At 28.5% G+C, this 57,671-nt stretch carries 64 protein-coding genes and 1 pseudogene (1 of these 65 running past the window's edge); 33 read left to right on the top strand and 32 right to left on the bottom strand.

Going from position 1 to position 57,671, the window contains the following annotated elements; genetic code table 11:
• From FMAG_RS04680 to FMAG_RS04590, 19 genes are all read right to left on the bottom strand, one after another.
• Window positions 1-86, bottom strand: partial view of a phage tail sheath family protein gene (locus tag FMAG_RS04680; protein WP_005884524.1) — the 5' portion only. The gene continues 1,333 nt to the left of window position 1, outside the view; the window shows 86 of its 1,419 coding nt (coding positions 1-86); the start codon lies at window positions 84-86; its stop codon lies off the left edge, out of view.
• A complete protein-coding gene (locus tag FMAG_RS04675) occupies window positions 86-370 on the bottom strand; it encodes a hypothetical protein (RefSeq protein WP_005884522.1) in 285 nt (94 codons plus the stop codon). The genes FMAG_RS04680 and FMAG_RS04675 overlap by 1 nt, the downstream gene beginning before the upstream one ends.
• Window positions 360-863: a hypothetical protein gene (locus FMAG_RS04670; RefSeq protein ID WP_005884520.1), complete on the bottom strand. Its 504-nt coding sequence runs from the start codon at window positions 861-863 to the stop codon at window positions 360-362. The genes FMAG_RS04675 and FMAG_RS04670 overlap by 11 nt, the downstream gene beginning before the upstream one ends.
• Window positions 860-1,432: a phage tail protein gene (locus FMAG_RS04665; RefSeq protein WP_005884518.1), complete on the bottom strand. Its 573-nt coding sequence runs from the start codon at window positions 1,430-1,432 to the stop codon at window positions 860-862. Before FMAG_RS04665 ends, FMAG_RS04670 begins: the two co-directional genes overlap by 4 nt.
• Before the next feature lies 1 nt (window position 1,433).
• A complete protein-coding gene (locus tag FMAG_RS04660; RefSeq protein WP_235242846.1) occupies window positions 1,434-1,769 on the bottom strand; it encodes a hypothetical protein in 336 nt (111 codons plus the stop codon).
• On the bottom strand, window positions 1,753-1,995 hold the full coding sequence (locus FMAG_RS04655) for a hypothetical protein (protein WP_005884514.1): 243 nt from the start codon (window positions 1,993-1,995) through the stop codon (window positions 1,753-1,755). Before FMAG_RS04655 ends, FMAG_RS04660 begins: the two co-directional genes overlap by 17 nt.
• 30 nt (window positions 1,996-2,025) lie before the next feature.
• Complete coding sequence (locus tag FMAG_RS04650) at window positions 2,026-3,051, bottom strand: major capsid protein (protein WP_005884512.1); 1,026 nt, start codon at window positions 3,049-3,051, stop codon at window positions 2,026-2,028.
• 12 nt (window positions 3,052-3,063) lie between these two features.
• Window positions 3,064-3,396: a hypothetical protein gene (locus FMAG_RS04645; RefSeq protein WP_005884510.1), complete on the bottom strand. Its 333-nt coding sequence runs from the start codon at window positions 3,394-3,396 to the stop codon at window positions 3,064-3,066.
• Between the two features lie 10 nt (window positions 3,397-3,406).
• On the bottom strand, window positions 3,407-4,492 hold the full coding sequence (locus FMAG_RS04640) for a head maturation protease, ClpP-related (protein WP_005884508.1): 1,086 nt from the start codon (window positions 4,490-4,492) through the stop codon (window positions 3,407-3,409).
• Window positions 4,485-5,984 (bottom strand): phage portal protein, encoded by a 1,500-nt coding sequence (locus FMAG_RS04635; protein WP_005884505.1) that lies wholly within the window; start codon window positions 5,982-5,984, stop codon window positions 4,485-4,487. Before FMAG_RS04635 ends, FMAG_RS04640 begins: the two co-directional genes overlap by 8 nt.
• Before the next feature lie 10 nt (window positions 5,985-5,994).
• A complete protein-coding gene (locus FMAG_RS04630; RefSeq protein WP_005884503.1) occupies window positions 5,995-6,213 on the bottom strand; it encodes a DUF6148 family protein in 219 nt (72 codons plus the stop codon).
• The gene (locus FMAG_RS04625) at window positions 6,210-7,988 is read right to left on the bottom strand and encodes a phage terminase large subunit family protein (RefSeq protein WP_005884500.1); all 1,779 of its coding nucleotides are present in this window, start codon (window positions 7,986-7,988) and stop codon (window positions 6,210-6,212) included. The genes FMAG_RS04630 and FMAG_RS04625 overlap by 4 nt, the downstream gene beginning before the upstream one ends.
• Window positions 7,969-8,433 carry a hypothetical protein gene (locus FMAG_RS04620; protein WP_005884498.1) on the bottom strand — a complete coding sequence of 155 codons (465 nt, stop codon included), beginning with the start codon at window positions 8,431-8,433 and terminating at the stop codon, window positions 7,969-7,971. Before FMAG_RS04620 ends, FMAG_RS04625 begins: the two co-directional genes overlap by 20 nt.
• 145 nt (window positions 8,434-8,578) lie before the next feature.
• Window positions 8,579-9,328: a helix-turn-helix domain-containing protein gene (locus tag FMAG_RS04615; RefSeq protein ID WP_005884495.1), complete on the bottom strand. Its 750-nt coding sequence runs from the start codon at window positions 9,326-9,328 to the stop codon at window positions 8,579-8,581.
• A complete protein-coding gene (locus FMAG_RS04610; protein WP_005884493.1) occupies window positions 9,321-10,640 on the bottom strand; it encodes a DNA modification methylase in 1,320 nt (439 codons plus the stop codon). The genes FMAG_RS04615 and FMAG_RS04610 overlap by 8 nt, the downstream gene beginning before the upstream one ends.
• A 176-nt stretch (window positions 10,641-10,816) precedes the next feature.
• A complete protein-coding gene (locus FMAG_RS04605) occupies window positions 10,817-11,896 on the bottom strand; it encodes a hypothetical protein (protein WP_005884491.1) in 1,080 nt (359 codons plus the stop codon).
• Between the two features lie 218 nt (window positions 11,897-12,114).
• Window positions 12,115-12,348: a hypothetical protein gene (locus tag FMAG_RS04600; protein WP_005884489.1), complete on the bottom strand. Its 234-nt coding sequence runs from the start codon at window positions 12,346-12,348 to the stop codon at window positions 12,115-12,117.
• Between the two features lie 37 nt (window positions 12,349-12,385).
• Entirely contained in the window at window positions 12,386-12,565 is a 180-nt protein-coding gene (locus FMAG_RS04595; protein ID WP_005884487.1) for a hypothetical protein, read from the bottom strand.
• A gap of 136 nt (window positions 12,566-12,701) precedes the next feature.
• Window positions 12,702-13,295 (bottom strand): hypothetical protein, encoded by a 594-nt coding sequence (locus FMAG_RS04590; protein ID WP_005884485.1) that lies wholly within the window; start codon window positions 13,293-13,295, stop codon window positions 12,702-12,704.
• Window positions 13,296-13,863: 568 nt separating this feature from the next.
• On the opposite strand from FMAG_RS04590, the gene FMAG_RS04585 reads away from it, so the two are divergent.
• Entirely contained in the window at window positions 13,864-14,109 is a 246-nt protein-coding gene (locus FMAG_RS04585; protein ID WP_005884483.1) for a hypothetical protein, read from the top strand.
• 31 nt (window positions 14,110-14,140) lie between these two features.
• A complete protein-coding gene (locus FMAG_RS04580; RefSeq protein WP_005884480.1) occupies window positions 14,141-14,503 on the top strand; it encodes a hypothetical protein in 363 nt (120 codons plus the stop codon).
• A 233-nt stretch (window positions 14,504-14,736) separates the two neighbouring features.
• Here FMAG_RS04580 and FMAG_RS04575 read toward each other — a convergent pair whose 3' ends face one another.
• Together FMAG_RS04575 and FMAG_RS04570 are read right to left on the bottom strand one after the other, a co-directional pair.
• A complete protein-coding gene (locus FMAG_RS04575; protein WP_005884478.1) occupies window positions 14,737-15,909 on the bottom strand; it encodes a hypothetical protein in 1,173 nt (390 codons plus the stop codon).
• Between the two features lie 112 nt (window positions 15,910-16,021).
• A complete protein-coding gene (locus FMAG_RS04570) occupies window positions 16,022-16,249 on the bottom strand; it encodes a helix-turn-helix domain-containing protein (RefSeq protein WP_005884476.1) in 228 nt (75 codons plus the stop codon).
• 254 nt (window positions 16,250-16,503) lie between these two features.
• On the opposite strand from FMAG_RS04570, the gene FMAG_RS04565 reads away from it, so the two are divergent.
• From FMAG_RS04565 to FMAG_RS04485, 17 genes are all read left to right on the top strand, one after another.
• Entirely contained in the window at window positions 16,504-16,746 is a 243-nt protein-coding gene (locus FMAG_RS04565; RefSeq protein ID WP_005884474.1) for a hypothetical protein, read from the top strand.
• Window positions 16,747-17,016: 270 nt separating this feature from the next.
• Window positions 17,017-17,244, top strand: coding sequence for a hypothetical protein (locus FMAG_RS04560; RefSeq protein WP_005884470.1), 228 nt, complete (start codon window positions 17,017-17,019; stop codon window positions 17,242-17,244).
• A gap of 12 nt (window positions 17,245-17,256) precedes the next feature.
• Window positions 17,257-18,183 (top strand): helix-turn-helix domain-containing protein, encoded by a 927-nt coding sequence (locus tag FMAG_RS13235; RefSeq protein WP_005884468.1) that lies wholly within the window; start codon window positions 17,257-17,259, stop codon window positions 18,181-18,183.
• Window positions 18,184-18,411: a hypothetical protein gene (locus FMAG_RS04545; protein WP_005884465.1), complete on the top strand. Its 228-nt coding sequence runs from the start codon at window positions 18,184-18,186 to the stop codon at window positions 18,409-18,411.
• Window positions 18,398-18,730: a hypothetical protein gene (locus FMAG_RS04540; protein ID WP_005884464.1), complete on the top strand. Its 333-nt coding sequence runs from the start codon at window positions 18,398-18,400 to the stop codon at window positions 18,728-18,730. Before FMAG_RS04545 ends, FMAG_RS04540 begins: the two co-directional genes overlap by 14 nt.
• Window positions 18,717-19,427 carry a ParA family protein gene (locus tag FMAG_RS04535; RefSeq protein WP_005884462.1) on the top strand — a complete coding sequence of 237 codons (711 nt, stop codon included), beginning with the start codon at window positions 18,717-18,719 and terminating at the stop codon, window positions 19,425-19,427. Before FMAG_RS04540 ends, FMAG_RS04535 begins: the two co-directional genes overlap by 14 nt.
• Window positions 19,427-20,407, top strand: coding sequence for a hypothetical protein (locus FMAG_RS04530; protein ID WP_005884459.1), 981 nt, complete (start codon window positions 19,427-19,429; stop codon window positions 20,405-20,407). The genes FMAG_RS04535 and FMAG_RS04530 overlap by 1 nt, the downstream gene beginning before the upstream one ends.
• A gap of 96 nt (window positions 20,408-20,503) precedes the next feature.
• Window positions 20,504-21,013, top strand: coding sequence for a DUF2786 domain-containing protein (locus FMAG_RS04525; protein ID WP_005884458.1), 510 nt, complete (start codon window positions 20,504-20,506; stop codon window positions 21,011-21,013).
• 20 nt (window positions 21,014-21,033) lie between these two features.
• Window positions 21,034-21,471 carry a hypothetical protein gene (locus tag FMAG_RS04520; protein WP_005884456.1) on the top strand — a complete coding sequence of 146 codons (438 nt, stop codon included), beginning with the start codon at window positions 21,034-21,036 and terminating at the stop codon, window positions 21,469-21,471.
• Between the two features lie 11 nt (window positions 21,472-21,482).
• Entirely contained in the window at window positions 21,483-21,629 is a 147-nt protein-coding gene (locus FMAG_RS13750; RefSeq protein ID WP_005884454.1) for a hypothetical protein, read from the top strand.
• Window positions 21,626-21,838: a hypothetical protein gene (locus tag FMAG_RS04515; protein ID WP_005884453.1), complete on the top strand. Its 213-nt coding sequence runs from the start codon at window positions 21,626-21,628 to the stop codon at window positions 21,836-21,838. Before FMAG_RS13750 ends, FMAG_RS04515 begins: the two co-directional genes overlap by 4 nt.
• 2 nt (window positions 21,839-21,840) lie before the next feature.
• Window positions 21,841-22,059 carry a hypothetical protein gene (locus FMAG_RS04510; RefSeq protein ID WP_005884451.1) on the top strand — a complete coding sequence of 73 codons (219 nt, stop codon included), beginning with the start codon at window positions 21,841-21,843 and terminating at the stop codon, window positions 22,057-22,059.
• The gene (locus FMAG_RS04505; protein ID WP_005884449.1) at window positions 22,059-22,637 is read left to right on the top strand and encodes a YopX family protein; all 579 of its coding nucleotides are present in this window, start codon (window positions 22,059-22,061) and stop codon (window positions 22,635-22,637) included. The genes FMAG_RS04510 and FMAG_RS04505 overlap by 1 nt, the downstream gene beginning before the upstream one ends.
• Entirely contained in the window at window positions 22,638-22,922 is a 285-nt protein-coding gene (locus FMAG_RS04500; RefSeq protein WP_005884447.1) for a hypothetical protein, read from the top strand.
• 122 nt (window positions 22,923-23,044) lie between these two features.
• Window positions 23,045-23,584 carry a DUF4241 domain-containing protein gene (locus tag FMAG_RS04495; protein WP_005884444.1) on the top strand — a complete coding sequence of 180 codons (540 nt, stop codon included), beginning with the start codon at window positions 23,045-23,047 and terminating at the stop codon, window positions 23,582-23,584.
• 151 nt (window positions 23,585-23,735) lie between these two features.
• The gene (locus FMAG_RS04490; RefSeq protein WP_005884440.1) at window positions 23,736-25,169 is read left to right on the top strand and encodes a recombinase family protein; all 1,434 of its coding nucleotides are present in this window, start codon (window positions 23,736-23,738) and stop codon (window positions 25,167-25,169) included.
• 8 nt (window positions 25,170-25,177) lie between these two features.
• The gene (locus FMAG_RS04485) at window positions 25,178-25,741 is read left to right on the top strand and encodes a hypothetical protein (protein ID WP_005884438.1); all 564 of its coding nucleotides are present in this window, start codon (window positions 25,178-25,180) and stop codon (window positions 25,739-25,741) included.
• A 28-nt stretch (window positions 25,742-25,769) separates the two neighbouring features.
• Here FMAG_RS04485 and FMAG_RS04480 read toward each other — a convergent pair whose 3' ends face one another.
• Together FMAG_RS04480 and rsmB are read right to left on the bottom strand one after the other, a co-directional pair.
• Window positions 25,770-26,426, bottom strand: a complete 657-nt coding sequence (locus tag FMAG_RS04480; RefSeq protein WP_005884436.1) for an O-methyltransferase — start codon at window positions 26,424-26,426, stop codon at window positions 25,770-25,772.
• Window positions 26,427-26,437: 11 nt separating this feature from the next.
• A complete protein-coding gene (rsmB, locus tag FMAG_RS04475) occupies window positions 26,438-27,739 on the bottom strand; it encodes a 16S rRNA (cytosine(967)-C(5))-methyltransferase RsmB (protein ID WP_005884434.1) in 1,302 nt (433 codons plus the stop codon).
• A gap of 155 nt (window positions 27,740-27,894) precedes the next feature.
• On the opposite strand from rsmB, the gene mgtE reads away from it, so the two are divergent.
• On the top strand, window positions 27,895-29,229 hold the full coding sequence (mgtE, locus tag FMAG_RS04470) for a magnesium transporter (RefSeq protein ID WP_040493734.1): 1,335 nt from the start codon (window positions 27,895-27,897) through the stop codon (window positions 29,227-29,229).
• A gap of 289 nt (window positions 29,230-29,518) precedes the next feature.
• A complete protein-coding gene (locus tag FMAG_RS04465) occupies window positions 29,519-30,535 on the top strand; it encodes a LacI family DNA-binding transcriptional regulator (RefSeq protein ID WP_005884430.1) in 1,017 nt (338 codons plus the stop codon).
• 106 nt (window positions 30,536-30,641) lie between these two features.
• Here the strand turns inward: FMAG_RS04465 and FMAG_RS04460 are convergent, their stop codons facing one another.
• The 3 genes from FMAG_RS04460 to FMAG_RS04450 are packed head-to-tail and all read right to left on the bottom strand — an operon-like array spanning window position 30,642 to window position 36,177.
• Entirely contained in the window at window positions 30,642-32,588 is a 1,947-nt protein-coding gene (locus FMAG_RS04460) for a beta-galactosidase (RefSeq protein ID WP_005884428.1), read from the bottom strand.
• 14 nt (window positions 32,589-32,602) lie between these two features.
• A complete protein-coding gene (gene melB / locus FMAG_RS04455; RefSeq protein ID WP_005884426.1) occupies window positions 32,603-33,961 on the bottom strand; it encodes a melibiose:sodium transporter MelB in 1,359 nt (452 codons plus the stop codon).
• A 20-nt stretch (window positions 33,962-33,981) separates the two neighbouring features.
• Window positions 33,982-36,177: an alpha-galactosidase gene (locus FMAG_RS04450; RefSeq protein WP_005884424.1), complete on the bottom strand. Its 2,196-nt coding sequence runs from the start codon at window positions 36,175-36,177 to the stop codon at window positions 33,982-33,984.
• Window positions 36,178-36,467: 290 nt separating this feature from the next.
• Here FMAG_RS04450 and htpG point away from each other — a divergent pair.
• The 7 genes and pseudogenes from htpG to FMAG_RS04415 all read left to right on the top strand — a co-directional run bounded on the left by htpG (window position 36,468) and on the right by FMAG_RS04415 (window position 45,400).
• A pseudogene (gene htpG, locus FMAG_RS04445) lies at window positions 36,468-38,290 on the top strand (molecular chaperone HtpG).
• Window positions 38,291-38,524: 234 nt separating this feature from the next.
• Complete coding sequence (locus FMAG_RS04440; protein WP_005884422.1) at window positions 38,525-39,880, top strand: ABC transporter substrate-binding protein; 1,356 nt, start codon at window positions 38,525-38,527, stop codon at window positions 39,878-39,880.
• A 12-nt stretch (window positions 39,881-39,892) separates the two neighbouring features.
• Window positions 39,893-40,735 carry a DUF4402 domain-containing protein gene (locus tag FMAG_RS04435; protein WP_005884420.1) on the top strand — a complete coding sequence of 281 codons (843 nt, stop codon included), beginning with the start codon at window positions 39,893-39,895 and terminating at the stop codon, window positions 40,733-40,735.
• Window positions 40,728-43,268 (top strand): MSCRAMM family protein, encoded by a 2,541-nt coding sequence (locus tag FMAG_RS04430; RefSeq protein ID WP_005884419.1) that lies wholly within the window; start codon window positions 40,728-40,730, stop codon window positions 43,266-43,268. The genes FMAG_RS04435 and FMAG_RS04430 overlap by 8 nt, the downstream gene beginning before the upstream one ends.
• The gene (locus tag FMAG_RS04425; RefSeq protein WP_005884417.1) at window positions 43,265-44,146 is read left to right on the top strand and encodes a toxin-antitoxin system YwqK family antitoxin; all 882 of its coding nucleotides are present in this window, start codon (window positions 43,265-43,267) and stop codon (window positions 44,144-44,146) included. Before FMAG_RS04430 ends, FMAG_RS04425 begins: the two co-directional genes overlap by 4 nt.
• 13 nt (window positions 44,147-44,159) lie before the next feature.
• Window positions 44,160-44,657 (top strand): hypothetical protein, encoded by a 498-nt coding sequence (locus FMAG_RS04420; RefSeq protein WP_005884415.1) that lies wholly within the window; start codon window positions 44,160-44,162, stop codon window positions 44,655-44,657.
• A gap of 11 nt (window positions 44,658-44,668) precedes the next feature.
• Complete coding sequence (locus tag FMAG_RS04415) at window positions 44,669-45,400, top strand: fimbria/pilus periplasmic chaperone (protein ID WP_005884413.1); 732 nt, start codon at window positions 44,669-44,671, stop codon at window positions 45,398-45,400.
• A 64-nt stretch (window positions 45,401-45,464) separates the two neighbouring features.
• On the opposite strand, the gene FMAG_RS04410 is transcribed toward FMAG_RS04415, so the two are convergent.
• Window positions 45,465-46,475, bottom strand: coding sequence for a glycosyltransferase family 9 protein (locus tag FMAG_RS04410; protein ID WP_005884411.1), 1,011 nt, complete (start codon window positions 46,473-46,475; stop codon window positions 45,465-45,467).
• 18 nt (window positions 46,476-46,493) lie between these two features.
• Window positions 46,494-48,296 (bottom strand): translation elongation factor 4, encoded by a 1,803-nt coding sequence (gene lepA, locus FMAG_RS04405; RefSeq protein ID WP_005884409.1) that lies wholly within the window; start codon window positions 48,294-48,296, stop codon window positions 46,494-46,496.
• 159 nt (window positions 48,297-48,455) lie between these two features.
• On the opposite strand from lepA, the gene FMAG_RS04400 reads away from it, so the two are divergent.
• From FMAG_RS04400 to FMAG_RS04385, 4 genes are all read left to right on the top strand, one after another.
• A complete protein-coding gene (locus FMAG_RS04400; protein ID WP_222609690.1) occupies window positions 48,456-49,082 on the top strand; it encodes a M48 family metallopeptidase in 627 nt (208 codons plus the stop codon).
• 12 nt (window positions 49,083-49,094) lie between these two features.
• Complete coding sequence (locus tag FMAG_RS04395) at window positions 49,095-49,973, top strand: NAD(P)H-dependent oxidoreductase (protein WP_005884405.1); 879 nt, start codon at window positions 49,095-49,097, stop codon at window positions 49,971-49,973.
• 129 nt (window positions 49,974-50,102) lie between these two features.
• On the top strand, window positions 50,103-51,632 hold the full coding sequence (locus FMAG_RS04390; RefSeq protein ID WP_005884403.1) for an ABC transporter substrate-binding protein: 1,530 nt from the start codon (window positions 50,103-50,105) through the stop codon (window positions 51,630-51,632).
• 15 nt (window positions 51,633-51,647) lie between these two features.
• Window positions 51,648-52,718 carry a M42 family metallopeptidase gene (locus FMAG_RS04385; RefSeq protein ID WP_005884401.1) on the top strand — a complete coding sequence of 357 codons (1,071 nt, stop codon included), beginning with the start codon at window positions 51,648-51,650 and terminating at the stop codon, window positions 52,716-52,718.
• Window positions 52,719-52,931: 213 nt separating this feature from the next.
• Here the strand turns inward: FMAG_RS04385 and FMAG_RS04380 are convergent, their stop codons facing one another.
• A complete protein-coding gene (locus FMAG_RS04380; RefSeq protein WP_005884399.1) occupies window positions 52,932-54,278 on the bottom strand; it encodes an ATP-dependent nuclease in 1,347 nt (448 codons plus the stop codon).
• 150 nt (window positions 54,279-54,428) lie between these two features.
• On the opposite strand from FMAG_RS04380, the gene FMAG_RS04375 reads away from it, so the two are divergent.
• Window positions 54,429-55,082 carry a murein L,D-transpeptidase catalytic domain family protein gene (locus FMAG_RS04375; protein ID WP_005884397.1) on the top strand — a complete coding sequence of 218 codons (654 nt, stop codon included), beginning with the start codon at window positions 54,429-54,431 and terminating at the stop codon, window positions 55,080-55,082.
• A gap of 70 nt (window positions 55,083-55,152) precedes the next feature.
• On the opposite strand, the gene FMAG_RS04370 is transcribed toward FMAG_RS04375, so the two are convergent.
• The 3 genes from FMAG_RS04370 to FMAG_RS04360 are packed head-to-tail and all read right to left on the bottom strand — an operon-like array spanning window position 55,153 to window position 57,270.
• The gene (locus tag FMAG_RS04370) at window positions 55,153-55,695 is read right to left on the bottom strand and encodes a manganese efflux pump MntP (protein WP_005884395.1); all 543 of its coding nucleotides are present in this window, start codon (window positions 55,693-55,695) and stop codon (window positions 55,153-55,155) included.
• A 24-nt stretch (window positions 55,696-55,719) separates the two neighbouring features.
• Window positions 55,720-56,901, bottom strand: coding sequence for a CaiB/BaiF CoA transferase family protein (locus tag FMAG_RS04365; protein ID WP_005884393.1), 1,182 nt, complete (start codon window positions 56,899-56,901; stop codon window positions 55,720-55,722).
• Window positions 56,902-56,916: 15 nt separating this feature from the next.
• Entirely contained in the window at window positions 56,917-57,270 is a 354-nt protein-coding gene (locus FMAG_RS04360; RefSeq protein WP_005884392.1) for a hypothetical protein, read from the bottom strand.
• Window positions 57,271-57,671 lie beyond the last annotated feature (401 nt).

Raw genomic sequence — 57,671 nt, 5'->3', positions numbered from 1 at the left:
ACATAAACAGGTGTTATCCCATCAACTTTTATTGCTGTTATAGCTGTAGGTGTCTCTGTAGTTCCTATTCCATGTTTAAATGCCATTATTTACCTCCTATTTGTTTTAACACTTGACTATATAAGATATTTTCCTTTGTTCCTTTTTGTGCAAATCTTTCTTTTACTTTTGGAAAATTTTTATCTATTTTCACAAACAAATTATCTAGTCCTTTAATTTCTGAGATAGCATTTTTTACATTTGAATGCTCTCCCTCGTATATTTGTCCTGTAATAAGTCCATATTTTTTTAAATTTGGACCCAAATACATCTTTTTTTCAGCTTTTTTTATTACTTTTTTCTCTTCGCTTTTAGTTGTCTTATTCGCCATTTTTCCCCCAATCTTCTCCGTATATAAAATCATCTGCATCGGTTCTATAAACATTCTTTGCAACTATATGGAAATTTAAGTTTCCTGCCCAAAACGGATACATTTCTTCATCAGAAATATTCCATTCATATGTTGGTAATATTTCAAATTCTTTTAAAATTATTCCTTTTTCTATGATAGCAGTGGATATTTTTTCTATAATTTCATATATTGTTTTATATGCTACACTAGTATCAGTTTCATAGATAACTACACCTATAGCTAGTGTTAGTAATTTTTCCAAGAGAGTATTTTTCCCATTAGGAGTTTTTATAATGACACAAGGGATAATATCTTGTAGTGCTTCTCTTGGCTGATTTCCAATAATAACAATTGGAATCCTTTCTCCCTCATTTTCACCCTCACTTTTTGGATGTAACTTTAGTTTATACTCTTTGATATTCTCTTCTATTATTTTTTTTAATTCCTTTTCTAAGTCAAATATCTTCATCATACATATCCTTTTAAAATCCTATTTATTTCTCTTTCAAGGTTTTTCTCTAACAGGGTATCAACCTCATTATTACTTTTTATATATTCCATAACACTTTCATTTCCAAGCATTTGTGGAATACTTAATGTCTTTAACTCTTCTATTTTTCCACTTTCTTTTTCTTGAAAAATCCCTTTATGACCATTTTTCATTCTAGCTATAAAGGGTTTTCCCTTTAGATTTTTCTTTCCTCTGACTCTTTGTGTTCCAGAAGTTTTTTTGATAAGAACTTTTATTTCATTCTCATTGTTAGATTTTAAAAATTTATACAATGAGAGCAAAGGAGACCTAGATTTGATAGACCCTGTTATTTTCATTGGTATAGCTTTTTGTACAACCATAGCTTTTTCAACCTCTGTTGATTTTATTCCATAGTTATCTGTTACTTCTTTTTTTACATTTTTTTTCAAAGTAACTAAGCTTCTATTAATTGCACTACTTGTAGCTTTCTCTACTCCATTAGGAATGTCTTTTAATAATTTTTCTACTTTTGCAAGGTTTCTTATCTCAATAAAATCTTCTCTTGACATATTAATACCCTCTATTTTCAGATAGTTTTATTATTCTCATTCCTTCCTCTACATAACTATCGTTTATGATATATTGTGAAGAGTTGACAGTAATACTTTTACCAGTTTTAAATTTTTTAAACTCATCTTTTTCTTTTAAGTAAAGTATAATGGCAATAGCTTCAGCTATTCCATCTTCTACAATTGAAAAATCTTTCTCTGGATGCTCTATTACTGCAGTATACTCTATATCATTGATAGTTATATTTTCTCCAAATTCATCAATGTTAAGGAAGATATCAATATCTTCCCTTAACATTTTTTTAAATGGAGATAATTCACTACTCCTTTTTTCCACCTTTTCCTCTTCCACCATTTTTTACCTCTTTTTCTTTATTCTCTTCTGGAACTACTACTTTTGGAATTTCTTCTGTGGTTTTTTCAGTAATTTCCTCAATATCATCTTCTAAAACAATGAGAGTTCCTGTTTTAATCACATATTCTTTTTCTTTTTTATCTAAAGAAATTTCAGTAACTTCTCCAATTTTATATTTTCCATATTTTCTTAAAAATTTTACTTTCATGTTCTAACTCCTTTTTCGTAACTTTCGAAATTACTCTGCATCACATACTACAACTGAGAAATAAGCATCTAAATCCATTGGTTGTAATACTGGTCTTGATTCAGTAGAAATAATTTTAGATTTTTTATTTGGTGTAGAAACATCACTAAATCTCTGAACTATATGCATGTCTGTTTCTCCCATATTGATAATTGGTGCATATAATATTTCCCCACCGACAGGAGCTCCTATTATCATATTTGTAGGCATTAATTGAATTGGTTTCCCATCATGTCCTATTACTTTTCTTGAATATCTAAATAATTCGACACCATATGTTTTATATGTTCCTAACCACACTACCCCTGGGTATTCTCTAACAACTGTTTTTACAAATTCGGATTGTAAATCTTTACTCAACATATCCTTTTTAAATTCAGAAGAGTTCATAAATTTTTCAGCAGCTGCCATTCCCATAACAACATTTCTTATAATTATTCCACTCTCTTCAGCTTCTGCTAATATTTTGTCTAAAGATACAAGAGGATTTACTCCAGATTCTCCCCATTTACTTCCCCCAGGCAGAGTTGATTGATTTTCTAATCCATAATCTACTTCATAACTCTCTTCTCCTGTAGTAGAAGTTACTTTCCCTGTTGTTAAAAATTGTGCAACCATTAATTCTTCTTTGTTTGAAATATATTTTTCCTGGTCAGCTAATATTTCAGCAATTCTTTTTCCTATTCTTTGTGATGGATTATATTCTCCAGTAACATTCATTCCAGCTTCTCTGACAAAGTAATCTTTAGGACCTAAAGTTCTCTCAACAGCAATATTAGGTGCTGTAATTAAATTAGTTTTTGTTTTTCTATCTACTATTGGTTTCCCTAGCTCTAAAGGTGTTACAAATGCAGCTATATGTTCTCCTGATTTTGTAATTTCAAGCATAATCTCTTCAGTTGTAACAGTAGAACTTTTACTAAAAAATAAATCCTTTAAAAAATTTTTTCTTATTGGAGCTTGTTCTCTTATTTTTCTTATTGTTTTTGGTGTATATAAATCAAATCCTTGTGGCATTTTTTCCTCCTATTATCTTAAAAATATTCCTATTTTTCTTAATTCTTGCTTAAGTTTCAGTTTTTTACCTGCATCTGATGGAAGCAAAACAAAGCTTTCCATTAAGTATGCTGACAATATACATTCGCAGTTTACTGGATCACTTGAAAAAGTAACTTTTTGAGTGGCTACTGCATATGGTGTTGTATATGTAATTTCATCATATTTACCATAATTTCCTTCGGCATCTACCCCTATTACATCTCCTTCAACTACTGTTGTTTTAAGAGGCAAACTTTGAGCAACTAAGGGGTAATCTCCATAAAAAATTTGTTTTTCTTCATTTGTATATTTAGTATTATTCATTTTAAACCTCCTATTTTATTCCTAATTCCGCTAATGCGGCACTTATAATATCATTTTCTAGCTGTTCTTTAGAGTTTCCTAGTGTTCCAGATTGAATATTATAAATTCCAGCATCTTTTTTCTCTTGTTCCATTTGAGCTATTTCTCTCCCTGCTTTTTCAGCATTTAAGTTATACAGGTCAACTATTACATCTCTATAATCTCTTACTTCATCAAATTTAGCTTTGTCTACTATTTCTCTTGCAGCTTCTGAAGTAACTTTTATATCATCTAGTGCTTTTATTCTTTTTCTTTCTTCCTTAATAGCTGCATCAATAGCATTTTTTACAGTGTCTGTTCCTTTGATTTTGTCAATTACCTCTTTCTCATAAGCTTGTAAAAGTTCTGGGTGTTGCACTTTTAAATCTTGCAGTGTCATTTTTTCCTCCTTGTTTTCTTGTAAAATATCTTTTAATTTTTCTGGGATAGCTAGATTTTTAAGTTCTGGGGTAAATACATTTGAAATGTTTAAATTACTTATAGAACTATCATAATTAGCTATCTCATCTATAAAACCAGCTTGCAAAGCTTCTTCAGCTGTATACCAAGTTGTTTTATCCATTTTTTCTGCTATCTCATCTCTTGATAATTTGCATTTCTCTTCATATAAGTCTAAAAGATTGTCTTTTGTTTTATTCAAGTGTTCAATAGCTTCGTTCATTTCTTCGACGTTAGCATATCCCATATACATTAATGGGTTGTGTATCATAAAATAGCACCCTTTCCCCATTATTGTTTTATTAGCTGCTAATGTTAATATCGTGGCAGCTGAAGCAGCCATTCCATCTATATAAGCTGTCACTTCTTTTCCTTGAGCAAATCTTTTTATTTCGTGATACATAGCAACAGCTTCAAACACATCTCCACCAGGAGAGTTTATTTTTAGCTCTAATTTTTTTACATTTTTAAGATTTGCTAGTTGCTTAGAAAATGTTACTGAACTTGTTTCTCCATACTCTTCCCAAGCCCATTTACAAATATCTCCATATACTCTTATTTCTCCTACATCATCAGAGATATTTTTTATTTCAAAGAATGTTCTCTTTTTACTAGGCATTTATATTTCCCCCTATTTCTCTTTTTAACTTTTCTATCTCTGCTATTTTTAGTTCCTCATCTCTTCTTGCTTCAAGTATTTCATCAAAATCCAATCCAGCTTCAGCAGCTATTATTCCTCTTGTAGTTGTGTAATTTTCAAGGCTTTTTTGATTAGCATTAGCTTCTTTTAAAGGGTCTAAAGATGATTTCCCACTTCCTACCCATATACATCTAGTGAAAGCATATCTAATTGCACTGCTCTCAAAGAAATTTGGACAATCTATATCTCCATTTTTTATGAGTTCCAATATAAACTCTTCATAAACAGGTTGACAGAAAGTCCTTTCTAATAGCTTTCTACACACTAAAAATCTTTGGTGTGCTTCTTCTAGAGCTGCTTTTGCAGCAGAGTATGAACTCTTAAAGGAGTTCATTAATACTTCATGAGGTATTTCTAATTGAGCTCCAACTTCTTCATAAATTGCATCCACAAAATCTTTATAAGATTTATTTGGTCTAGTGGTTGTAAACTCTTTGATGGTTTCTCCCTCTTTAGCAATTATCCCTAGTCCATTTTCAAGTTCTATTTTTTCAGTTCTTTCTTTTTTCTCTTCATCACTTTCCCCACCAAAGCTTTTGTTTACAAAGCCTTCTGGGTCTTTTGTTTCAACAATAAATCCTAGACTAGCATTTATTACTGCCGCTTCTAATTCAGCACTCTTATACCTTCCTAATTTCTTTATTGGAGCTATTATCCCAGCTAAAAGAGGAACACCTCTTCTTTGCCCTATTCTCTCTGGTTCAAAAATATGTAAAATATTTCTTCTTCCTAAAGAGTTAAAAGCTGGATATCCTGTTACTTTTGTATAACAATCTCCAGGATGCTTATCCGCAATATAGTATTTCAGTAAATCTCCATTTTCTGAAAACTCTACTCCTGCTTTTACTAAATTATTTGAAACAGCATGAGGATTTAGAACTCTATCAGCTTCTATTAGTTGTAGACATAAATCTATATCTACTCCTGTTCTCTTTTTTCTTTTTGGAATAACAAAGGCATCTCCGTTCATTATCCAACTTAATTGAATTAAGGCTTGTAAAATAAAGAAGTCATGCATACGATTATAATCAGCATTTGCTGATGAAGCCCAGGCATTGAATTTTGTTTTGATTATTTTTTCAATTTCTTGAGCTTTTTCTTTAGAGATACCTATGATGTTGTAATTAATAGTTGGTTTTGGTAATAATCCTGTTCCAACTATTTTGGTCCTCATTTTCTTTAGAGCAGCTCCAGCTAACTCATTATTCATATACAGGTTTCTAGATTTTGCTCTTAAATCATCTAAATCCCATAAAATATCATTGTCTGGACTTTCTGATACTACATTCCAGGTTGAAAAAGTAATATCATTTTTGTTACTATATCCAGCCCCACTTATCATTTTTATTCTTTGATAGGTTTCAGCTTTAGGAGTGTTTTTTATAACTCTTCTATTTCTTCTTTTTCCCATTTACTCCACCTTAACCTCTTGGTATAAATTTGACAAATCTAGGACTTCCACTTCCTTTTACTCGTTCTAATCTGTCAGCCCAAGTTTCAATGTTTTTCGAAACTTCCGAAGCATTAACTCTTGTTATAGTTCTATTTCCTATTGTGTAGCTTTGCCCTTTAGCTAAAGCTTCTTCAGCTGCTAACCACATATCAAGGTGCCGTCTGCATTGTTCTTCTGTGAATATCATCTCTCTTCTCCCTTCTTATCCCTTTTGTTGTTAAATCTATTTCTGTTTAAATCTATTCCTAATAACTCTATTGCAGCTGTAGCATAGTTCATTAAATCCAGAGGTTCATTTCTCCTACCTGGAAGTACTTGCCACTCTATCTTTTCTCCTTTAGAAGTTCTTACTTTTACTTTAACCTCTGCTGTTAGTCCTTTAAAGAAATCTATTCCACAACCTTTTAAAGAATCTTTAGGAAAATGACAAGTTCCAGGACCTTCTAAAATTGTCAATCTTGCATAGACTAAATCTTTTAAGGCATTTACTCCTAAGCTTAATAAGTTAATACTAGGGACTCCCTTTTTGGTTGTTTTTCTAAATCCATTAAGGATATTTACTCCATTAGTTCCAAGACCTTTTATAGCAAAAATATTTCTTTTAGATTTTCCAAACACATATTTATATACATTTCCTGTATGATGACCTCCACTATCTATTAAGCAACAAGCAATTGGTAGAGGTCGCTTATTTTTATCTTTAAATGAGAAAGTTCTCTTTAAATAATTGTCTAGTTGTATCCATACATCTTCTTGTCCTGGAGAGCCTGGGAAATCTCTATATTGAACTACATAACTTTCAAAGCCATACCCCCAACCCACTACTAGTAGCTCCAATCTATTATCTTGAACGTCTACTCCAGCTGTTAAGAAAAGGATGTTATCATGGAGTTCTGCCCCATAATCTTCTCTTCTTTCAAATAAAGCTTCATAGTCTAATTGCTCTTCAAGATGCAGAACAAATGTTTCTCCTAGTACTGTATTGGTGAAAGTTCTCATTCTCATCTCATCATCTTTTACTTGAAGATATTCTTCATATATTTCCTTCCATGTTGCCCAAGGAGAAGCTAAAGCATTGAGATGAAAACTTCTATTTTTTTTCTCTTTTGGAAATTTAGCAATCCATATCCCAGATTTTTGATTCTCTCTTTTCCATTCCTCTTCTGTTCCTAATACTCCACAATGTCTACATTCTAATTTAACAACTCCTTCATCATCTCTTATATCTTCCCATTTGAGAGGTTGATACTCCCCACAATGTTTACATTGTAGGCACCACTCTTCCTGGGAACCTTCAAGGTATAATTTTTGTATTTTAGAGGTGGTATCATCAGTTGGTGTGGATACTCTTAGCATTTTTCTATTAAAAAATGTCGCAGTTCTACGTTCAGCTAGTTTTACTGGGTCCCCCTCATCTCCTGCAGATTGAGGAAATCTATCTACCTCATCAAGAAGAGTTATTCTTATAGTTCTAGAAGCTAGACCAGAAGGAGAGTTAGCACCAACGAATCTAACGTATCCCCCTGGGAACATTTTTCCTTGTACTGTTCCTTCTCCTTTTTTATTCGCCTGTTTAATAAGAGTTTTTAAAACTTTTGTATCTCTTATCATTGGCTCAACTCTTTCCTTTGAGAAAGATTTGGCATCATCAACAGTAGGTTGGACAAATAAGATTGAACAAGGGTCAAGGTGCATATATCTTCCCAAGATATTTAACAACATTTCTGTTTTTCCAATTTGGCTGGAACTTTTTATAGTTACAGACTCAGTATGGCTATCTGTTAAACAATTATATATTTCTACCATATATGGTGTTCTATCAGTTCTCCATTTACCAGCTTCAGCAGCTCCCTCTTGTGATAATATCCTATATTTATCTGCCCATTCTCCAATTGTTAAATTTGGAGCTGGTTTTAAGACTTTTAATAAATCTTCAAAAAAGCTAACTGTCCTCTGTTCCATCTGTTTCAACCTCTATTGCCCTTAAATTTTTATATTCAGAAAGCTCTTCAAGTGCTTCTGAAATATTTTTTCTCAAAATCTCTTCTATTTCTCTACGATTAGATTTATTTAAAAGTTCTATGCTTGCTTTAACAGGAATGGCTGTCATCTTTTGTTTAAATCTTATTAGCATATCTGTAACCAAGATAGCTATGTCATCTGCCCTGTGATACTCTCCTTGTAAGATGCTAAGTTTAAATTTTTTAGTTTCTGTTTCTACTTTTCTAGCTTCAGCCACTTCATCATCTCCAGAGGTATTTTCCACATAGATTTGTATGACTTTCTCTAGGTCATACATTCCAGGTTGCACTCTAGCTTCTTTGAAGTAAGTTCTTACTTTTCTTTCTGAAAAGCCAAATAGCTTGGAAAGTCTATTTTCAGATGCTATTACCTCTGGTTGATTCATTTCTCTTTTCTCCTTTGCAAATTTCTTACTAATTTTTCAAAAATTTTCTAAAAAAAATTTTGGCAAACTCCAAAAATCCTGGGGAACTGAAAACTTTCGGGGTCGCAAGCCCCTCGAGCTGTAATCCTGTAGACAGTACCTTGAATTATTTGAGGACTTTAGGTTGATTATCATCATCTTTTAACTCTTTTTCTAGCTTTTTAGCTTTTAACTCTGCTAACCTTTGCTGTGCTAACTCAACAGTATTTAACTCATGCTTAGCTTCTAACTTGCTATCATATCCTAAGAGTTTTGCTATATTGGTCCAACCATTTACTGCTGCAGATATACTTATCTCAACTTTCTTTTTAGCATTCTTGTAGACTTTTCTTCCATCTGGATTAGTTTCATCATGGTATTCTGTTTCTGTGTATTCAATCCCATGTTCTGCTTTCTCTGATACCTCTACAAGTTTATTTATTACACTTCTTGCACTTAGCTTCACATCATCTTTTAACTCTTCTCTTAGTTGAGCCATTACTCTTCTTACTTTAGGATTTTTTTCTATATCAGCAGCTTTTGTTTTAGGAGAGTATCCAGCTAACTCTTTGGCTTTCTCTGGACTATTTCCGTGCAGTCTTGCTATGATGTATATTGACTGTTTTTCTGTCAAGCCCTCAAAATTAGATATTTTTGAATTTTCTTCTAATTCTTTGGCTTCTTGAAGATACACAAGATAGTCTTCATAATATCTTCTTACCCAAGTGTTTATAGTATTTTCAGCTATCTTTAATCTTTTAGCTATCTCTCTATACTTTTCTTTCTTGGTTTTACCAAATTTGATGGATTCCAGTTGTAAATATAATTCTAGGACTTGGAGCTTCTGCTTGTCCAAGTTCTCTATTTTTTTACTCATCTATTTCTCCAAAGTTAGATTTTATATCATTCCAAGAGTATTCCTTTCCATCTCTAAGAAGAGTTATATTTTTGTTCACACTTGCAAATCTTTTTACTATGACATCTGCAAATCTTGGATCATACTCCATCAAATAACTTTTTCTACCCAGCTGTTCAGCAGTCATCATTGTACTTCCAGAGCCCCCAAATAAATCTAGGATATTCCATTCTTTTTGAGAGCTATTAACCATTAATCTTGCTAGTAATTTCAATGGTTTCATTGTTGGATGTACATCATTTTTTAAAGGTTTATTTTCTCTGATAATAGTGGAAACATTCTCTAATGTTTTTTGAAGAGTTAGGTACATCTCTAAAAGCTCAGTTTTACTTTTTGATTTCAGACTTTCTATATCTTCTAAGATAGTATCTTGGGAACGGTCTGCTATAAAATAATGTGCTGTCCCGAGTTTCCAACCATAAAGACAAGGCTCATGCCTCCAGTGATAATCTTGCATTGAAAGATTAAAGGCATTTTTTACCCATATTAGACATTGAGATATCTTGAATCCTACTTCTTCACAGGCTCCCCTGAAAGCTTTTGTTTCACTATCAGCATGGAAAATATAAAAGGCTGCTCCATCTCTCATCACTGAAAAAGCATTTGCATAAAACTTTTTTAAAAATTCATAAAAGTCATTTGAACTCATATTATCATTTTTAATTTTTCCAGCAGTTGATTCATAGTTAACATTGTATGGAGGGTCTGTTATCATCAAATCAATGGTTGCTCCATCTACTAACTTTTCTACATCTTCTTTCTTAGTAGAATCTCCACACATCAATCTATGCTCTCCAAGAAGATATATATCTCCAGCTTTAGAGAAGTATTCTTCTTCTACCTCTGGAGTATCAATTTCTTCTATCTCTTCTATTGTTTCAAAGGCATCTATTTCAGCTTTTAATTTATCAAAGTCAAATCCTGTTAAGCTTCTACTCTCTTCATCAAGGTTAGCAAGAATTTCATACAGAACTTCATTATCCCATTCTCCCATTTCAAAAGCTTTCATTTCAGCTACCCTTAATGTTTCAAGAGTGCTTTCTGGGAGCTCTTCTATTCTTATGGCTTTTATAGTTTTAAAACCTAATTGTTTTGCAGCTTCATATTTAGCTGTATCATATAAAATTTCATTATTTGAAGATATAAAGATTGGAATAATAAATCCTATCTTAGATAAAATCTTTTTATATTGTTCTATCTGCTCTGGGGTAGATACTCTAGGATTTAACTTACTAAGTTTAATATTTTCTATTTTTATTTCTAGTATCTCCATAAGGTTTCAACTCCTTTCGTTTTTTCTCGTTAGTTATTTTATATATTTTTTTATTTCACTTTTAGGATTGAAAAGCCCCACACATTATTATCACGCGAGGAAGGTATTTCAAAGTATTGATTTTCCTAAGTTTTTAATTTTTTTTGGCACAAAAAAGGGACATATTTTTGACACCTTTAAGTAGCATTAAAAGTTAAACGCTCTTTGTATTTGCATTTAACTTTTACCTGGTATAATAATATTTTATTTATAAAAAATTCTAATCTTTCTATGTTCCCAAAATTACTTCTTTTTGGACTTCCTTTATTTTGGAACTCTTCTAAAGCTACTTTTATTTTTTGCCTATATCTCTTTATTTGCCGTTCACTTGTTGTTGCTAACTTTGTTACTACATAGTTAACAGTTTCCTCATCAAGAATATGTTCTTGTAGATCTCTAACTAGAAGAGGTAAAGTTCTAGAAGTATAGTCTTTCAACTTAACTTCTAAAATATCAATATCTCTTTGAATCTCAGCTTCAAGACACTTAAAGAGCTGGACTCCAATTTTTTTCAATACTTTTTCTTTTAAAATATCTATAGATATTTCACTTACTCTTGAACTTTTACAAAAATAATTTAAGGCTGTACTAGTTAACCTATGTTCAAGCCTTATGTTTCCACCAAATATTTTGTTCTGGGAATTTTTTTTATTATGTTCATGAGTTTTACTGTATAATCTCATCTTCCAGCCTGGATTCATTTGAAATATAAATCCTGTACTATAAAAAAAATCAAGATTCAAGTCATAGTTCTCAAATCTAACTCCTTGTTGATGAGAAATGGCTCTTCTTAATGATTTATAAAATGTTGAAATTATATTATGATATTCATAAAAACTCTTTACTGCTTCCTGGGTGCAAACTTCTATGAAATCATAATTCAAATCAGAACGAGTGATTTTGATGAGAGAGATATCTTCAATTATGTCTATTAATTTCTCTTCAACTATAATTTTGGAGATCTCATTTTCTAAAGGGTATAAATTGTTTTCTTTCCCATATTTTGAATATGAAAAATCTATTTTTACCAGAGTTTTCCCTAGCTTTTCTTTAACTCTAATCTCATTGAGATTATTTTCATTTAATTTAAAAGTCTGAGTATTCCCTGCAAGTTTTTTAGGTTTGACATCAGCAAATCTTTTTTGGATTCCCAATATGACAAGGTCAGCTTCCACTTCCAGTTGCACCCAGACTGCCGCCCTGTCTAGCCCTACCATTTTTTACCTCGCTTTTATTAAATACTAGATGAAACTCATTATTATGCAGTGTGCAGCAGCTAATTTTTATTTATTCTTAATTTAAATTCAGGAGTTTTTTAGATTAAAAAAAGATTTAATAATGAGTTTCATTTAATATTCAAGTGAAACTTACTAGATATTTTTATTTTATTAAGACTGGATAAGATGGGGAAAGACTAGTAAGTTTCACTCCAATATCAAGTTCTTGTTGATACTACTTTCCATCCTTCTTTATATCTTTCTTTTATAACTATTTTTCTTTGTGGATAATCTTTTTTAGAAAATTTTCTTTTCATTTTTTCTGCAATGCTTATAGCTTTTTTCCAGGTTGATGTTGTTTCTTTATTAAGAACTTCTTCAAAAAATTCATTATTATATTTAATTTGAGAGTTGTAAACAATTATAACAAATTTAATTTTTTCAATTTCCATATACTCTCCTCTTCATTTTATTGCCAATTAGCTTTTTTTAGATTAAAATTTTTTCAATACTGTCCAAAACTTTAGGTTGTAAATTATTGATAGCATTTCTTAATCCCCATGGAGTATATCCTATCTTTTCAGCTAACTCTCCAAATTTAAGATCTTTATCAATTAATTTTTTTTTGATTTCTTTCCACTTTTCTTTTGCTAATTCTTCTTTATCCATTTTTCACTCCTTTACTTTTATTTTATAAAAAAAGCTAATTAGCAATTTTTTCTTTAAAAAAAAGCTTTCACTAAATAAAATGTGAAAGCAATATCATTTTCTATAAAATATCATAAAATAAAAAATAAATCAAGTCTTATTCCAAAATAATTTTCCCAATAACTGTTCCACACTCTCTAATATTTTCTTCTAGATTAACAAAAATTGGGGGTTCAGATTCTTTTCCTAATAAAATATATTCCGTTGGATTTATCATACTTTTCTTTTTTATACAATATTCTCCATTTATTTTATATACTCCACTTTGATTATTTTCTACAAGTCTATATTTTTCAATTAAAATTGTAATATTATCATTTTTTATTCCAATGATTTCTCTATTAAAATTTAAATCTATTTCTTCTATATATCTCTCTGGATTTGTAAAAGCTATTGTTAATTCACTATAAATTTTAACTTTCTTTTTTAGTTGTTTTTCTAAATCTAAGTATCCTATGTCTTGAAATAATCTTATAACATCAACCCCATATATTTTGCATAAGTTTTTTAGTAAGATAGCATTTGGGGTTTTTCTTTCTCCCTTTTCCAGTCTTAAAATATCACTTGTATTTACATTTTGTCCTAATTCTTCTAATTTTTCTTTGACATCATCTAAAGTAAAACTAAGACTTCTACGTTTATTTTGTAAAAATATTCCCAACTTCTTAATATCTTCCTCTGAAAGTTTCATAATAACCACTCCCTTTCTTTTCTGCTTAATTATAGTATACCTCAATATTAATAAAAAAAATAGCTTTTTAGCAACTTTTTTTATTTTTATATTGCAAATTAACTTTTTTAGTGTTATTATTAAATTAATAAAATGCTAATTAGCAATTTTTAAATAAAAAAATACCCCGTAGGGTATGAGGTCAGAATTATCTGTACTTTTTAATCAACCATATCACAATGATGAGAAGCAATCCACCTAGAAGAATTGCTCCACCATCAAAGATGATAGTCAGCTGCTCAATTGTTACAGTCATTTCTGTACCTCCTTAAATATTTGTTTGTCTACCTTGCTTAAGGGCAGAATAAAAGCCCCAATAAATTATTAGGGCTAATATTCTAAGCTTAATCAAACAAACATTTAAGTACCCATACGGGTTCTAGGTAATTAAATTATAGCAAGTTTTTGACAAAAAGTCAAATTGTGATTAATCTACTGAATAGAGTGTCCTAGAGTTAAATAAGACTTGGCGGTCGGTCTAGGATGCTCTCTTGAGTAGATTACTCAAATATTAAAAAGGTGGTGTTTTATGAAAAAATGGATTAGAAAATCCTTAGTAAGAAAGTTAAATAATTTTAAGGGATTAACTCCAGCTAATGTACATAGAGTAGAAACTACAACTATTACATTTTTAAATGATAATAGAATAGTTAAAATCTGCACTATTAAAGATGATGAAGTTATTCTCATTCCTAAAAAAATTTCTAATATCATGGTATCCAGTAGATTTTTTGCTATTAGAGATATTTTAAAAAATTTTTTTAATCAAAAATAAATAGTATTATATTTCTTTAAGTGGAGGATATATGAAAAAAAATAGAAATAAAAATAGAGAGCTATTAATTTTAGATAGAACTAAAAAAATAGTTTTAAAAAATAGCATTTCTTTTTTAAATGAAGTAAAAGAGGACAAGAGAAAATTTTATAATAGGAAAAATATAGAAACATTTTGGGATTTTCAAATAGCAGTAGCTAAGTGTCTAATAATTTATAAAAAAAGAATAATAAAATATAAATATTCCTGTATTTCTAAAAAACGTATAAAGAAACAAAAGGGAATAAAATTAAAAAATAATTATTATTCTACTCAGGCTAAATTAACAAGTTTTTATATAAGCAGAGTTATGAACTTTATTAACCAAAATTCACAAGGAGTTTATTATGAATAAAGATTATTTGAATTATTTTATTTTTACTACATTTGAGCAAATTATTTACCAAATAATAGTTGTTATTATCCTAGATTATTTATTATCCAAAAAATAAACCTTGCTCAATTAGCAAAGTTTATTCAATTTATTATTATTTTTGTATATTTTTACTCAATTGTATCCTTATTAACTTATTTTGGAATTTTTATACTTGCATTTCTTAGCCATAATTATAGCTAAGAAATGAATGCTTAATCTTTATTTTCGGAAATATTTAGAATTACTTTAGCTTTATTTTTTTGTAAATCAATTTTATATTTTCCCATAAGAATAGAAGCCTTATAGTTTTTAGAATTAACAAAATTATCATAAAGAAAATTTAATTTACTTAATATTGTACTATTTATTCTGAGGAAATTACATTCTGGATCCAAAACAAGAAAAGCTCTACTCATATCAGATAAGAATTTTTCATAATTTTCATCTGTATTATCTTCTGATACTATTGTAACTTTTGATAAATTTTGACTTTTAATATCAAAAGTATACTTAACATAATTTTTTTGTTTTGCTGGGATTATAAAATCAACAGTTGTTTTATTAACTTTTTCTAAATAATCCACATTATCTATATCTCCCATACTTAAACGAGAATAATTTAATCTTTCTGGAAATTGTTTAATTGAAATACTAAATGGATATATGTCATCTATCTCCTTTATTTTCAAGTCTGATAATGAGATATCTCCTACTATATATTTTTCTATTTGAGATAACTGGTTTTCATCAAAGTTTAAATTGTTTGAATAAAATGCGACATTAGAAATCTTACTATCATTTTCTTCTAAATAAAGAGTTCCAAAAGTTTGATTTCTATTATTGACAATATAATAAATATAAGTATTATCCTTTTTTTCTGAAGGATTTCCTAATTTAGAAAATATCTCATTTAATGAAGTTCCAACTTTTATTGGAGTTATATTTGAAATTTGATTAATACCTAATTTACCAATAATATTTTTACTCAAAGTTAAATTATAATATTTCATTTGAGGATATAGAGCTTGAATTTCAAAATCATTTTTTCCTAATTTATTAATATTGTAATACAACTGAAAATTATTAGCATCTTTCTCAGGTCTTTTTTGAGTAAATGGAAATTTGAATGTAAAAAAATAATTTTCATAGTCTGGATTCTTCATAATTAAGTCTTCTGCAATATTTTTTAATTGCTCTTCTGTAGGAAGATTATTTTCAAATAGATTTAGAGAAACTATACCTTGTAATTTTACTGAATTAGCTCTTTCCTGATAATAGTCATATGGAATAACTATTTTAGTATCAGGTACTTGAGATTTTCTCTCTTCATCTCCACATCCTAATAATAAACAAATAAACCAAATAAACAACGCGATTTTTTTCATAAAAAATCTCCCCTTATAAAAAATATTTATTCAATAGCATAATCTACTGAATAGAGTGTCCTAGAATTAAAAAGACTTTGGCGGGTCGGTCTAGGATGCTCTCTTGAGTAGATTAGTTCTGTAAAGTTTCTTCATCTGGGATATACTCTATTAAGTCTTGGATATTGCAATTAAAATATTCACAAATTTTTACTATCATTTCTAACTTTAGAGTTTCCATTTTTTCTTCATGGTACAACTTATTTAAAGTTTCTCTACTAATTTTGGAATCTCTAATTAAAGCTGATAAGGAATTTATTTTTTTATCTGCCATTAAATGTCTTAACTTTGATTTTAACATTGGAAACCTCCTTTTTTACTAATTATAACATAAATATATATTTAATCAAATTTAAAATTTGTGGTTATAGAATTAAAATTTAATTTGACAATTTGGTTATAACATTGTATTATATGTTTAAGGAATTATATTATAATTTTATAAATTTAAAATTTAATTCTTAAAAATTAAATAAAAATTTGAAAAATTATATAAAAATAGCAGGAAAATTTTACAGGAAGGGGGGGTGCTAACAAATTACTTAGGAGGATGTTATGAATAGAAAAATTTTTGCAACAATTAAAAAAGCTGAGGAAGAGAAAATTTTAAAATTAAGCTCTTCTGAAAGAGTTGAACAGGTCAATCAAAGTCTATGTGAATTAATGCATTCACACAAAGGAGATATTCAACTATTTAAAGCTTTGTTTGATATTACTGCTGAATTTCTAGCTGCTGTTGATGAAGTGAAAAGCGATTACTTTGAACTTGGTAGAATTTATAAAGATGTTGAAGAGTAGTAATAAAAAAAGAGCAACCCGCACGTTGCTCTTCTAAATGGACACATAACATAACCTAAGAAAAATGAGGATTGACATCACTCTGCTATATGCCGCTTATGTATTAAGTCTAGCATACTTTATATAATAAATCAAATTTTTTTATCAAACTTTATTGGAGGTAAAAAAATATGGTTACAAGCTACGAACAATTAGAAATGTTAATTAAAAAATATGGAAAGACTACTACTCTAGAAAAAGCTTTAGAGTTAGTTAAGGCTGGTGGTTTAGATGACTAAGATATTTGATTCAGTTATCTATATAGTATGCAATCCAGACGGTGTTCCTATGAAAGCTTATACTAGAGAGCAATCTGCTAAAGACCATCTAGTTAAAGAAATAATGGAAAGAGGAGAAAGATTCTCCATTGAACTTGTAAATTTAGATATTGATATGGATTTTGCAAAGAGAGCAAAATTTATACTGGAAGGCATTGCCTTGAAAGAAAAGAAAGAGTAGAAAGGAGAGGTTATGAGAGATAGAAGACAAAAAGATTGGTTTTGGGTAGATAATGCTTTAGTAGATAGAAGAGATTTAAATCTGTATGAAAAAATGTTGTACATCTGCTTAGCAAGACATGCTGGAAACAATGATTATGCTTTTCCTAAATTAGCTACTCTTTGTGATGAATTAGGAGTAAAAGACAATAGAACAGTTGTTAAATATATAAAATCCTTAGAAGAAAAAGGGTTGATTGAGATAGAAAAAAGAAAAGGAAGTTCAAATCTTTATTATCTCAACAATGTAGAAGTACCTACATCTGATGTACCTACATTTAATGTACCCACTACATCAAATGAGGGTACAGTACCTACATCAAATGTGGGTAGGGGTAGTAGCATGAAATGTACCCCTAAGAATACTAATATTAAGAATACTAATTTAAATATAATAACTACTACTAAGTTAGATAAAGTAAATAAGATAGACCAAATGGAAGTTAGTAAAAAAATTAGTAGTAGTTCTAACTTGAATAATTTGGATAAAGATACTATCTATCAAATCAAGTCAGCACTTCAAAGTCATGGCTTAAGTATTCCTACTTGTAAAAATATCATGACTTTGGTTGAACAAGGTAGTGTTGGTTTGGAGAGAATAAAGCTCGTTCTTATGACAGCTCAGTTAAAAAAATGGGATGATGGTGCTGTCTATCAAGCCTTGAGAGATAATTGGGAGATTAAAGCTGAAATTTCTCCTGCTGCTCCAGAGGATATGGAAGCTAAAATCAAATGGCTTAAATATTTTTCTGGTATCTATTCAGATAAAGAATTGAGAAGTGAAATTGAAAAAATAATAATAAATATCCCTTTAGAAACTTTAAACAAAAATAAAAGCAAGTTGTCTAAGATGACTGTATTTGAATTTAAGAGTCATCTATCTAGTTTAAAAGGAGCTTAAATGTCAATAAAAATTTCTGTAGAAAATTATAATAAAATTCATGAATTATGTGATGAGTTAGGAATTGATTCAGATAGATATAATTCTATCAAAGGTGACTTAGCTGGAAAATTAATCCTTGATTTAGTGAAGCTAAAAATGTTTCATCAAGGCGACTTAGCTGCTGGGAGAATTTTAGCTCCCATTCCAGCTGATTACATGGAAGGTGGTAAGTATGACTGTAGATAATTTCTTTAAAGAAATTTCTTTTATGAATAGTTTTTTATTAGATGTTCATGATCATGAAATTGATTTTCTTTTTAATCTGGCAGATAAATACAAAGTTAATAAACTTGAGTTGGCTCATCATATCTTAGATTATAGAGAAAAATATGTTAAAAGACCTAGGGTTTGTAGAAAAGTAATAGATTTAGAAACTGGATTTGAATATAGAGATATAAAAACTTATACTGAAGCTTTCGGTTTGGATTATCAAAAAGGTTATAGATTAGTAATAAATAATCCTAATAAATTTAAATTAGTAGAGGTGGATAATGGAAGAATTTAAAAATAGATGTAAAACAATTTTGGTAAAAGCAAATAAAGGTGGAGTTGGTAAAAGTTGGATAACTCTCCAACTTGCACATAAAGCTGCTCTTGATGGAAGTAAGGTTATAATAATTACTTCTGATTCTCAAAATAATATTTTGGATTTTAGTGGTAATGGTAGTCTTACTCCACTAGGGTTAGATGAATGGCTTAAAAGTGGTAATGGTGGGTTCACAGAGTTAAGAAAAAACCTTTATTATATCCCATTTCACTCGGCTGTACTTCCAGAGGAATTAGAAGTAAGATTTGAGAGTTTTATCAATGTTTTAAAAGGAGAGTTTGATTATATCTTCATTGATTCTACACCTGTGTTGAACTTGGATAAAAAATTTATAGACTTAGCAGATGAAGTAGTTATCCCAACTTTCCTTGATCAAGTAACTTTAGGTTCTATAATTACTTTAATGGAGCAAATAAGCCCTAAAAGTAAAGTTAAAGCTATTATTCCAAATCGTACTGGGAGAACCAAGCTTGAGAGAGAGTACTATGATAATTTAAAGAAGATTGTTTCTCAAAATATTTTACTTTCTGTTCCTATAAAACAAAGTTCTTTCATTTCAAAAGCTATTGATGAAGGAAAAACAATTTGGGAATACAGAGCAAAAGATGCTGTGACACTTCAAGAATTATTTTTACAGGTTCTGGAGGTGTTATGATGTCAAATAAATTAGCTATGTTTGATAAATTAAAAAATACTATGCAGGAAGTAGAATGGCATTCAACTTTTGATTTCGAGAGTTACGAAATCAATGCAGAAGATAAAGCCTTCATTGAAAAAAAAGAGGAACTTATTTCAAATAGTTTTAAGAGATATAGTTCTTCCAAATATGATATCTGTATGGCACTTGTGGAAGTTAAAATAAAACTTCAAAAAGCTAAAGAGGGTAGCTTCATGGCTTGGTATAGTCATCTTGGCTTCACTAAAGATAAGGTGAGTGAGCTTTTAAAAACTTATGAGCTCTACATCCAAGCCCCGCATATGAAAGATTATATCAGTTCTCTCTCTGGAGTAGCTGTTAGACTTCTTACTCATAAAGATGTTGATCCTCAATTAGCATTAGACATTATGGAAAAAGGTGTGAAAAACATGGAGGATATAAGAGAGCTAATCGAACTAGCTCTCTCTCCAGCAGAACCTAAAAGAGCTGTTGAATACAAAGGCAGCATTTCTAAAAAATCTTTAGGAGCTATTAAAAGTATTGAAAAACAGATTAAAAAATCATCTTCTCCTGCTGAACTTAGCTCGGCAAAAAAAGAGATTGAAGCTATGAAAAAACTTCTTTCTGAAATGGAGAAAGATATATCCGCTAAAGAGAAGGAGTATGAAAATCAAAATAATTTGAAATTACCTACTTCTCCAGCTCCTGTAATTGAAGAGTTTAGTGATAATGATTTTAACAACTCATCAGCATTTATTGATGAAAAAGGATATATCTATTTTGTCCGTGCTGGGATAGGGGGAAGTGAATTTAAAGTTTATTTTGCTAAGACGTTAACAGATTATAAAAATGATTTTAGAGTTCATGGAGTAAAATCTCCTTTACTTCCATATAGAAAAACAAGAGGAGAAGCTTATGCAGATTTAATTTCTTATGCTAGAAGTAAAAAAATGAAACCTTTAAAGGAGATTAACTAGTATGATAGCAAGATTAAAAAAACTTTTAGGGTATAAAATAAAATTTTATGGGAGATTTTAGAGGGAGCTTCCCTCTTCTCTCTCTTGGAGGAATAGATGAATAATAAATTAGAAAAATTAAGAAAGCTTAGAGCTCTTGCTGAAGATAATAGAACTACTCCTAGTGAAAGGGAATTAGCTTATCAAAGATATATAGAATATAAAAACAAATATGGTTTAGATGATGTAGAAAGTCAGAAAGAACTTTTTGATATAAAGGTTGATAACCAGTATGAAACTTATTTGTTATATGCTATCTTAGATACTTTTAATTTAGGTATTTATCGTATGAAAAATAAATCTAGATTAAGATTTTATTTCTATGCAACAGATTCTGAATACCTTGCAGTAAAAGATGAGTTTGAACATCATCGTTTGAAACTTACGCAAATTTTAGAGGGAACTACTGTTAGATATCTACATTCTCAAGTTATAGTTCCTGTTGCTTCCACTAATGATGGTTCTCCTAAAAAACAACGTAGCGATGAATTTTTAAAAGCTTACTTTGGTAACAGTTGGTTAGATAAAGAAAATTATAAAAACAAATTAAAACTTAATGGGAATTAATACTATCCAAGGAGGAAATTATGGAAGGGGAATACTCAATCCTTTTGCGTCATAAAGGAGCGAAAGGTATAAGAAAGCTTGTTTCAAAAGAATTAAAGAGCACATATGATTTTATTCGCAGTATGAAATATAGAGTAACTGATTTAAAAGATTTAAGTATTGGAGAAGTAACTTTTATACGAGAACGCTGCCACAATCTTAAATTAGGTAGTTTTGATGAACTTATACAAGTACTAGAATTAGGTATAAGTTATGATGAAAGAGGAGCTCTTAGTGGGAGAAAGAATGATTATAAAATTTTAAAAGTTTGTAATAATTGTTACTACTGTGAATGTATAGGAGAATTAAAATTGTGTGGAAACAAGAATTCTATTAAATACAATGAAGAAATCAATATAGCTGGGATATGTGGTTGCTTTGAAAAAGGAATCTATTGGAGAAAATTAGGAAATGAATAAGGAGATAACCTATGAATAATTGTATCAACTGTAAACATTGTTTCATTGCTTACAATGAGGAATATTGTGGTCAAAGAGGAGTATTCATTTATGAAATAGAAATAAATTCCTGTGTAAAGTATGAACCTAAAGAAAATAAAAAAGAGGTAAATAAATGAATGATAAAGATTTTAAAAATTTGAAACCAGGAGAAACTTTTCCTTGTGGAAATAAAAATATATATGTAAAAGAAGTGGGGTACATAGAATGTGATTTATGTTTATTTAAAAATATTCCCTGTTTTTATCTACAAGATCTTGGAATTATTCCACAATGTGATGGAAGGGATAGAGAAGATGGGAAAACTGTTATCTTTCAGGAGGTATAAAAATGGAGTTTAATTCGGATAATTTAGAAAAATATAAAAAATATATTTTAAAAAATAAAAAAGGATATAAATTCGATAATAATATTTCAATATATTTCCTAACTGGGCAATGGATATTTGCTAAGAGAAATAGGATAATAATTAAAAATAAAGATTGGGAAGAATTTAAATTGGAAGTTGCTATTACTAAGAAGGAGAGAAAAAATGGAGGTAAAAGATAATGAGAGATATACAATTTAGGGGATTTGATTTAGACTCAAAAACATGGTGTTATGGTTATTATATAAAACATATTAATGCTACTCCCTGTATATTTCCTTCAGAAGCAGAGAAGGAAGAATGGTATGAGAAACATACTGAACATTTAATTGTTTTTGATGATTTTTCGGATTGGTGGATGTCAAGAGGAGTTAAAATTGCAAATAAAATAGATCCTAAATCATTAGGACAAGATAGTGGTTGGATAGATAAAAATTATAAAAGTATTTATGAAGGAGACATTTTAAAAATAGAAACAGAAAATGAAGAGACAGTTGTAGTTATTTGTAAATATGGAAAAGTAAAAAGAAAATTATTACCAGAATTAGATTTAGAAAATAATTTAGAGAAGTTATTAGATTTAATGTATGGAGCTCCTGTTGTAGAGATAAATGGATTTTATTTTGAAAGAGAAGATGGAACTAATACTTATCCAATAGTATGTAATCATCTTGGTAAACATGATTGTCTTTCTATGGAAATTATTGGAAATGTTTATGAAAATGAAGATTTAGTAAAAGAGTTTTTTGAGGTTGATTAAATGAGAATTTTAAAACTAGCAGTTAAAGAACAATATTTCAACGAAATAAAACAAGGTACTAAAACTGAAGAATATCGGTTAGTAAAAAAATATTGGGGAAAAAGACTCCTAAAGGAATATGACGAAGTTCATATTACTCTAGGATACCCAAGGAAAGATGAAAAAAACAAAATTTTAAAATTTAAGTGGGCTAGTTATGAAGTTAAAACTATCCAACATGATGAATTTGGAGCTGCTCCTGTTAGAGTTTATGCTATCAAGCTGGAGGAAAGAATTTACGATTAAATAAAAAAGGACATTGGAAATTGAATAAAAAGTTGAGAAATAACTTGTAATTAAAGGAATAGTAAGGTAATATACACACAACCTAAGAAATACAAGGCTAGAGAGCCAATAAGGAGGACATTATGGAATTTATAACTAAATTAAAATTAGAGGACAAGGTTGTGGTAACAGACCCTTGCTACTGCTATGAACCAAATCAAAGAGGAATAGTACTTTTAGAGAATGTTCAAGCTGGAGATTATAAATGTTGTGTTCTTTATAACAAAGAAAATAGAGTAAAAGAAGCAATAATTTTACATGAAAGCTTATCAATTTATGAACAAGAAGGTTACTTGTGGCTACAGGAAGGATTTATTTGTGTTGATGCTGCCATAGCTGGAGTGATTAATTATAGCTTACATGAAGAGATGAGAAGATGTAAAAATAGGAATGAAAAAAAATGGGAAGATAAATATTATAAAGAAATATGCGAGTTATTCTCCCAAGATACCGATACTATATGTTTTAGAGAAAACTCTTTCATTACTAGTACTGGATGGGGTGATGGAAGATATGGAGTTTATGTTACTAAGAACAACGATAAAATCCTTGGTATAAAAATAATCTATGACGAGGATGAAGAAGAGTTTGAAGATGACTGGGAAGATGAAGAAGAATACTAAAAATAAAAATAAGTTATTTGAAGAGGGATTTTCCCTCTTCTTTTAATACTGGAGGTAAATATGGATACTATTATTAGAAATGAAAATATAACACCTGAAGAGAAAAATACTATCTTAAGACTATTATTACAAGCAGCTAAAGAAGAATTAAATGTCGAATAGTTTTTCTTCTCCTGCTAAAATTTCAGCTATTTATTGCAGGGAAAGTACAGAAAAGCAAAATATACAAAGTCTTATAGATATGTGTAAAAAAGCTGCTAAAAAAATAAATCTTCAAAATATAAAAGTTTATTATGATGTAGCATCTGGGTACAATAAAGACAGAGAACAATATAGTAAATTAAAAGAAGATATCCAAAATAATTTAGTTGATACTTTAGTATTGTATGAAAGTTCTAGGCTTACAAGAGATGAATTGGAGCATCATATATTTTATGGATTATTAAGAGTTCATAATGTTAAAGTTTATACTGTTACACATGGTTGGTTAGACTTACAAGATGCTGATGATACCTTTCTGACTAATCTTTTAAATTTATTAGATGCTAGAGAGGGAAGGAAAACAGCTAAAAGAAGTAAGGACAGAATGACTGAATTAGCAGAGCAAGGGAGATGGACTGGAGGCCCAGCTCCCTTGGGATATAAATTAGTTAATAAAGAGCTGGTAATAGTTCCAGAGGATGCAGAAAAGGTTAAAACTATTTTTAAACTTTTTCTTGATGGAAAAACCAGACAATCCATTGCTAATTTTTTTGGATATGAAGTAAAAAAGGTTAGAAGATTATTAGAAAATCCCGTCTACATTGGAAAATTAAAATTCCATTCTGTTGAAATAATTAATAAGAAAAAAATTCTTCATAAAGATTATAAAGTGTTGAATGGGATCCATGAGCCTATTATAGATGAAAGTACTTTTTCCCTGGTGCAAGGTAAATTAAAAAATATTAAGGTTGAAAGAAATACAGATGTATATATCTTTAAAGATTTAATAAAATGTACTTGTGGAAGAAAGATGTATCGGGTTGTAAATAAATATAATTATTTAAAAAAATCAACCAATGAAATTTCTAGAAAAACAGAGAACCTATATTATTGTAGAACTTCTGATAAATATAAAAGTCTTGGGTGTGGTGCTATTGGTATTCATGAAGAAGAGTTATTTGAAGAAGTTATGGCTTCTTTAAAAAAAATTATTTTTTCTTTAGAAGTAGAGAACATTGATACCAAATTTGATGATTATCAATCTCAATTAGTTCTTTATAAAAAAGAGTTGGCTTCTCTCTCTGGAAAAGAAGAACTCCTAGCCAGGCAGTTATTAAATTCTCTTATATCTGAGGAAGTTTTCGAAAAGTTAATGAAAGAGTTAAAAGAAAAAAAGGCGTTCCCGGAGGAAAAAATCAAAAATTTAACTACATTAATTACTAATAAAAAAAATACTAATAAAAATTCAGAGATATTAAAAAAATATTTTTTTAAATTAGAAAAGGAAAAAGCTCCAGAAAAAATAAATAATTTTTTAAAACTTATAATAGATGAAATCGAAATGGTAAATGATTATAGATTCTACATCCATTTAAAATTTTAGGAGCGGCTATGTTAATAATAAAAGAGAAAATTTTGGAAAAATATTCAATTTTGGAATTAAAAAAGATCTTTGGAAGTTGGTTCTTATATTTTAAAAGAAGTGATTTTAAAGGCGAGCTGTATAATATAACCTCTTATTTAACTATAAATAATTTGGATTATTCTCTTGAAGAATTTAAGAAAGATTATCCCAAATTATCAAATAATAAAGAGATAGCAACTATTTTTAAATTATATAAAAGCGGGTTTTCACTTCGTACCTGGGGTATTAAATTCAATAAAGATATTAATCATTTAAAAAAACAATTGAAGGATGGTTATATTTACAACTCAACATCTATACCTAAAGAGTTTTTAAAATATGTAGATATAGCTATTGATACTTCAGATTTCAAAATAGAGTTATATAAAAAGCATATAGAACTCTATGGAAAAAAAGAAAAACTTGAAGCTTTTAGAAGAACATACTCTTTAAAAGAAAGAGTATATTTTGAAAAGTATAAGAATTCTTATCATCTAGCTTTCAAAGGCTTCTTAGCTGATTACATTTCTTATAAAGAAAGAGAGGAATAATTTAATTATCCTCTCTTTTCTTTATGTTTTATTCGTTTGTATTTTCGGTTTTTTTCTTGCGGAAAAGACCAATTCCATCTCCAAAAGGAAGAAGTACAAACTCTCCTCCATTTCTTGAATATAGATACTCAATAAACTCATTTAACCTTCTTACTATTGTTTTAAATCTCTTTGGATACTCTTTATATAGATATCCTCTAAACATAATATTATCAATAAATATTATTCCATCTTTATTTAATAATTTATATGAATCTTCAAAAAATTCCATATAGTGTCCCTTAGAAGCATCAATAAAGACAAAATCAAATTTTTCATCTATTTTTTTAATCTCTTCTACTGCATCTCCTTTTATAGATACAATATTATTTAATCCAGACTTTTTAAAATTTTCTTGAGCTAGATTATATCTTTCTTCATCTATCTCTATTGTATAAAGTTTTCCACCATTTTTCTCTATCTCTTTAGCCATTAATATTCCAGAATAACCAATAGCTGTTCCTACTTCTAATATATTTTTTATCCCATTACTTTTTACTATAAATTTAAGATATTCAGCTACCTCTTTAGTAACTATTGGAACATTATACTCCCTAGCATATTTTTCCATCTCAAGTATTAATTCATCATTCTCTTTTATCTTGCTTATTATATATTCATTTGCTTCTTTTAATTCTTCTAACATAACTATCCTTTCTATTTATTTTTTTTAAGTTTTACTATATAAAATCCATCTAAAATATCCTCTTTATAATCTACAGTAAATCCACCTACATTGTCATAGCTTCCATTTACGTTTTCAGGAATATATAGCTCTACTGTTTCAAAATTTGGATATTTTTCTAAAAACTTTTTAATATTTTCTCCATTTTCCTCTTTTAAAATAGTGCAAGTACTATATACCAATTCTCCATTATCTTTTAAAACTTGAGAAGCTGATTCTAAAATTTCAAACTGAAGTTTAGCTAATTCCTCTACATTTTCAGAATTTTTATTATATATAGCCTCTGGTTTTTTTCTAAGTACACCATAACCACTACATGGAGCATCTACTAATATCTTATCAAATTTCTTTCCTTGCTCCTTTAATTTTCTAGCATCCATCTTTACAGTTCTAACAATATCTACACCACATTTATGACAATTTTCTTCTATTAATTTTAATTTATGTGGATATATGTCTAGAGCTAATAGCTCTCCTCTATTCTCCATAAGCTCTCCAAGTACAGCAGTCTTTCCACCTGGAGCACTACAAGTATCTAGTACTGATTCATCAGGTTTTGGATTTAAATTTCTAGCTGATAGATATGATGAGGCATCTTGTACTATTATTTTTCCATCTCTAAATTCATCACTATACAGTAATATTCCAGAATCTACATAGTATACACTATCCACTTTTTTTATTATGTCGATTTTTTTCTCTTCTAATAATTTTTCAAACTCTTCACAGCTATATTTTAATCTATTTACTCTAAAACTGATATACGGGATTTTTTTTAAAGATTGTAGAAATAACTCTCCCTCCTCTTCTCCATACTCAGAAACAAGCTTATTATAAAACCACTCTGGATATGAAAGATATATATAATTTTTTCCACTCTCTTTTAGCTCTTTTACATCTTCTTGCCACTCTCTCTGATAGCTTCTTAATACTCCATTGATAAATTTCCCAACTGGAACACTAAATTTTTTCTTAGCAAGCTCTGTAGCTTCCCAGATAACTCCTTTATCGTCACTATTCATAAAACTTATTTGATACATAGATATTCTCAAAATATTTCTTATCCAATCTTTTTTTATAGTAGTAGTTCTTTTATCTATCTCATAGTCAAGAAATATTTTATTTCTAATTACTCCATAGAAAAGCTCAGTTATAAAACCTCTTTCTTTTTTAGAAAGATTATTCTCTTTAAAATATTCATTCAATGCTATATTAGAAAATTTGCCATTTTCTACCTCTTTAATCAAGCTGATAACTCTAGCTTTTATATTCATTTTTATCCTCCTAATTTTTCATTCAAATATATTATACAATATTTATTAAATCTTTTGTAGTAATATAGAATTTTTATTTGCCTTTTTTCAATTAAAATGGTAATCTATATAAAGAGAAATTTTATTATGTGGAGGTTTTTTATATGGAGGTTCCGTTGGAAGATATTTATCATTTATTAGAGACTAATCAGCTTAACAAAGTAAGGGAGATATTAGTTGATTTACAACCTGTTGATATAGCAGAGCTATTTGAGGAGATGAGCAAGGAACAAAGCTTAAAGCTTTTTAGAATTTTACCTAAGAGTTTATCAGCAGATATTTTTTCTTATCTTTCTTCTGATAAGCAACAAGAAATCATTGAAAACATAACTGATGAGGAGATACGTAATATTGTAAATGATATGTTTATTGATGATACTGTTGACTTTATAGAGGAGATGCCAGCAAATATTGTAGATAAAATTCTACAAAATACTTCTTCTGATATGAGAAATTTGATTAACCAATTTTTAAGATATCCAGAAAATAGTGCTGGTAGTGTTATGACTGTAGAGTATCTATCTTTAAAAAATGATATGAATATTGGACAAGCATTACACTCTATCAAAAGATTTGGAATTGATAATGAAACTATTGATATCTGTTATATAATAGATAATCAAAGAAAACTTGTAGGATATATCTCACTTAAGAAACTGATATTCTTAGATGATGATGTACCACTTAGAGAAGCTATGGAAACAAATTTTGTAAGTTGTCATACTACTGATGACCAAGAAAACATCGCTTCTGACTTTAGAAAATATGATTTGACATCTATGCCTGTTGTGGATAATGAAGATAGACTTGTTGGTATTATTACAATAGATGACGTAGTAGATGTAATCGACCAAGAAAATACTGAAGATATGCAAAAGATGGCTGCTATGGCTCCATCTGATGAAGAGTATTTAAAAGAATCTGTTTTTTCTTTAGTTAAACAGAGAATAGGTTGGCTTTTAATTTTAATGATACTAGCAACTTTTACTGGTATTATAATTAGAACTTATGAGGGAGTTTTACAATCAGCTATTGTTCTTATCTCTTTTATTCCTATGCTTATGTCTACTGGAGGAAATGCTGGTTCTCAATCTTCTATGTTAATTACTCGTGGAATAGCACTTGAAGAGATAGAGTTATCTGATATTGGTATGATATTTTGGAAAGAGTTAAGAGTTAGTGTAATAATTGGTGTGGTTTTATCTGTAGTAAACTTTTTAATTATTTACTACCTAAGTGATATTAATTTTGCTGTTTCCTTTGCTATATCTCTTAGCCTATTTATTACAATAATTATAGCTAAAGTTGTAGGTAGTACTCTTCCTATTATAGCTAAAGGACTTAAACTAGACCCTGCTATTATAGCAAGTCCATTTATTACTACTATAATTGATGCTTGTGCTTTGATAGTATTTTTCTTAGTATGTACTCACTATTTACATCTAGCATAAAATTATTGTTTTAAACAAGATATTCATAAACAAAATATAAAAATTAAGAAGAATATTAGAGACCGTTATAATTAATTAAAATACTTCAAGAATGACTTTCGTTCAAAGAATAAAGAGCAAGTATGGCTTGGTTCACTAAAAACACAAAACTCGACTTCGTCTCAGACAGTTGTGTTTTTTAGCATTTACCTTCGCTGACTTGCTCTATTTATTCTTATCAATCTTCATCATTCTTGAATTTTCTTATATATCTAACTAAAATTATGATAAATAGAGATAGGAGATATTTATGGCAACACTTAAAGAGATAGCTGAATTAAGCGATGTTTCAATAACAACAGTATCAAGAATATTAAACAATGATACTACCTTAAATGTTTCTAATAAAACTAAAGAAAAAGTTATAGAGATAGCTAACAAATTAAACTATAAAACAATAGGACAGAGATACAAAGATAGAAAAGCTAAAAAGTATAAGATTGGTATAGCTCAAATGTTTGAATTAGAAGAGCAGAAAAAAGATATTTACTATATTATGATGAAAAATGTTCTAGAAGAAGTTTGTTTAGAAAAAGGAATAGAGGTTATCTCTCTTTTTAGAAATAAAGATAAAAACTTTATAAAAATTAATAAAAAGAAATTAGATGGGATATTTCCAATAGGAAGATTTACATTAGAGGAAATAGCTGATTTTGAATCCTATACTAGAAATATTGTTTTTATAGATTCATCTCCTGATGAGTTGACCTATCACAGTATTATTCCCAACTATCAATTAGGAGTAAGAATTGCTTTAAAACATTTTTTAGATAAAGGGCATAAAGATATTGGTTTTATTGGAAGTAAATATACTTTTGGTAATACAAAAGAATGGGAGATAGATTCTAGATATGTATATTTTAAAAGTTTTTTAGAAGGGCATAATCTCTTTAATGAAAAATATATAGTTGAGTGTGAGATGAATTCAAAATCTGGTTATAATAACATTATTAAATTTTTAAAAAATTCTAAATTACCAAGTGCTTTCTTTATCTCATCTGATGCTATTGCTTCTGGTATATTAAAAGCTTTTAGTGAAAAGAATATAAAAATTCCTGAAGATGTAAGTATTATTACCTTCAACGATACTCCTCTTTCTGAATTTGCTACTCCAGCTCTTTCATCTATAAGAATTTTTATGAGAGAGTATGCTGATGCAGCTATAAGACTTATGGAAGAACTTTGGGAAGGAGAACACGGGGTAAAAAAAGTTATTATGCCTTGTAATCTTATTGAGAGAGAAAGTGTAAAAGATAAAACTATATAGTCAATATTAAAAATTCTTAATAAATAAAATTCAAGAATGACTTTCGTTCTTCGTCATTCTTGAATTATTCTAATTTTTTAAATTGAAATCAAGAGAGAGTAGTAGGTTATTTAACAACTTTACATTCAAAAGGTGCAAGCTCAAAATCTTTTACCTTAACTGAATAATCATTATGATTTATATAGATTTTTACTCTATTTTCTAGATTTCCTCTTTCAACTACTTCTACACCTTCAGGAGTAATCTCTTCTACTACATCTGTTCCTTCAAGAACTTTTTCCATAACCTTAGTCATAAGTTTATCTTCTAATCCACAACCTATATAGTAAATCTCTCCAGCCCCAACTTTATTTTTTGTCACAGCTGAAAACTCGTTATAGAATTTATCATCATACTTCATTAAAGTTTGTGCAGCAGTAGGTACAAGCATATCTCTAAATATTCCGGCTCTTCCCTCTACTCCTTCAAATTCTCCTATACCTTTTAATGGTAACTCATCATACTCTTGTAAGCTTTCTGTTTCCTCTATATATACTCCAGTTAAATCAGTATATCTTACAGGTAGCATCTCATTTAATGTCAAGTTATTATCTATATCTTTTATAGCATTACGGTAAGTAAATACAACTTTACCACCATTATTTACAAACTCTTTTATCTTAGTTACAAATTCCTCTTTCCAAATTATCATAAACGGAAGAATTACTACTTCATATTTAGAAATATCCATTGTATGAGGAATGATATCTATCATTATATTTTTTTCATAGAAAACTTTATGTATTCTTTTCATCTCACTATGACAATCTAATAATATACTTTGTTTTTGTATTCTAAAAGATGCTAATGAATCATAGTCATATATCATAGCTATTTTACTCTCTATTGGAGTTTCTAAAGATTTTTCATTTTCCTTAGCTACTCTAAAGAAATTTTGAACTTCATAAAATTTTCTTCTCTTTTGGTTATCAGCATCTATTACTCCATAACAAAATTGCTCTGCTCCTTTAGTAGCTCCACGATATCTGAAGTAAATAAATGTTTCAGCCCCTCTAGCTACTCCTTGATATGACCACATCTTAGCTTGATTAGGTCTTGGAAGATATCCTGTTATATCATGTCCTTGAGCTCCCATTATCCCCTCTGTTATCCAGAAATTTTGTCTTTTCAACCCTCTCATATAATCCAAACCAAAAGCTATTTCACAAGGTGGAATAGGTTTCTTTTGTCCTCCCCATACTGGATAGTTATTGTAAGCTACTACATCTAATTTTTCTGCTAACTTAGAGTAGTCCACATGCTTATCTAATCCTCCACCTGGAAAATCATGAATAATTACTGCCTCAGGAATTATATTTCTAATTATCTCAACTTGCATATCAGAATATTTTACAATACTCTCACTTCTAAATCTTTCCCAATCTAATCTTAAAGCTGGATTATGAGTGGTAATTGTAGCGGCTGGTACAGGTATCTCTTCAAAAGAGTTATACTCTTGAGACCAGAAAGTTGTTCCATAAGTTTCATTTAATTTATTGATATCTCCATTAAATTTTTTAGAAAGGAATTTTTGGAATTCTCTTTCACAACATTTACAGAAACACTCGTCGCTTCCTTCATGTCCAAACTCATTATCAAGTTGCCAAGCCACTATATTTTTTTCATCTTTATAGTGTTCTACAAGAGTTTGTACAATTTTTTTAGAATACTCTACATATTTTTCACTGTTATAACAGCTTGTATGACGTCCACCAAATCTTCTTTTTTGACCATTTTCAAATTCTGATAATACTTCAGGATATTTTTTAGCAAGCCAAGCTGGAATTGTAGCTGTTGGTGTTCCAAAAATTACTTTTAGTCCTTTCTCACTAGCTTTTTTTATAACCATATCGAAGAAGGAAAAATCATATTTTCCTTCTTCTTTTTCCATAATATGCCAAGCAAACTCTCCTATCCTGATTACATTACTCCCAAGTTCTATTATATTGTCTAAATCCTTATCTATCATTGATATATCCCATTGTTCAGGATAATAATCTACTCCTAACCACATACTATTTCTCCTTATTAAACTGTTCTTTGTTTTCTATTTTCCATTAATTTTTCTACAATCTCATCGTAATACTCATCATTTAATTTATAATACTTTTTATATATTACATATCCCATAGCTGATAATAACATAGGGAAAATTATCATTAAACTTCTTATTCCCATTATAGCAGAAGCTGTTTGTTGTACATTAGCTACATATCCTACTAAAGACAATCCTATTCCTATTAACCAACCACTTACAGCTGAAGCAGATTTAACAAGTAGTGTTTGGACAGAGAAAATTACACTTTCATTTCTACTTCCAAATTTATATTCTCCATAATCAACAACGTCAGCTAACATAACTGTTGAAATACCTAAAGAAAGTCCTGATCCTAATTTAGCTACAATTCCACAAGCAGCAACTAAAGTAGCACTTTCTGGAGCAATATATCCAGCTAAACATAATAACCCAAAACCAATAACTGGTAAGCTACAAGCTAAGAAAAATACTTTCTTTCTTCCTATTTTAGTTGATAACATTGGAAAAGTCATTAATGCTGCTATTTCAGCTATTCCAGAAAATCCTGTAAAAACTGAAAATAGTGCTTCTCTTCCTATTACATATTTGAAGTAGTATATAGCTACCCCTCCAGATATTTGAGCAACTAAGTTATACATTAAAACTGTTCCTATTAAAGCTACTAGTTGGTCATTTTTAAAAATCAATCTAAATGTATCTTTTAAATTTACCTTTGGAGCTTTTTGGTCACTTACTATTTGTTCCTTTACATTTATAACTGTTAAAGTTGAAGCAAATATAAAGAAAATTGCTATTCCAACTGCTAGTAGAGAAAATCCTCTTCCCTCATTTCCATTTCCAAGTAATCCTATAACTGGTAATCCAAAACTTCCTATACTTAACCACGCTAAACTAGCAAATATTCTAGGTACAACAGCTATCTTTTCTCTCTCTTTTTTGTCACTAGATAGAGCTGGTATCATAGACCAGAAAGGTATATCCATTACTGTATAAGTCATTCCCCATAAAATGTAAGCAACAGAGATATAAGCATATAACATTTTTCCTTCTAATCCATTAGGTTTGAAAAACATAGCAATTAAAACCACAGCATTTAAAATAGTTCCTATAAGTATCCAAGGTCTAAATTTTCCCCATCTACTTCTTGTATTGTCAACTATCATTCCCATCATAGGATCATTGATTGCATCCCATAATCTTGCTACTAGAAACAGTGTTCCAACAAAAGCAGGTACTAACCCTACTACGTCAGTTAAATAATACATTAAGAAAATATATATTATAGCACAAGCATAGTCTTTTCCTAACGCTCCTATTCCATATGAAAGTTTCATTTTAAAATCTACCATTTTTTTATCCCCCTTATATTTTATTTTATCTCTTTCAATTTAAATATTTTACTTTGAAAATCTTGTGTTTCTGAATCTTTAGAAAAATATCTATCAGGTTGCGGGAAAACTATTCCCATATTCATAAGTTCATCTCCATAAGCTTCAAATTCATCATTAACTAAATATTTTTTATCTGGATCTAATCCTTTTAAAATAACTTTTTTATTATAACCAGGATTTGGTTCAGCTAAAATCTGGAAATATCCAACTAAAGCTTCAGATTTATCTTTGTTGACTACTATCCAAGATGTTGTATTTCCTTCAAATGGACTCTCTATTCTATAAAAATCCCCAAATTGAATTAATTTTCTATTTTCTTTATAGAAATCTAAATATTTAATTACTTTTTTATCCATCTCTTCATCAAAAATAAGTGGATTTAACTCATACCCAAAGTTTCCAAAATAAGCTACATGATTTCTAATATCTAAACTTGTTTTTCTAGCGGTTTGATGGTTAGGAATATCTGAAACATGAGCCCCCATAGTGAGTAATGGATATCCCATTGAAGTCCCATGTTGAACTTTTAATCTAACTATTGCATCAGTATCATCACTTGTCCATACTTGCGGCATATAATATAACATACCAGCATCAAATCTTCCACCACCAGAAGCACAAGACTCAAATAGTACATGTGGATATTTTGTAGTTATTTTTTCTAATATTCTATATAGTCCTAAAATATACTTATGAGGTAAATCTCCATAAGTTATTTCTGTCATATTTCTATTCATATCCCATTTAACATAAGATATTGGAGCTTCAGCAAATCTCTCATCAAGTACAGAAATTATATAATTTTGTACATCTTCTCTAGATAGATCTAAGATATATTGATTTCTTCCTAGTGACAATTTTCTTCCCTTTACTCCTAATATCCAATCAGGATGTTTCTTATAAAGTTCACTCTCTTTACTTATCATCTCTGGTTCAAACCAAAGTCCAAATTTCATTCCCTCAGTTTCTATTTTTTCAGCCAAACCTTTTATACCGTTAGGTAATTTTTCTAAGTTAGGGAACCAATCTCCTAAAGAACTTTTATCATCATTTCTCTTTCCAAACCAACCATCATCTAATACAAAAAGTTCAAATCCAAGTTTTTTAGCTTTTCTTACCATATTTAGAAGTTTTTCTTCATTAAAATCAAAATATGTTGCTTCCCAGTTATTTATAAGAATTGGTCTCTCTTTCTCTTTCCACTCTCCTCTCATAAGTCTTTCTCTGTATAGTGAATGAAAATTTTGACTTAAACTATTAAGTCCTGTACTTGTAAAAGAGATTATAGCTTCAGGTGTTTGGAAACTTCCTCCTCCATTTAAGTTCCAAGAGAAATCAAAAGAATTTATTCCCATAGTTACCCTTGTAGCATCAAAATGATCTACCTCTACGTGTGCTAAAAAATTTCCAGAATAAACTAAGGAAAATCCAATAGCCTCTCCCATATCCTCATCTGTATTAGGTCTTTTTAAAATAATAAAAGGATTTTGATGAGCACTACTTGCTCCTCTTGTACTATCTATATATTGATTTCCTACCTCTAATTTTCTAGTTTTAAGATGTCTTTCTCTAGCCCAAGCTCCTGAAAAGTGTAACATCTCATAGTTATAATCTGGTAAGTCTAATGATAAACTCATTGCTCTATTTAATTTTAGATTTTGTTTTCCATAATTTTCAAATCTAGCATTTCTAGTTAAAATATCTCTTTCATTGAAAATAGTGTAAGTAAGATATAGTCTACATTCTAAAACTTCATCCTCTAAAGTAATCTCTAAAGTTTCAGCTTCCTCTTCTGATAACACATAAGTAGCTGGTAATCCTTGTAATTTTTCTTTCCCCTTATAAATTCTATATCCTTTATATACAAAATTACTTACCCTACTTCCATTCTCATCCTCTATCTCGAAAGCTGGCTTTCTAAAATCTGTTGTTCCATATGATGGGTACTCCTGTTTGAAATACTCTAATGAAAATCCTGGATCCTCTTCATAATGAGCTATTATTCCAATTCCAACCTCAGGTTTATAGAAAAAATGTGAAAAATCTTCTCTATGTCTTATTTTTTTTCCAAAATAAAGTTGCCCTAATTGTCCATTTTGCATAACATTAAAAACATAACTAAAATTCTTCCCTTGTAAATGAAACTCTCTATTTTTTTCATTGAAGTTTATCATTTATCCTCTTCCTTTCTCTTAATTAGTAAAAATTTTACTGATTTTATTTTAGAATTTTTTATTTGTTTATAATACATTTCATTTATTTTACAATAAAATATTACCATAAAATATATTTATATTTCAATAGTTATTAAAATATTAAAAGTAAAAATTTTACTATTTTATTTTTTATTTAACTTGAATCAAAAATTTTATAATATAAAAAATTATTGACAACTTTTATTGATTATGGTATATATTAATTGTTAGCCAGTAATTTATTAGAGTGCTAAGGAGGTAATTTTTAAATGAGAAAAGAAGCAAAAATGTTTCAAGCAGAAACTAAAGAATTATTAAACTTGATGATACACTCTATCTATACAAATAGAGAGATTTTTTTAAGAGAGCTTATATCAAATGCTAGTGATGCTATTGATAAAATAAAATTTGAGGCTCTTACTAATAGTGAAATTTTAGGAGAAGATAGAGATTTTAAAATAACTCTATCAGTAAATAAGGATAAAAAAGAGATAACAATTACAGATAATGGAATAGGAATGACTTATGATGAGGTAGCTGAAAATATAGGAACTATTGCAAAATCTGGTTCAAAAGCTTTTAAAGAAAAATTAGAAAACACTTCAAAAGATGATATAGATATTATTGGACAGTTTGGAGTAGGGTTCTATTCTGGATTTATGGTAGCTGATAAGATGACTCTTATTACAAAATCTCCAAAATCTGATATGGGAGTAAAGTGGACATCTACTGGAGATGGTTCTTATGAGATAGAGGAGTTTGAAAAAAAGAGAGAGGAACTTCTATCACTCTTACTATAAAAGATGGAGAGGAGTTTATGACTTTCTTAGAAGATTGGAAGATAAGAGATTTAGTTAAAAAATACTCTGACTATGTAAGATATCCAATTATTTTCAATGATGAAACAATTAACTCTACAAAACCAATTTGGAAAACAGATAAATCGCAACTTAAAGATGAAAATTATAATGAGTTCTATAAATCTACTTTCCACGATTGGGAAGATCCTATGTTCCACTTTCATCTAAAAGTACAAGGTAGTATTGAATATACAGCTTTACTATATATTCCTAAAAAAGCTCCAATGGATTTTTACTCAAAAGATTATAAAAAAGGATTACAACTTTATACAAAAAATGTCTTTATAATGGATAAATGTGATGAGCTAATTCCAGAATATTTTAGTTTTGTAAAAGGGCTTGTAGATTGTGATGATTTATCACTAAATATCTCAAGAGAGATTTTACAACAAAATAGTGAACTTACTGCTATTTCTAAAAATCTTGAGAAAAAAATCATATCAGAGCTTGAATATATCTTAAAAAATGATAGAGAAAAATATATTGAGTTCTGGGAAGCTTTTGGTAGAAATATAAAATTTGGTATCCACGATATGTTTGGAATGAATAAAGACAAACTTCAAAACTTATTAATATTTAGAAGTTCTCTAGATGATAAATATGTTACATTGAAAGAGTATGTAGAGCGTATGGGAGAAGAGAAAAAAGAGATTCTTTATGTAGTAGGAGAGGATTTAGCCACTGTAAAATCTCTACCTAAGATGGAAGCTCTAAAAGAAAAAGGAATAGAAGTCTTAATCTTAACTGATAAGATTGATGAGTTTGCTCTAAAAACTATGAATGAGTTTGAAGGAAAAACTTTCAAATCTATAAGTGATTCTGATTTCAAATTAGAGGAAAACAAAGAAAAAGAGGAAGAGATTAAAAAATTATCTGAAGACAATAAATCTATGCTAGATAAGATAAAAGAGAGCTTAACAGGAAAAATAGTAGATGTTGAGCTAAGTAATAACTTAGGTAGTGGTGCTTCTGCTCTACTTGCTAAGGGAGAAATCTCTCTTGAGATGGAAAAAGTACTTTCTCAAATTCCTGGAAATGAAAATATAAAAGCTGAAAAGATTTTAGCACTAAACCCAGAACACCCTCTATTTGCAAAACTTCAAGAGTGTAAAGATACTCCTAAATTTGATGATTTATTAGATATTCTTTATACAGAGGCTCTTATGCTTGAAGGATTCCAAATAGAAAATCCTGTTGAGTTTATTAAAAAATTAAATAATCTTTTAAAATAAAATTTAAAATTAAATTCTTAAAGAGAAAAATTTATTTAAACTAGGTAAATTTTTCTCTTTTATTTTTTATTTTACTATTGACTTTTAAATAAAATAGAGCTACACTTAGAATAGAAAAGAATATAATAAAAGACTGAAAGATTCTTTATTTAGAAGTGTTTATTTTGCAATTATAAGTTAGAGTATTTTCTAAATTTATAATTGCTTTTTTCTTATATGAAAGTGTGGTGAAATATGAAAAGATTATTTTTTATTTTTATATTATTATTTAGTCAACTCTCTTTTGCAGAGTTAGAAGATTATATTTTTGAAAAAAAAGAAGAAAAAAATAAGATAAGAATCTCACAAGAATTAAGGGTTACTACTCTTGACCCAATCAAATTAACAGATATTTACTCTAAAAGAGCTTTTAGATTTATCTATGATACTCTTTTTGAAATAGATATTGATGGTAAAATCACTCCTAAGTTAGCTCAAGAGTATTATTATATAACAAAAAAGCTGTTATATATTAAACTTAAAGATGGAATAAAATTTCAAGATGGAACTTCTCTTACATCAGAAGATGTAAAAAATTCTTTACTGAGAGTAAAAACTCAAGGAGCTTTAAAGGAGTTTTATAAAAATATAGAAGAAATAGAAATTATTAATAATAGAGAGTTTATTATCAAATTTAGTCAAGAAGACAAATATATATTTGAAACTCTTTCGCACACTATGAGTTCTATTATAAAAGAAAAAGCAGGTAAAATTATTGGCACAGGTTTATATCAAGTTGAAGCTTTACAAAAAGATAGTGTTACTCTTTCAAATATAGAATTTCCATATAAAAAAATTATTATTGATAGAATTTTTTCAATTCAAGATAGATTACTCTCTCTTTTTAATAATAACTCTGATGTAATTTATGATATTACTAATTTTGATATTAAAAATGGTAAAAATTTAAAAATTATTGATGAAAAAAATATTGATATTAAAAAAAGTGAAAATATAGTAACTACTGCCTTAGTATTTAATAAAAATAGAGATTTAAAATTTAAAAAAATTCTAAATAATATTTTAAATACAGAAGAATCTCTTTTACCCCCAGAAATTTATGATAAAAATTTAGAAGATATTGATAAAGTTAAAAATTTTAATATAAATAAAGAATTAAATACTTTAAATGATAAAGAAAAAATTGTTGAACTTATGATATTAAATACTGAAGAAGATAGAAAACTAGCTGAGAATATAAAGAATAGATTAAAAAAATATGAAATTATAGTAAAAATTCTTCCTTATCAAGTAGATGCTTACTATTATAAAATAAAATCCAAAAATTTTGATATAGCTCTTCAACATTTAGTTTTCAATAAAAAATATCCAAGAATATCTTTAGGAAAGGTTATTCTTTATGATATTTATGATGATAATCTCTATAAAGAGATAAATTACTTTGAAAATAGGTTTGAAAAGGAAGAGAATTTAGAAAAGAGAGAGAAAATCTTTATTGAAGGAGTAAACGAAATTTCTAAAAAATTACCATATATTCCTTTAGAACACCATTCATTATATATCTTAATCAATAGAGCTCTTGAAGAGTAAGGAGGTAATAGCTTGAAAAAAATATTAGTTTTCATTATTTTTTTCATCTTCTCTTATTTTTCCTTTGGAAAAAATTATATTGCTGAGATTTCTAAAGTATATTCAAATGATAATTTAGTTATAGGAACAACTAGTAGGTTAAAATTTTCTAGTGAAGTAAGTATAATCAAAGAAAATGGTAATATTCAAGATTTTTTTCAATTAGAAACTAATAGTAATAATTCATTTATAAATTTAGCTGAACTTAAGATAACAAATATATCTGGAACAAAAGTAGGAAATAAGATCTATTTTAAAAACACTACTAATGGCGAAGGATTGCAAGAGATTAAAATTTTGGTAGAGGGAGAATTCGTTTTTAATTGGTTAAATCAAAGTAGAGAAAAAGAAAATATAAAAATAGGGTATATAAATTCTAGTATCAATCCAGTTTATTTAAACTTAGATACTAAAGAGTTAAAACCTATTCATAGTTTAAAAATTAAAGTTTTAAATAATATGAACTTGGGAAAAGGAGTAGCTGGAGAAAAACTCTCTACTAAAGAATCTGGTGAACCTGCTAATCTAAGTATTGAGGGAGAAGAGAATAAAAGTATAAATATTTATATTCCAAGTAGTACAACTATAAAAAATTCTAATAATGATACTCTTACTGTTAATATAAGATTTAGAGATAATAATAGTCAAGAATTAATTAGAAGATTGTCTTCTAATAGTAAAAATACATATAGGGTAGGAAATGATGGAAGAGTTATCACTAAAGATATCCTCATAGATGGTGAAACTCAAACTAAAAAAACTAGTAGAGGAGTTTATCGTGGATTTTTTACTGTAAAGGTGGAGTATCTTGATTAAAAAAATTATTTTATTTCTACTGTTGCTTACTCAAATTACCTACCCAATAGAAAATTATAATGATTTTGAAGATTCTTTTATTCAGATTAAATGTGGAGAATTAAAAGATAGCTTTTTTATGGTTAAATATGATATAGAAAATAATCAAGTTTATGTTGGATTAAATTCACTATTGTATTTTCTAGAAATCTATTCTTTAGAGATAGATTTAAAAAATATGAAAGTTTATGGAAATTTAGATAATAAAACTATTGATGTAAAATTTGATAGTAATGAAGCCTTTGTTATGGATAATAGTATTTATGCTAATATATCCTCTATTCAAGAAAAATTAAATTTTAAAAGTATATCTTTTGATTTCTCACTACTTTCTCTTACCTTAGTAGCTAACTTTCCTCTTCCTTATGAACAGAGAGAAAAAAGTAAGATAGATAGATTAAGGCTAGATGAAGAAAATCATCAAGATAATAAAATAGATATGGAGATGAAATCTCAACTTATCTCTCCTGGATTTTTAAAAGTCAATTGGAGTAAATATAATTTAAAAAAGAGTACTTATAATTTAGATTATGAGTATGGAACTCAATTTTTATATGGTAGCCTATATTTAAATGGAGAATTTTATCCAGAAAATAAGATTGAATATGGAAATCTTACTTATAATGACTTTTGGAAAGGGAATGATTTAGTTATTGGAAGTTTTTCTATGATAACTCCACATTTTATAAATTTAGGATCTGATGTACTTGGAGTTAGTATAAGAGATGAAGATACATATATGACAAGAGATGGTGGAATTACTATTATAAAGGGTGAGGCTGAAAATGCTCAGATAATAGAATTATATAGAGATTTTTCTCTTATTGATTATCTCTACCCTAAGTCTAAAAATTTTGAATTTAGAATAGTTGACGGTATTCTAAACTCTGATTATACTTTAAAAATATATTATAATGATGGAAGAGTTGAAGATAAAAAAGTTTTTTCTTTAAGTGATATGGATATTCTTCAAAAAGGAAAAGGTAGAGTCAACTTACAACTTGGAAAAAACTCTAATGATGGAAAAAATCAAGGAGTTTCTCACTTTTATTATGGAATAACTGATAATTTAACATTAGGACTTGGTGCTATGGAACTTCTCTCTTTTGAAAATAGAAAATATCAACTTTTACAAAATGATATTCTTTTTAATACAGGGCATAAAAGTTATCCAACGCTTGTTACTTATAAAAATTATTATGAAACAAATGAAAAAGAGAATAGTTATAATTTTATAGTTGAACAAAAATTAAAAACTTATACTTTAAGGTACCTTAAAGAAAAATATTCAAAATATATATATGAAGAAAGTAACCTTAAAGAATATAGCTCTATAACATTAGGAAAAACATTTAATAAAAACTCTCTTGAAATTGGAATAAACAGTAAAAGTTTTTTTGAAGAGAATGAAGAGTATAAAAGTGACAATATATATCTAGCTTGGTATACATCTCTTTTCTCTCCTATTTCATTTTCACTAAAAATGGAAAAAGATTTATATAGAGGATATGACTATAATGTTTTTTATCCAAGTGTAAGCTATTCTGGAATTTTTTCAGTTATATTAGATGGAGAGATTGGAAAAGAGAGAGCAGAAGAAAAATATACTCAAAACTACAACCTAAGATTAAATAAAAGAGATATTGAAATTATAAAAGATAAAATTTATCTTGATTTTGGAATATTTACTAGATACTCTAATATCAGTGAAAAATTTAGGTATGGAATAGTATTTACTATAAATTGGGATAATTATGTACATTTAGAAGTTTCTTCTAGTACTAATATTTCTGAAAACGGCAAGAGAACTACTACTAATAGTATAGAAACAAGTAAACTAATCAATCTTCAAGCTCCATTTGCAAAAATAGATAATACAACTTCTGTAAGTAATTCTTGGATATATGGAAAAGTATATCTTGATAAAAATGGAAATCATCAATTTGATTCAGAAGATATTCCTCTAACTAATGCTGAAGTTTTAGTAGATAACAAGGGATTTATCACAGATAAAAATGGAAATTATATAGCTGATGGAATAGCTAGTAATAAAATTGTAACTATTAGTTTAAATAGAAAAAGTGTTGATCCTGGTTACAAAAATAGTGATGGAAAGATTAAAATAAAAGTTAGGGACTCATCATCATTAAAATTAGATATACCTGTACAAGCAATCTCATTTTTAGCTGGTAATATTGTTCTAACTAAAGATTTTACTGAAAAGCAATTTGTACAAAACTTATCATTGATTACTATTTTATTAGAACAAGATGGAGAAGTTATTACTGAAACAGAACCTGAATTTGATGGTATGTATTTCTTTGAAGATATTCTTCCAGGTAAATATACTATTAAATTTAATTATTTAGGCTATGAAAATGTAGATTTTTCCACTAAGAGTATTGATATTGAAATCAAAAATAGTGATGATGGAGAGTATTTTGATGGTTTAGATACTGAAATGATAAAAGGGGAAAAGGAGGAAAAAAATTGAAAAGATATATAATTACAATTTTTTTAATATTTTCTACTTTTATTTTTGCTAAAGTGAGAATTGAAGATATAAAAAATAAAAAACTAATAGATAATATAGCCTATTTTAAAAATGAATCTCTTCCATTCTCTGGTAAATTCATTGGAAATAATATTGAAGAAGAGTATCTAGAAGGAGTTAGAGAGGGATATTATAAAGGCGAAATTATAATAGATAATGAAAAATTTATTTGTGAAGGAAGATTTAGTAATGGATTAAAAAATGGAGAATGGATAATAAAATCTTTTCAGGGAAATTTAAAAGCTATACTTAAATATCAATATGATAGACCTATTGGAGAATGGAAATATTTTTATCCCAATGGAAACATTTTTGAAATAGATAGATTTAAAGAGGGAGAACTCCAAGGATCTATAAATGTTTTTAATAATAAAGGAACACCTAAGATGGAAATGAATTTTGATATGGGATTACTCAATAAAGAATTTACTACTTATTATACAAATGGTAATATATCAACTGTCGCTAATTTTAATTATGGTAAATTAGATGGAAACTTGTTACTCTTTACTACTCAAGGTGTAAAAACAGTTGAGGGATACTATATTCTAAATAAAAGAGAGGGAGAGTGGAAATTTTATTATAGTAGTGGAGAGTTAAAAACTATTATCAATTACAAAGATGGAAAAAGAGATGGTGAAAGTATTATATATGGAAAAGGAGGAGAGATACTACAAAAACTAAAATTTTTAGATGGAATAGAGGTAGGTGAAAATGAAGAATATAAAAATTATGGGGATAAAATTTTAGATGGTTTTAAAAAATTTACAGATGAATTAGAATATAAAAAATATGATGATATTCTAGATGAAATATAAAGGAGGAATTTATATGAAAAAAATTGTAGCTACTTTTTTATTTTTACTAACTACTCTATCCTTTGCTTTAGGCGACGCTAGTGCTGATGTGGAAGTATATGCTGAAGTTTTAGGTCCATTAGAGATAGAAACTACTCCTGTAAACTTTGGAGTAGTAGCTAAAAATAGTAACAGAAATACTCCACAAACAGAAGGTACAATAAATATAAGAGGAACTGAGGGTGCAAATATCACTGTTTCTTTTACAAGTTCAGATAGAGAGTGGGATGCTACAAAAGAAGCTGTACTAGTTATTTTAGCTCCAAATGGAGAGGTAGATTTTGGAGATTTATCTAAATCTCTTTATTACTATGCTGATATTTTTTATAATAATACTAGACTTAAAAGCAATTCTATCATTATTCCACAAAATGGGGAAGTAAATTTTAATGTTAGTGGAACACTTGATGCTGGAAATGTAATTCCTGGAAAATATAAAGGAAAATTTACAGTAAAAGTTCAATATGATTAGGAGGAATTTATATGAAAAAAATTATAATACTATGCTTATTTATCATTATAGGAACACTTTCTTTTGCTCTCAATTTTACTATTTATCCTACAAAATTTGAAGTAGATTTATCAAAGAGTAGTACACAAGAGATGTATATTGTTAATAACACTGACTCTCCTTTAAGAGTTGGAATAGCTCCAGAAAGTGATAAAAAATTTGGAGAAAATTATAACTTAAACTCTAATATAAAAGTTTTCCCTAAAGTTGTATCTGTAAAACCAGCAGGAAAACAGATTGTAAGATTTAGAGTTATTCCAGATAAAAATTTAAAAGATGGAGAGTATAAAAGTTATATAACTTTCACAGAAATACCTGCAGAGATAAAAAGAAGTGAAGAAGTAAGTGAAAATATTTCTAGTGAAGTACAGATGATTACTGCTATTATGATTTCTGTTTATGGTGTAGGAGAAAATTCTACTATAGATGGTGGAATAAAAAATATCTCTACTCAATTTGAAAATGAGATACTAACTATCTCAGCTAATAGTTATTCCAAAGGAAATACCTCTTTAAAATTTGATTATGTTATCAATGGAAAAAATATAAAATCAGAAGGAAGACTAGGAATATCAGCAAGAACTGGAAATAGTAATATAACTACTAGTATTAATCTTAGTGGAGTTAAAAAAGGAGAAAAAATCACTCTTACTATAAAAGATCAAACAGGAAAAGTCCACTATAATAAAAATATAACTTTATAATATAAAAAGAGGAGAAAGCTTAACTTATAAGCTTTACTCCTCTTTTAATTTTCTATCTAAATAATTATTTTACTTTTTTATTGAAGAAATTAAATAATTTTAATTGCTTATCTGCTCTTTCAAGAACATACTCTGGTTTGATATCCTCATAATCACTACCATTTACATCTTTTACTGTGATACATTGGTTTCTATCATTTTCATTGCTTATCCATTCCTCTTTGCAAGTTTGAGGGGCTACTATACATAGGTTAGCAAGTCCTACTGCCTCAGCTACGTGTCTTGTTCCACCCTCATTTCCTACAAATAGATCACAATTACTAAATATACAAGCTAACTCTCTTACATTTTTAGTCTTTAGATTGATAAATATATTTTTATTACAATCTAACTTGTTATAAAACTCTTTAGCATAAGCTTCTTCTGATGGAGAGTAGAATAGTATAATTTGAGCATCATATTTATCTATAAGAGTTTTTGTTATTTGTAACATATACTCCTCTGGATATTTTTTATTGCTTTGTCTAGCATTTACAGCCATAGGAATGATAAGCTTAGACATATCTATTCCCTCTGCTTCCATTATTTTTTTCCACTCATTCTTTTCTTCATCTTTTAGACAGATAGCATACTCTGTACTTACCTCTTCTATCCCTAATGGTTTTAGAAGTTGATGATATTTTTTCATCTGATTCATCTTCTCTGTAAACCCTTTTATAGCGTGATGATAGAAGAAAAATCTATACTTATGATACTTTCCTATTCTAAGCTTTGCTCCAGAGAAAAAAGAGAGTAAAGCTGTGATAACTATTGTTCTACAATCAATTATCACATCATACTTATTTCTTCTTATCTCACCTAAAGTTTTAAACCAACCTTTTAATCCAGCTTTTCTATCTAGTGTTAAAACATTGTCTATAGCTCTATGATTGTAGAATATCTCTTTTAAATTTTCATATACCAAATAATCAACTCTAGCATCTGGATATTTTTTCTTTATACTTTCACAAAGAGTAGTTCCTATTATTGTATCCCCTACACTTTTTTTGTATCTAATCACCAATATTTTTTTCATTTTAATTTCTCCCTAAGATTAATCATTTAATTTTAATACTGATACGAAAGCTTCTTGAGGGATCTCAACATTTCCTATGCTCTTCATTCTCTTTTTACCCTCTTTTTGTTTTTCAAGAAGTTTTTTCTTTCTTGTGATATCTCCACCATAACATTTTGCTATAACGTTCTTTCTATATGCCTTGATAGTCTCTCTTGCTATAACCTTTGCTCCTAGTGCTGCTTGTATAGGTATTTCAAATTGTTGTCTTGGGATAACCTCTTTTAACTTTTCACAGATAGCTCTTCCTCTACTGTAAGCTCCATCTTTATGAGCTATAAATGAGAAAGCATCCACAGGTTTTCCAGATACAAGTATATCTACCTTAACTAAATCTGATTCCTTATATCCTACTAATTCATATTCAAATGAAGCATATCCTTTAGTTCTTGATTTTAATTTATCATAGAAATCTATTACTATCTCTGCAAGTGGTAATTCATAAGTAAGCATTGATCTATTTTCATCAATAAAGTCCATACCTATAAATATTCCTCTCTTCTCTTGGCAAAGCTCCATTACATTTCCTACATAGTCCTTAGGAACTATTACCTTACCTCTTATAAATGGTTCCTCTACTGATAATCTTCCTCTTCCACCATCTGGGAATTCACAAGGATTATCTATTACAAGTACCTCTCCCTTATCCATATTTACTCTATACTCAACTGATGGTGTAGTAGAAATCAAGTCTATATTGTACTCTCTTCTAAGTCTTTCAACTATAATCTCCATATGTAGTAATCCTAAGAATCCACATCTAAATCCAAATCCTAGAGCTATTGATGTCTCTGGTACAAAGGTTAATGAAGCATCATTTAATTGTAATTTTTCTAATGCCTCTCTTAAATCTTCATAGTCATCTGTAAATAGTGGATATACTCCAGCAAATACCATTGATTGAGCTGGTTTAAATCCCTCTAATGGGAATATACAAGGATTATTTGTATGAGTAATAGTATCTCCTACTCTTGTATCATGTATTGTTTTAACTCCTGTTATTATATATCCAACTGAACCAGAAGAAAGCTCATCTTGAGGTCTCATAGTAGGAGAGAATACTCCAACCTCTAAAACATCAAAATCTTTCTCTGTTGACCAGATTCTAATTTTATCTCCCTTTTTAATACTTCCATCTAAAACTTTTACATATGTGATTACACCTCTATAATCATCAAATTTAGAGTCGAATATTAAAGCTTTTAAAGGAGCATCCTCTTCATAATTTGGAGCTGGTATTCTTTTTACTATTGCTTCTAATAAATCTTCAATACCTATTCCTGTCTTACCTGAACACATTACAGCATCATCAGCTGGTAATCCTATTACATCCTCTATCTCAATTTTTACTTTTTCTGGGTCAGCTGCTGGTAAATCTATTTTATTGATTACAGGTACTATCTCAAGATTGTTCTCTATTGCTAAATATACGTTAGCTAAAGTTTGAGCCTCTACTCCTTGAGCAGCATCTACTACCAGTAAAGCTCCCTCACAAGCTGATAATGATCTTGATACCTCATAGATAAAGTCTACGTGTCCTGGAGTATCAATTAAGTTTAATTCATACTCTATTCCATCTTTTGCCTTATAATATAAAGTTACAGCTTGAGCTTTTATAGTTATTCCCTTCTCTCTTTCCAAATCCATTGAATCAAGAAGTTGCTCTTTCATCTCTCTTTTAGAAACAGCACCAGTATACTCTAATAATCTATCTGCTATTGTAGATTTTCCATGGTCTATATGTGCTATTATTGAGAAGTTTCTTTTATGTTTTTGTAACATTCTTACCTCCTAATAAATCCTACTTATTCACATAATATTATAAGAGATAATACAAAAAAAAACAATATATTTTTTATGGTTAGAGTTCTCTTTTATCTTTATTTAGCTAAAAAATATGATATAATAAAAACTATGAAGATAAAAATAACTAGAAAAAAAATGAAAAATATTACAATTAGAATAAATAGTGACGGGGAAGTTCTTGTATCTGCTCCAATAAGAGTTCCAAACTCATATATAGAATCTCTCTTAAAAGAAAAAGAAAAATGGATAAGAGAAAAAATAGCTCTAGTAGAAGAGAGGAAAAAGTTAGAAACTAAGTTTGAAGAAGGAGGTAAATTCTATTATTTGGGATTTCCATATATTATCAAGTTAGAAATATCTCTTCAAGAAAGGTGTGAGATTAAAGATAATAACTTTATAATCTACCTTAAAGACAATAGCTTTGAAAAGAGAAAAAAATTAATCAATCAATGGATATATGACAACTTTTATCCCTATGTTATCAATAGAACTATGGAGATAGGAGAAAGTATAGGCTATTCTCCTAAAATGATAAAATTTAGGGATATGAAAACTAGATGGGGTTCTTGTAACACTCTCTCTAGAAGTATAACCTTTAATCATCAACTCTATAAAAAGTCAAAGGATATAATCGATTATGTTATTCTTCATGAATTAGCTCATATTCCATATCCACATCATCAAAAGGAATTTTGGGATTTTGTAGAAAAATATATGCCAAGTTGGAAAGAAAAAAGAAAACAATTGAGATCTAATACTTAAGGAAGTGAAAATATGAATAGTCAGCTAAAAAGTTTAATTTTGATGGGATTTTTAGGTTTAGGAGTAATTGGACTCTATAACTATATAAATAGAGATGAGAAAGTAGAAATTAAAATAATCAATTCTAATAATTATAGTTCTACTCTTTCAGAAAAAGAGAGAGAAAAATTAGATGGAATAACATCTGCTTCAGTAGTTCCAGCTTCTTATGTTTCAAAATATATTCCTCATGGATTTACAAATTCTAATAAGAAAAAAGCTCTCTTTATAGTAGGAGATAATAGAGATAATTCTCTACTTTTTGATATGGTATATACCTCTATGAAATATTTGGAAGAAAATGGTATAGAGGTAGAGATTAGAGATTTATATAAAATAAATTTTAACCCTGTTTTACACCCTGATGAGTTTTATTCTCAAAAAGATGGGATAGGAGCTACTCCTGAAGATGTAATCATTGAACAAAACTTTATTACAAAAGCTGATTATATTATATTTGCTTATCCTAACTGGCATGATAGTGCTACCTCTATAGTAAAAGGATATCAGGAAAGAGTTTTTGGAAAAAAATTTGCTTATATAGATACCCCTAATGGACCTCGTGGAATTTTAAATGGAAAAGGAATATTTACTATAATGAACTGTGGATACCTTGGTGGAGGAAGAGGTTTTATCGGAGATGGAATAGGTATAGAAGATGAAAAATGGGATAATTATATGAAAGCTTACAAAGTTTTTGATGATGACTTAGCTAATTGGTGGGGTATGAAAAATCTAGGTAGATTTGTAAATGATAGATATCCTAAACTTTCTAATGAAAATTATCAAAAGGAATTGGATAAACTTAGAGAAGATTTAAAAAAATATCTTACTAAGATTTTCTTTAATTAATTTAAAATCTCTTATTTTTTTATTTTTGAAATTTATTTTCATTTTTATATAATTTAAAAACAACTATACATTATATTAAAAATATGATATTATAGTTACATATTTAAAAAATAAACTGGGAGGGATTACATGAAAATAAGAAAAAAATTACTATTCTCTTTTATGATGCTAGGATTACTTGCTGCCTGTGGAGAAAATAAAGAAAATACAGCAAATGCTACAAAGGATACTCTTGTATTTTCTCAAATATCTGAAGGTAAAACATTAGATCCTCAAGATACAACTGAGCAATATTCACAAAGAGTTATCACTGTAATCTATGATAGATTAGTTGAGATAGATGAGATGACAGGAAAGATTGTTCCAGGTCTTGCAAAAAGTTGGGAACAACTAGATGATAATACAATTTTATTCCATCTTAATGAAGGAATAACTTTCCACAATGGAAATAAATTCAGTGCTGAAGATGTAAAATTTACATTGGAAAGAGCTAAAACACTACCTAAAGTAGCTCATCTTTACTCTTTAATAGATAATATTGAAGTAGTAGATGATAATACTGTAAAAATACATACTAGTGAGCCTTTCGCTCCACTGCTTGCACACCTTAGCCATAAGACTGCTTCAATTATAAGTAAAAAATATTTTGAAGAGAAAGGGGAAGAGGGATTCCATAATCCTGTAGGAACAGGACCATATAAATATAAAGATTGGAAAGTTGGAGATAGAATAACTCTTGAAGCTAATGACAACTATTTTGGAGAGAAGCCAAGTATTAAATATGTTGTTATTAGAGCTATTCCAGAGGAAAATAGTAGTGTAATAGGATTAGAAACAGGAGAGATAGATATGACAGCAGACTTAAATGCTGAATCTAGAAGACTTGTTATGGATAATCCAGAGTTAGTATATATGGAGCAAAGTGGAATAAGTGTAAACTATGTAGGATTAAATACTGATAAGGGTATCTTAAAAGATAAAGATGTAAGAAGAGCAATTGCTATGGGAATAGATAGAGATGCTATCATAGATAGTATATTATTATTAGGTTCTGTTCAAAAAGCTAATAGCTTCATAGCACCAGGAGTTTTTGGATACACTCCAGAAGCTAAAACTTTGGAGTATAATCCTGAAGAAGCTAAAAAAATAATAGAAGAGAAAGGACTTACTGGTTCTAAATTAACTATTGGAGTAAGTAACAGTCCTATAAGAATGCAAATGTCTGAAATAATCCAAGCTCAACTTAAAGAGATTGGACTTGATGTAACGGTAGAATCTCTAGAGTGGGGAGCATTTTTAACAGCTACTGGAAGAGGAGATTTAGATATGTTTAGCTTAGGATGGGGACCATCTACTTATGATGGAGATTATGGATATTATCCTAACTTCCATAGTTCACAATTAGGTTCTGCTGGAAACCGTTCTCAATATATCAATCCTCAAATGGATAAAGTTTTAGATGAAGCAAAAAGAGAGATAGATGTTGAAAAGAGAAAAGAGTTATATAAAGAGGTAGCAGATATAATCTACACTGATGTACCTGTTATTCCTATGTATTATACTAACAATACTGTAGCTTCTACTAAAAATGTAGAAGGAATGAAACCAACATCGTATATTCGTTTCAATGAATTAAAATTTAAAGTATCTGATAAATAATAATGGAGGGCAAAGATGAAAGAAAGACTTATTAAATTATCCGAAGAATTAACTAATACCTTTGGAGCACCAGGATATGAAGATGAGGTAATAGAAAAGATTAAATCTCATTTAGATTTTTTAAGTTTAGAGAGGGATTCAATAAATAACCTATTTGCTGGACTTAAAGAGAGAGATAGTAAAAAACCAACTGTAGCTTTAGATTGCCATACTGATGAAGTAGGATTTATAGTAGAAAATATCAATAAAAATGGTTCTATCAGTTTTCTTCCACTAGGAGGTTGGTATGTAGGAAATGTACCTGCTAGTAGTGTCATAGTTAAAAATGAAAAGGGAGAGAAATATTTAGGAACTGTTACTTCTAAGCCACCTCATTTTATGACTGATGAGGAAAAAAGTAGACTTCCTAAGATGTCAGAATTAACAATAGACTTAGGTACTAGTAGTTATGAAGAAACTACTGAACTATATGGAATTGAAGTAGGAAATCCTATTGTTCCAGATGTAAAGTTTACTTATGATGAAAAAATTGGAGTAATGAGAGCTAAAGCTTTTGACAATAGACTTGGTTGTGTAGCTTCTATTGAAGTTCTTTCATCTTTAAAAGATAAAAACTGTAATGTAAATGTAGTTGGAGCTTTTGCTTCTCAAGAAGAGGTAGGGCTAAGAGGAGCTCAAGTAGCTGCTTATAAAGTAAAACCAGATTTTGCAATAGTATTTGAAGGTTCTCCTGCTGATGATAGCTTCAAAGATGGAACATCTGCTCACGGAGCTCTAAGAAAAGGAGTGCAACTTAGAGTGGTAGATGGAGCTATGATTTCTAATCCTAGAGTTCTAAGATTTGCTAAAGAAATTGCTAAGAAAAGAGGAATAAAATATCAAGTAATAGCTAGAGAGAAAGGTTCTACAAATGGTGGAAAATACCATATTTCAGAAACTGGTATCCCTGTACTTGTACTAGGTATCCCAACTAGATATATCCACACTCATTACTCTTATGCTTCAATTGATGATTTAATATCTGCTATTGAGCTTGCAAAAGCTGTAATAGAGGAATTAAATGAAGATATAATAAAAAGCTTCTAAATTAATAGAGTATAATAAAAATTAATCTAATCAAAAATAATTTAAGAATAACTTTCGTTCAAAGAATAAAGAGCAAGTATAGCTTAGCTCACTAAAAACACAAAACTCACTTCGTTCAAACAGTTGTGTTTTTTAGCGTTTGCTTTCGCTGACTTGCTCTATTTATTCTTCTCAATCTTCGTTATTCTTAAATTTTATTATCCTCTTCAATACTTATTTAAATATAAATCTAACTTTTTTCTCAAGTTTTTTAGGTATAATATATTCTGAATTAGTTACTGTTTTTAGTGCATAGAAAGGTTTATTTTTATAATTTTTTCTCTCTCTATTCTCCTCATAAATCTCCTCTTCTATATCGTTTTCAAACTCTAGCCAATTTCCTATATCTTTTTTTACACTATTTTGTATTATCTTATTTTTCTGATTAGAATTTTCTATCTCTTCTGGTGTTCTCCAAAGATGGTTATCTCTATCGTACACAGCTACATATGGAATTTTAAATACATTTAGTAACTTTATAAACTGAGGAATAAGACTCTTACTACCACACTCTAATATAGAATAATCATATTTATATATTCCCAATCTCTTCGAAAGATATCCAAGTACTATTTTATCTGTCTGTCCCTCAACTAATATCACTTTCTTAGCAAAGAAAATTTCACTTCTATCTGGATTTATCCAATAGTTCATATTGAAATTTTTTATTTCATCTCCTGAAAATAGATATCCTTTAAATTGAAATGCCTTAGTTCCTATCTTCTCCTCTTTTCTCACTATACATATAGATTTATACATATGAAGATTTATAAAATTATTAGAATGAGTAGATACATATATCTGGTTTCCTAATTTTGTAAGAATACATATATTTGAGAATAGTTCCTTTTGCTTTTGAGGGTGTAAATATAACTCTGGTTCCTCAAAAAGAATAAGAGTATTTTCTAAAATAGAATGTTCATTTTTCTTAGAATATTGAGCTAAAGAACAAAATATCTCAAAAATAAGGTTTCTATATAGACCTCTACTTGTATATTCACTTTGTAATTCATTAAAAGTATCTATTATTCTATTTAGTGCTTCTGGTTGATTTACCTTTTTACTCTCCAAGATTTTTAGAAGGGAGTATATAAAAAACTCTGTCTGCTCCTTTTCAGAAAAAGATGGAATAAATAAAATAGGTACTGACTCTGCAATATAACAATACTCTTCCTTGGTAATTTTTGTCCAAATATTATTGTATAAAACAAAATATCTTATCTCTTCATCAAGTGATTTTTCTACCTTTAACCATATATTTTTATTTGATATATCTATGGAATTTAGTTTAAAAGTTTTATTAAAATAATTATAAAAACGTCCTTCTAAAGATAAAAATGTTGCTCCATTTCTTAAATCTCTAACTCTAAAATTTCTATATCCTAAAAAGAACATAATAGCTGACATTATACTTGATTTTCCACTGTTGCTCTGTCCTATAAAAAGCATCAAATTTTCAAATTTTACCTCAGTATTTTCCACACATTGCCAGTTTTTTATTTTTAATTCTTTTAAATACATAATGCTGTCCCCCTAATTATATGGTATTTTAATTATATCATATATTTTTGAAAAATATATGTTAACTTGTATTTTTATTGACTTTTTGCCTAAAAATCACTATAATTTTAATAGCAAACATCTATTTTTATGAGGAAGTGATAAAATAAAATGTTGAAAAAAATAGTTACTGGACTTGTATTGTGTGGAAGTTTATTATTTGGTGCTGATTTAAGTTGTGAAGAGAATATAAAAACAATTTACAAAGATTTAGGTATAGAGAATAAGTTAGAATACTCTACATTTTTAAAAGCTATTCAAGGTTATAATAGAATTGAAGATAAAAAAGCTGGTTATATTACAATAATAGATTTTTCTAAACCTTCTAATGAAGAAAGATTTTTTGTAATAGATTTAGAAAATAAGAAAGTTGATTTTTCTACATATGTAACTCATGGGAAAAACAGTGGACTTGGTACAGCTGTAAAATTTTCAAATAATCCTAACTCTTATCAAAGCTCACTTGGATTTTATCTTACTAAAAATACATATGAGGGAAGTAATGGTTACTCTCTAAGGTTATTAGGGCTTGAGCCTGGTATAAATTCTAATGCTATGGATAGAAATATTGTAGTACATGGAGCTGACTATGCTACAAAGGAGTTTATGGATAAATATGGGTTTTTAGGTAGAAGTTTAGGTTGTCCTGCTATCCCAGAAGAGATATCTAAAGAGGTTATTGATTATATAAAAGGTGGAACTGTTCTATATATCAATGGAAATGATGAAACTTATTATGCTAAGAGTAAATATGTTCAACTTTAATTTTATCAATAAAATAATTTAATAATAATAAGAGGAGAAAATTCATTAAAAATTTTCTCCTCTTTTCATTTTATCCTATTAACGATTTTACTCCAATTAATATTAAAACGATTCCACCAAAATAGTGAGCCTTGCTCCCTAATAACTCTCCTACCTTGCTTCCTAAATTTGTTCCTATCACTGAAATGATAAATGTTACTATTCCTATTATTCCAACTGATAAATATATTTTTTCTTGTCCATTCATAGCAAAAGAAAGTCCTACTGCTAAAGCATCTATACTTGTAGCTATTCCTAATCCTAATAGAGCCTTTAACCCTATTAAAACTTCACATTTCTCCTCTTCTTTTCCTTCTTTTATCATATTTATACCTATTAAAAGTAGGATAATAAAAGCTAAAATATTTCCATAAGTTGAAACCTTACTACTAAAAATATTCCCTACACTATACCCTAACCATGGCATTATAGCCTGAAAAGCTCCAAATGTTATTCCTAATTTCAGTGCTAAAATCTCTTTATTTTCTTTAGTCGTCAATCCTTGACAAAGACATATAGCAAAGGCATCCATTGCTAAACTTATACCTATTAATATTGTTTCTATAAAATACATTTAATTTCCACCTTATAATTTTTCCTATATTACATTTTTCTCTTTTAATTTTTTTATATCTTCTTTAGAATATCCTAATTTTTCTAATATTTTATCTGTGTGATACCCAAGTGGATAACCACTATCACTATACTCTATTGGAGTTTTTGAAAATTTTATAGGAGTAGCTATCTGTTTTATTTTTTTCTCACTATTCATTACAGGAACTTCTACTACCAGCTCTCTATCTTTTACATGCTCATCTTCTAATAGTACTTCTTTTAAATTTTGTACTGGCTCTACACAGACATCTTTATTCTTAAATATCTCTATCCACTCTCTCAAGTCTTTAGTAAGAAAAATCTCTCTTATCTCTCTTTTTAATTTAGAAATATTTTCTGGCATAACACCATTTTCAATTAGATGTGGTGCTCCTATTGCATCACAAAATCCACTCCAAAACTTTGGCTCTAATGAACCTACACTTATATATCTACCATCTTTTGTTTCATAAAAATCATAGGCACTTCCACCATTTAATCTAGTTTCCTCTCTAACAGGTTCTATTCCATCTAATAAAAAAGCTGCTCCTTCCATAGCATGAAATGGTAAAAGTCCATCAAACATAGATATATCTATATATTGTCCCTCTCCTGTAAGTGTTCTATGATATACAGCTGAAAGAATCCCTATTACAGAATGTAAAGAACCTACTCCTATATCTGCTATCTGCATATTAGTCAATACAGGTCCTATTCCCTTTCTTCCTGAATAACTCATATTCCCACTTCTTGCTAGATAGTTAATATCATGCCCTGCTCTATCTTTCATAGCTCCAGTTTGTCCATAACCAGTGAGAGAACAGTAGATTAATCTAGGATTTATCTCTTTTAACTCTTCATACCCAAGTCCTAATTTTTTCATTACCCCTGGTCTAAATTGTTCTATTACAATATCATACTCTTTTACTAATTTTTTTACTATATCTACTCCTTCTTGAGTTTTTAAATTTAGAAATAGATTTTTTTTAGTTCTACCTAACCAAGCTTGATTAGCTGATAAATTTTCATCCTCTGTGTATGGAGGATAGTCAGCCACTATATCTGGCTTATCTGGAGAACTAATCTTTATAATCTCTGCTCCCATATCTCCTAGCATAAGTGTAGCATACGGTCCAGGTAAAAGAGTTGTAAAATCTAAAATTTTTAAACCTTGTAATATTTTCATATTTCACCTCTATTTTTACATAGCTTCTTCATATGTATTATATCTATTGACTTCTTTTAAAATCTCTTTTAATCCCTCTATATTTTTTTCTATAAGCTCTCTGTTAGCTTTATCTTCTAATGCTAAATATCTCAATAATCCTATTTTTACATAGTTTGTTATCTCATCATTAGAAGTGCATAAGATTATATTTTTATTTTTTATTAATATTGTTTTTATAAATCTTACTACAACAGCTTTTATTATGTTTAATGTCATCTCTGTTTTTTTTCTTTCATCCATGTCTTTTTCTTGAGATAGGATTATAAATCTAGGTTGTTCAAAAAGTCTATTTACTTTTAATTTATATGTTTCAAATTCTTGCTCCATTTTTATACTTTCTCCTTTTTTGTTAGTATTTTTAAAAATATTACAATAATTTTACTCTTCATTTATATTATATCATTTTTTAAACTTAATATACAGTTTTTTATTATATAATAAAAAAACTGAGTAGCATTAAAAAAATGCTTTACTCAGCTCTCTTTTTTTGTATAATATAGTCACCAAACAAAATATACAAAAGGAGATATACATGCTTTTAAAACACATATTCTCCAATATTAATATATCAAATCTTTTAACTCATGTCAAAAAATATTTTTACTATAATCATTTTCTTTACATTGAAGAGACTATTCAAAAATTTCTTGCTTGTTCAATTGATAAAGCTTTCATTGTTTATCAATGCCCTCTGTGCGGTAGCGCTCATAAATTTAAATTCTTGTAAA

The organism is Fusobacterium mortiferum ATCC 9817 (assembly GCF_000158195.2).
In the GTDB taxonomy this organism is placed as follows: domain Bacteria; phylum Fusobacteriota; class Fusobacteriia; order Fusobacteriales; family Fusobacteriaceae; genus Fusobacterium_A; species Fusobacterium_A mortiferum.
Note: the sequence above shows the minus strand (reverse complement) of the source record. Positions and strands in the feature narration are given on the sequence as shown.

What these genes read in the sequence shown, in the direction of transcription:
- FMAG_RS04675 (WP_005884522.1), bottom strand. Translation starts at nt 370, where the DNA reads ATGGCGAATAAGACAACTAAAAGCGAAGAGAAAAAAGTAATAAAAAAA.
- FMAG_RS04670 (WP_005884520.1), bottom strand. Translation starts at nt 863, where the DNA reads ATGATGAAGATATTTGACTTAGAAAAGGAATTAAAAAAAATAATAGAA.
- FMAG_RS04665 (WP_005884518.1), bottom strand. Translation starts at nt 1,432, where the DNA reads ATGTCAAGAGAAGATTTTATTGAGATAAGAAACCTTGCAAAAGTAGAA.
- FMAG_RS04655 (WP_005884514.1), bottom strand. Translation starts at nt 1,995, where the DNA reads ATGAAAGTAAAATTTTTAAGAAAATATGGAAAATATAAAATTGGAGAA.
- FMAG_RS04650 (WP_005884512.1), bottom strand. Translation starts at nt 3,051, where the DNA reads ATGCCACAAGGATTTGATTTATATACACCAAAAACAATAAGAAAAATA.
- FMAG_RS04645 (WP_005884510.1), bottom strand. Translation starts at nt 3,396, where the DNA reads ATGAATAATACTAAATATACAAATGAAGAAAAACAAATTTTTTATGGA.
- FMAG_RS04640 (WP_005884508.1), bottom strand. Translation starts at nt 4,492, where the DNA reads ATGCCTAGTAAAAAGAGAACATTCTTTGAAATAAAAAATATCTCTGAT.
- FMAG_RS04635 (WP_005884505.1), bottom strand. Translation starts at nt 5,984, where the DNA reads ATGGGAAAAAGAAGAAATAGAAGAGTTATAAAAAACACTCCTAAAGCT.
- FMAG_RS04630 (WP_005884503.1), bottom strand. Translation starts at nt 6,213, where the DNA reads ATGATATTCACAGAAGAACAATGCAGACGGCACCTTGATATGTGGTTA.
- FMAG_RS04625 (WP_005884500.1), bottom strand. Translation starts at nt 7,988, where the DNA reads ATGGAACAGAGGACAGTTAGCTTTTTTGAAGATTTATTAAAAGTCTTA.
- FMAG_RS04620 (WP_005884498.1), bottom strand. Translation starts at nt 8,433, where the DNA reads ATGAATCAACCAGAGGTAATAGCATCTGAAAATAGACTTTCCAAGCTA.
- FMAG_RS04615 (WP_005884495.1), bottom strand. Translation starts at nt 9,328, where the DNA reads ATGAGTAAAAAAATAGAGAACTTGGACAAGCAGAAGCTCCAAGTCCTA.
- FMAG_RS04610 (WP_005884493.1), bottom strand. Translation starts at nt 10,640, where the DNA reads ATGGAGATACTAGAAATAAAAATAGAAAATATTAAACTTAGTAAGTTA.
- FMAG_RS04605 (WP_005884491.1), bottom strand. Translation starts at nt 11,896, where the DNA reads ATGGTAGGGCTAGACAGGGCGGCAGTCTGGGTGCAACTGGAAGTGGAA.
- FMAG_RS04600 (WP_005884489.1), bottom strand. Translation starts at nt 12,348, where the DNA reads ATGGAAATTGAAAAAATTAAATTTGTTATAATTGTTTACAACTCTCAA.
- FMAG_RS04595 (WP_005884487.1), bottom strand. Translation starts at nt 12,565, where the DNA reads ATGGATAAAGAAGAATTAGCAAAAGAAAAGTGGAAAGAAATCAAAAAA.
- FMAG_RS04590 (WP_005884485.1), bottom strand. Translation starts at nt 13,295, where the DNA reads ATGAAACTTTCAGAGGAAGATATTAAGAAGTTGGGAATATTTTTACAA.
- FMAG_RS04585 (WP_005884483.1), top strand. Translation starts at nt 13,864, where the DNA reads ATGAAAAAATGGATTAGAAAATCCTTAGTAAGAAAGTTAAATAATTTT.
- FMAG_RS04580 (WP_005884480.1), top strand. Translation starts at nt 14,141, where the DNA reads ATGAAAAAAAATAGAAATAAAAATAGAGAGCTATTAATTTTAGATAGA.
- FMAG_RS04575 (WP_005884478.1), bottom strand. Translation starts at nt 15,909, where the DNA reads ATGAAAAAAATCGCGTTGTTTATTTGGTTTATTTGTTTATTATTAGGA.
- FMAG_RS04570 (WP_005884476.1), bottom strand. Translation starts at nt 16,249, where the DNA reads ATGTTAAAATCAAAGTTAAGACATTTAATGGCAGATAAAAAAATAAAT.
- FMAG_RS04565 (WP_005884474.1), top strand. Translation starts at nt 16,504, where the DNA reads ATGAATAGAAAAATTTTTGCAACAATTAAAAAAGCTGAGGAAGAGAAA.
- FMAG_RS04560 (WP_005884470.1), top strand. Translation starts at nt 17,017, where the DNA reads ATGACTAAGATATTTGATTCAGTTATCTATATAGTATGCAATCCAGAC.
- FMAG_RS13235 (WP_005884468.1), top strand. Translation starts at nt 17,257, where the DNA reads ATGAGAGATAGAAGACAAAAAGATTGGTTTTGGGTAGATAATGCTTTA.
- FMAG_RS04545 (WP_005884465.1), top strand. Translation starts at nt 18,184, where the DNA reads ATGTCAATAAAAATTTCTGTAGAAAATTATAATAAAATTCATGAATTA.
- FMAG_RS04540 (WP_005884464.1), top strand. Translation starts at nt 18,398, where the DNA reads ATGACTGTAGATAATTTCTTTAAAGAAATTTCTTTTATGAATAGTTTT.
- FMAG_RS04535 (WP_005884462.1), top strand. Translation starts at nt 18,717, where the DNA reads ATGGAAGAATTTAAAAATAGATGTAAAACAATTTTGGTAAAAGCAAAT.
- FMAG_RS04530 (WP_005884459.1), top strand. Translation starts at nt 19,427, where the DNA reads ATGTCAAATAAATTAGCTATGTTTGATAAATTAAAAAATACTATGCAG.
- FMAG_RS04525 (WP_005884458.1), top strand. Translation starts at nt 20,504, where the DNA reads ATGAATAATAAATTAGAAAAATTAAGAAAGCTTAGAGCTCTTGCTGAA.
- FMAG_RS04520 (WP_005884456.1), top strand. Translation starts at nt 21,034, where the DNA reads ATGGAAGGGGAATACTCAATCCTTTTGCGTCATAAAGGAGCGAAAGGT.
- FMAG_RS13750 (WP_005884454.1), top strand. Translation starts at nt 21,483, where the DNA reads ATGAATAATTGTATCAACTGTAAACATTGTTTCATTGCTTACAATGAG.
- FMAG_RS04515 (WP_005884453.1), top strand. Translation starts at nt 21,626, where the DNA reads ATGAATGATAAAGATTTTAAAAATTTGAAACCAGGAGAAACTTTTCCT.
- FMAG_RS04510 (WP_005884451.1), top strand. Translation starts at nt 21,841, where the DNA reads ATGGAGTTTAATTCGGATAATTTAGAAAAATATAAAAAATATATTTTA.
- FMAG_RS04505 (WP_005884449.1), top strand. Translation starts at nt 22,059, where the DNA reads ATGAGAGATATACAATTTAGGGGATTTGATTTAGACTCAAAAACATGG.
- FMAG_RS04500 (WP_005884447.1), top strand. Translation starts at nt 22,638, where the DNA reads ATGAGAATTTTAAAACTAGCAGTTAAAGAACAATATTTCAACGAAATA.
- FMAG_RS04495 (WP_005884444.1), top strand. Translation starts at nt 23,045, where the DNA reads ATGGAATTTATAACTAAATTAAAATTAGAGGACAAGGTTGTGGTAACA.
- FMAG_RS04490 (WP_005884440.1), top strand. Translation starts at nt 23,736, where the DNA reads ATGTCGAATAGTTTTTCTTCTCCTGCTAAAATTTCAGCTATTTATTGC.
- FMAG_RS04485 (WP_005884438.1), top strand. Translation starts at nt 25,178, where the DNA reads ATGTTAATAATAAAAGAGAAAATTTTGGAAAAATATTCAATTTTGGAA.
- FMAG_RS04480 (WP_005884436.1), bottom strand. Translation starts at nt 26,426, where the DNA reads ATGTTAGAAGAATTAAAAGAAGCAAATGAATATATAATAAGCAAGATA.
- rsmB (WP_005884434.1), bottom strand. Translation starts at nt 27,739, where the DNA reads ATGAATATAAAAGCTAGAGTTATCAGCTTGATTAAAGAGGTAGAAAAT.
- FMAG_RS04465 (WP_005884430.1), top strand. Translation starts at nt 29,519, where the DNA reads ATGGCAACACTTAAAGAGATAGCTGAATTAAGCGATGTTTCAATAACA.
- FMAG_RS04460 (WP_005884428.1), bottom strand. Translation starts at nt 32,588, where the DNA reads ATGTGGTTAGGAGTAGATTATTATCCTGAACAATGGGATATATCAATG.
- melB (WP_005884426.1), bottom strand. Translation starts at nt 33,961, where the DNA reads ATGGTAGATTTTAAAATGAAACTTTCATATGGAATAGGAGCGTTAGGA.
- FMAG_RS04450 (WP_005884424.1), bottom strand. Translation starts at nt 36,177, where the DNA reads ATGATAAACTTCAATGAAAAAAATAGAGAGTTTCATTTACAAGGGAAG.
- FMAG_RS04440 (WP_005884422.1), top strand. Translation starts at nt 38,525, where the DNA reads ATGAAAAGATTATTTTTTATTTTTATATTATTATTTAGTCAACTCTCT.
- FMAG_RS04420 (WP_005884415.1), top strand. Translation starts at nt 44,160, where the DNA reads ATGAAAAAAATTGTAGCTACTTTTTTATTTTTACTAACTACTCTATCC.
- FMAG_RS04415 (WP_005884413.1), top strand. Translation starts at nt 44,669, where the DNA reads ATGAAAAAAATTATAATACTATGCTTATTTATCATTATAGGAACACTT.
- FMAG_RS04410 (WP_005884411.1), bottom strand. Translation starts at nt 46,475, where the DNA reads ATGAAAAAAATATTGGTGATTAGATACAAAAAAAGTGTAGGGGATACA.
- lepA (WP_005884409.1), bottom strand. Translation starts at nt 48,296, where the DNA reads ATGTTACAAAAACATAAAAGAAACTTCTCAATAATAGCACATATAGAC.
- FMAG_RS04400 (WP_222609690.1), top strand. Translation starts at nt 48,456, where the DNA reads ATGAAAAATATTACAATTAGAATAAATAGTGACGGGGAAGTTCTTGTA.
- FMAG_RS04395 (WP_005884405.1), top strand. Translation starts at nt 49,095, where the DNA reads ATGAATAGTCAGCTAAAAAGTTTAATTTTGATGGGATTTTTAGGTTTA.
- FMAG_RS04390 (WP_005884403.1), top strand. Translation starts at nt 50,103, where the DNA reads ATGAAAATAAGAAAAAAATTACTATTCTCTTTTATGATGCTAGGATTA.
- FMAG_RS04385 (WP_005884401.1), top strand. Translation starts at nt 51,648, where the DNA reads ATGAAAGAAAGACTTATTAAATTATCCGAAGAATTAACTAATACCTTT.
- FMAG_RS04380 (WP_005884399.1), bottom strand. Translation starts at nt 54,278, where the DNA reads ATGTATTTAAAAGAATTAAAAATAAAAAACTGGCAATGTGTGGAAAAT.
- FMAG_RS04375 (WP_005884397.1), top strand. Translation starts at nt 54,429, where the DNA reads ATGTTGAAAAAAATAGTTACTGGACTTGTATTGTGTGGAAGTTTATTA.
- FMAG_RS04370 (WP_005884395.1), bottom strand. Translation starts at nt 55,695, where the DNA reads ATGTATTTTATAGAAACAATATTAATAGGTATAAGTTTAGCAATGGAT.
- FMAG_RS04365 (WP_005884393.1), bottom strand. Translation starts at nt 56,901, where the DNA reads ATGAAAATATTACAAGGTTTAAAAATTTTAGATTTTACAACTCTTTTA.
- FMAG_RS04360 (WP_005884392.1), bottom strand. Translation starts at nt 57,270, where the DNA reads ATGGAGCAAGAATTTGAAACATATAAATTAAAAGTAAATAGACTTTTT.